Source organism: Rhodobacter capsulatus (assembly GCF_005144475.1).
GTDB classification, from domain to species: domain Bacteria; phylum Pseudomonadota; class Alphaproteobacteria; order Rhodobacterales; family Rhodobacteraceae; genus Rhodobacter; species Rhodobacter capsulatus_C.
In genome coordinates this window covers 1-47,504 of the sequence record NZ_SWJZ01000053.1, presented here as the reverse complement: position 1 = coordinate 47,504, position 47,504 = coordinate 1, and the positions used below count along the sequence as shown (strand labels likewise).

Here is a 47,504-nt window from a genome sequence, read left to right as displayed (position 1 = left end):
AAACCCGGGGGGTGTTTTTTTCCCCGGGGGTCGCGCCCGCGCCCCCCCGGGGGGGGCTCGCCCCCCCACACCCCCCGGGATATTTGAACCAAGGTGAAAGGGATCAGGAGAGGAAGGGCATTTCGATGCCGAAGGCGCCGAGCAGCAGGACCATGTTGAGCGACAGGACGACACAGGCGCCCAGGGCCGCCGCCGCCTGAACCTTGCGCGTGGGGACGAAGGCGCCCATCACCTCGGGTTTGCGGATCAGCCACAGCAGGGCGAGCATCGGCACCGGCAGGGCGATCGAGAGCACGACCTGGCTCATCACCAGCGCATCGGTGGCATTGGCGCCCGAGGCGACGACGACGAAAGCGGGCACCATCGTCACCGCCCGGCGCAGCCAGAGCGGCAGGCTCACCCGCAGGAAGCCCTGCATGATCATCTGTCCCGCCATCGTGCCAACGACCGAGGATGAAATCCCCGAGGCGATCAGCGACAAAAGGAAGGCCGCCGCCGCGAAGCCGCCCAGAAGCGGGGTCAGCGTGTGATAGGCGGTCTCGATTTCCGCCACTTCGGCATGGCCATTGTGGAAGGCCGAAGCCGCCATCATCACCATCGCCATGTTGATCAGACCGGCGCCCGCCAGCGCCACGATCACCTCGATGTTGGAGATCCGCACCATCCGGCGCCGGTCGCCATCGCTGCCCAGAATGGCGCGGTTCTGCGTCAGGCCGGAATGCAGGAAGATCGCATGCGGCATGACGGTGGCGCCGATGATGCCGACCGCGATCGTCAGCGCGCCCGCATCGGGCAGGCTGGGGGTGGTGAGGCCGCCCACCGCCTGGCCCCAGTCGATCGGCGCGATGAGGACTTCGGCGAGGTAGCTCAGCCCGATCACGCCGACCATCGACCCGATCGCCAGTTCCATCGGCCGGAAGCCCTGCGCCTCGAACAGCAGGATCGCATAGGTGATGACCGCGGTCAGCGCCATGCCCCACAGAAGCGGAATGCCCAGCAGCAGCGAAAAGCCGATGGCACCGCCCAGAAATTCGGCCAGATCGGTGGCCATCGCCGCGACCTCGCTGACCGCCCACATGACGAGGACCAGCGGGCGGGGCAGGTGATCGCGGCTCAGTTCCGCCAGATTGCGCCCGGTGACGATGCCCAGCCGCGCCGAGAGCGCCTGAAACAGCATCGCGATCAGGTTCGCCATCAGCACCACCCAAAGCAGCGCATAGCCGTAGCCCGCCCCGGCCTGGATGTTGGTCGCGTAATTGCCGGGGTCCATGTAGGCGACCGAGGCGATCACCGCCGGGCCGACGAAGGCGAGCATCGCCAGCGGGCCGCGCCGTTCGCCGCCGATCACCGCGGACATCGTCGCCCGCGCCCGTCCGGACATGGAGTTTTCCTGGATCATCCTGCGCCCCCGGAACCTGTTGCTGCAAAGTGTAGCCTTGGCTATACTTCTGTCAAGCGGCTTCCCGGCAAAATGCGCCGGAACCACGCTGCGGCGCCGGGGGGCGTTTCCAAATCCGGGCCAAGGCGATAAAATGGCGCGAAAAGGACCCAAGATGCCCGAAGATACCGCCCCTGCCGACCTGACGACGATGCGCTTTTCCCGGGCCAGGGAGGCGCAGGCCATGGCGGTGCTGGAAGATTACGCCGAAATGATCGACGATCTGGCGCGGCAGATGGGCGAGGCGCGGATCACCGACATCGCGGCGCGGATGGGGGTGACGCATCCGACGGCGACGAAGGCGGTGGCGCGGCTCAAGCGCGAGGGGCTGGCGGTGTCGCGGCCCTATCGCGGCGTGTTCCTGACCGAACTTGGCACCGAGATGGCGGCGCGGGTGCGGATGCGCCACCGCGTCGTGGTCGATCTGCTGATCGCGGTGGGGGTGCCCGCCGAGACCGCCGAGATCGATGCCGAGGGGCTGGAGCATCACGTGTCGGAGGCGACGCTGAAGGCGTTCGAGGCCTATCTGGCGCAGCGGGGCTGACACCCTGCGTTTGTTCGGGCGGAGAAGGAAAGGCATCGCCTTTCCCCGCCCGTCACGATCCGGTGTTGCCAGGACCGTGTCCGCAAGCGTGACAGAGGCCGGCGCCTGCCCCGGCGGGCGAGAAGCGCCCGCCATGGGCGGGGCGGGCGCTGGCCGAGTGCTTGATGCACTCGGCGTCCATGGGGCATCTGGCGCGCCTGGCCTCGGCGATGGCCTCGGCCAAGGGATGCGTCACGGGCTGAACAGCGGGAAGCAGACGCCCAGCACCCAGGCCAGACACAGCCCAAGCCCCAGCCCCGCCACCGTCGCCCCGGAGCGGCGCGCGATCCAGCGGCCCATCAGCCCGTGGACGAAGAAGAACAGCAGCAAAAGCGGCAGCGCGATCAGAAGGAACATCAGCCGGTCGAAATCCAGCGCCGCGGCGAGGGCAAAGGACCCGAACAGGAACACCCGCCCGACGATCCGGCGCCAAAGCGCCGCATGTCCGGCCTCGGTCAGCTGCGCATCGGCAATGAGCGCGGGCACGGTGCCAAAGGCCAGAACCGCGATCAGCACCAGCCGCTCGGGCGAGGGCCAGTAGCTGGCGGCGTAACGATCGAGCGCCAGGCCGAAGGCGCCGAGCCCCCAGATCAGGAACAGCACCACCGGCACCAGCGACAGCCCGGCGCGCAAATTCCGCCAGCCGTTCAGAAGCGTGATCTGCAACAGCCCGTAACAGGCCAGATGCACCATCAGGTAATCGGCGACCAGCACCGGCAGGAAATCGATGTGAAACCGGGTCAGCACGACCGGCACGATCAGCGCGGGCAGCACGGAGGCCAGCAGGAACCGCCGCACCGGCACCGGCGCGGGATCGGCGCGCTTGGGCTGCAGCACCGCCAGCGGATGCACCGCCAGAACAAGGCCGATCAGCAGCACCAGGATCCAGAGGCCCATCGACGACACCGCACCGCCCGAAACGCGGCTGTAGGTGGCGTCGATCCAGTCGCGCGCCGCCACGACCGCGTTCGGGCTGTAAAGCACGCCGACATGTTCCACATGCGGGGCCACGACGGCCATCCGCGCCACGGGACCGGCGGTGGCCAGTTCGCCCTCGCCCTTGCTCGGGTCGACCTGATGCAGGTAATCGAGCGCAAAGCCGCGCAAGCCCCCCTCCCATTCGCCCGAGATCACCAGCAGCCGCGGCGGTTCGGTGGCCGTGACCGCCTGCGAAAACATCGAGATCGCCACCACGGCATCGACGGGACGCCCGGCTGCGGCCTCCTGTTCGGCGGCGCGGACCAGAATGTCGGTGGCCATCGAGTGCCCGAGCAGCGACACGCCGGGGGCGCCGGGCAGGGCGCGGGCGGCCGCGATCACCCGGCGCAGCTCGTCCACCAGAAACACCGTCGTGCCGTCGATCTTCGTCACATCGCCGCGCATCGGCTGCGGATTGCGGCCGTGACCCTCGCTGTCGAAGGCGAGGACTCGATACCCCGCCTGCGCCAGCCGCAAGGAATAGGCCTGCATGATCTGCCGCGATCCGGCGAAACCATGCGCGATGACGACGGCGGGGCCGGTCGCGCCGGGCTGTTCGTAAAGCGTCACCGGGGTCGCGCCGACGCGGACATCGGAGAGGACGAGCCCGGCCCGGTCGCGTTCCAGCATGAAGACCGAGGTCAGGATCAGGACCAGGGCAAGAGCGAAGGTGGCAAGATGGCGGCGGGGATGGCGCAACGGGAACCTCGGGAAAACCTGATGCCTTTTATGTGCGGCAAAGTCCCGGCCGATCAAGGCGACGCATGGCCCCGAAAGTGCGATGCCCCGACCGGAGGATCGGGGCACCGCGTTCGCAGTTTTGGAGGATTGACGGGGACGTCGTCATTCAGCCGGATGAGCCGGCCCTCTCGCTGTGCCCGTCTTCCACAGCGAGAAAAGGATACCTGCGGCCAGGATCGCGAAGGTGATGCCAAGCGACCAGGCCGGAGGGAATTTTTCCCAACCCAGCGCCTCGGCCACGAAGACCTTGGAGCCGATGAACACCAGAAGCACCGAGAGCGCGTATTTCAGATAGGCGAAGCGGGCGAGGATCGCGGAGAGCGCGAAGTAAAGCGCCCGCAGGCCGAGGATCGCGAAGATGTTCGAGGTGTAGACGATGTAGGGATCGGTGGTGATGGTGAAGACCGCGGGCACGGAATCGACCGCAAAGATGAGGTCGGCCAGCTCGATCATCACCAGGGCAAGGAAGAGCGGCGTCGCATGGCGGACAAGGCGGCCGGTCTTGCTGTCGGGTTCGGTCACGAAGAAGGCATGGCCGCGGGGGCCGTCGGTGACGCGCAGGCGGCGGCGCAGGAAGCGGATCAGGCCGTTTTCGGTGATCTCGTGGTCCTTGTCGGCCGAAAACAGCATCTTGATCCCGGTCAGGATCAGGAAGGCGGCGAAGATGTAAAGCAGCCAGTGGTATTCGGCGACCAGCGTCGCGCCCAGGCCGATCATCAGCCCGCGCAGCACGATCACGCCCAGGATACCCCAGAACAGCACCCGGCGCTGATATTGCCGCGGCACGGCGAAGAAGCCGAAGATCAGCGCGATGACGAAGATGTTGTCGATCGAGAGCGATTTCTCGACCACGAAGGCGGTCAGATATTGCGCCGTCGCGGTGGCGCCCATCTGCCAGAAGACGAAGCCGGCAAAGCCAAGGCCAAGCGCGATATACATCGCCGAAAGCTTCAGGCTTTCCGCGATGCCGATTTCGTGATCGTCCTTGTTCAGCACGCCCAGATCAAGCGCGAGAAGGGTCAGGACAAGGCCGACGAAGACCAGCCACATCCACAGCGGCTGACCAAGAAAAGACAGAAAAATGAGTTCCACGGGGGCGACCTCTTGCGGTTTGCCGCCGTCTGGTCGCCCGGCTGATGACAGACCATCTGCCGGGCACGACCATCGAGCGGGTGTCGATGCGGTCCGACATCACGTGGAAGCTTGGAGGAACTTCCGACGCCAGAGGGGCCCGGCCCGCTCCTCATATTTTGGGCAGGGCAAGCGGGAGTTCAACCCCCCGGGTGCGACATTTTTTCCATTTTTTGCCGGGTGGTTTTCGGGCGACGCCGGGGCAGATACGAATCCGGTGGCGCATGCCGCCACGCAGCGTTAAGAAGCCAAGGCCGGAGATCACGTTCCGGTGACCCGAGTCACAACTGCATGACCAAAAACGAATCCGAGATCCCCGAGCAGGGAGATCGCAGCCAGAGCCACGCCAAGACGGGACTCGCGCTGACCTCCCTCGCCGCGATCGGTGTCGTCTATGGCGATATCGGCACCTCTCCGCTTTACGCCTATCGCGAAGCGATGGTGGCGTCGGGCGCCCATGGCGGCGGCGTCGACCCTGAACATGTTCTGGGCGTGCTGTCCGTCATCACCTGGGCGCTGATCATCGTCGTCACGATCAAATATGTCATCATCCTGATGATGGCCGACAATGACGGCGAGGGCGGCACCTTCTCGCTTCTGGCGCTGGTGCAGCGCGCGATGGGGCGGCCGACGCCGATCGTGCTGGCGCTGGGCATGCTTGGCGCGGGGCTGTTTTACGGCGATGCCGCGGTGACGCCCGCGGTGTCGGTTCTGGGCGCGATCGAGGGGCTGAAGCTTGTCACCCCCGCCTTCGAGCCCTTCATCGTGCCATTGGCCGTCGTCATCATCGTGTTCCTGTTCGTGTTCCAGAGCAAGGGCACCTCGGCCGTGGCGAAATTCTTCGGGCCGGTGATGATGGTCTGGTTCGCCGCGCTGGCGGTGGGCGGGGTGATGAACCTCATTCAGGCGCCGGTGGTGTTCGAGGCGCTCAACCCGATCCGCGCGGCGGAACTGGTGACCTCGAACGGTCCGCTGGGCCTTGCCATTCTGGGCGCGGCCTTCCTGGCGGTGACCGGGGCCGAGGCGCTTTATGCCGACCTCGGCCATTTCGGCCGCCGTCCGATCCAGGTGTCCTGGCTTTTCGTCGTGATGCCCGCGCTGCTCTTGAACTACTACGGGCAGGGCGCGCTGCTGATGACCAATCCCGGCGCGATCGAGAACCCGTTCTTCCGGCTTTATCCCGATTGGGCGCTTCTGCCGATGATCGTTCTGGCGGCGGCCGCGACGGTGATCGCCAGCCAGGCGGTGATTTCGGGCGCCTATTCGCTGACCCAGCAGGGGGTGCAGCTGAAGCTGATCCCGCGGCTGCGGATCCGGCAGACCTCGGACACCCAGCAGGGGCAGATCTACATGCCCGAGGTGAACTTCTGGCTGATGCTCGGCGTGTTGATGCTGATCGTGGTCTTCGGCTCCTCCTCGGCGCTGGCGGCGGCCTACGGGATTTCCGTCACCGGCGAGATGTGCATCACCTCGATCCTGGTGATGGTGGTGGCGCGCAAGCTGTGGAAGATGCCGCTGGTGCTGGCGATCGGCATGATGGTGCCGTTCCTCGCGCTGGATCTGGTGTTCTTCGGCGCCAATTCGATGAAGATCTTCTCGGGCGGGTATGTGTCGCTGGCGATCGCCGGGGGGATGATCCTGCTGATGTGGACCTGGCGGCGCGGCGCGGCGATCATCCTCAAGCTGGAACGCGAAAACGACGTGCCGCTCGACATGATCTTCCGGCAGATGGATTCGAAATCGATCTCGACGGTGCCGGGCACGGCGATCTATCTGACCGGCACGCCCGACATGGTGCCCGCGGCGATGCTGCACAGCCTCAAGCACTTCAAGGCGCTGCACGAGCATATCGTGATCCTGACCATCGTCACCGAGGATGTGCCCCGCGTCGCCCCGCAAGACCGGGTCAACATGGAAGAGCTGAACGAGCGCTTCCGCCGCGTCGAGCTGCGCTTCGGCTATGCCGAGGAACCCGACGTGCCGAAGGCGCTGCTGCAGTGCCGCAAGCTGGGCTGGAAGTTCGACATCATGGCGACCTCGTTCATCCTGTCGCAACGCTCGCTGAAATTGTCGGGGCAGCGCCGGATGCCTGCCTGGCAAAGCCTGTTCTTCTTCTATCTGGCCCGCAACGCCACCCGGTCGTCGGATTACTTCCGCATCCCGGCCTCGCGCGTGGTGGAGCTGGGGACGCTCGTGAACGTGTGATCAGACCGCCCCCGCGGCCCGGCAGATCGCGGGTTGACGGGGGCGGCCAAATCCATTCTAACGCCCGCGGTCAATGGCGCCCCGCGCCGTTCCTCCGTCCTGCCCGGTGCACCGCCTCTGGAGAGATTCCCGTGACCTCGCGTCTTGCGCTTGCCCTGATCACCGTCACCGCGCTGTCCGCCTGCGGCGCGAACAGCTCGTTCCGGCTTTATCCGCTGAGCGGGCCGATCGCCGAGCAGAACCCCTCGACGGCGATCCCGATCTCGATCACCGAGGACAGCGAGACCTCGGGGCAGATCTGGTTCAAGCTGCCGAAGCCGAACAAGACCAAATGCAGCGGCACCTGGTCGAGCGTGCAGCCGCGGGTGAAGACGCATGAGCGCGGCCTGTCGCTGAAGCTCAAGGATCTGGGCGGCAGCTACAAGAATTCGACCGAGGATGTCGGCGGCGTGAACACCGGCGAGGTCTATGCCGTGTGCAAGGACGGCACCCGGCTGCAGGGCACCTTCATCATGGGCTCGGGCACGCAAAGCGGCACCGGCACCGTGACCGACACGCTCGGCAACAGCTACAAGCTGCTGTTCTGAGCCGACCGTCAGGGGAAACCGCGATCTTGCCGTCGCCGCAGGATTGTTTTGAAAACCCGAAACGAATCAGTGCAAAACCTGCAAACTCTGGTATGCAGGGGACAGCGAAGTTTTTCTGACCGCACCCTGTCTCCTTCATCGGCTTCAGTCTGCTTTTAGTTCTGACCAAGCCGAGCTGCCGCATTCCGTGGGCAGCATTCCCATGAAGGAGTGATCACGATGGCCAATGGCACCGTGAAGTTTTTCAACCAGAACAAAGGTTTCGGTTTCATCGAGCCGGAAGGTGGCGCGCAGGACGTGTTCGTGCACATCTCGGCCGTTGAACGCGCCGGGATCTCGCGCCTCGTCGATGGCGCCAAGGTGACGTTCCAGATCGAATCCGGTCGCGATGGCCGCAAGTCGGCCTGCGATCTGGCTCTGGTCTGATCCGCCACGCGCGCGGACGACAGCCATGTCCCCCCCACGCAAGTCTTCGTCTCCCGGCCTGTTCCGGGAGATGCCTCTTGCGCCGCAAACGCCGCACGACAAGACGGCGGCCGCGGCGAAACTGATCATCGAGACGGAAGCCACGAAGCGCGCGGATCGCACCGCGGCGCTCAAGGCGGCCCGTCTGGCGCGCGATGCGACGGACCTGCCGGACGTTCCGCCCGCCCGATGACCCGCTTGCCGTCCCGGGACCTCCGGGCACGGCGGAAAGATCCGAATGACGCATACCCAATCTGCCGTGGGCCCCGCGCCCATGGTCTCTTTCCCGCGCAGCCGTCCGGACCAGTCCGGTCTGGGCTGGCGGGATTTCTTCGAACGCCTCGGTCAGGGCACGCTGCCGCAAGGCACGCGGCGTTCCGACCGCCCGGCGCAGGATCCGATCCGGTCCTTCAACGGACAGGCGATCCGACCCGTTTCCCGGTGACGGTATCGAGGCGGGACGGCGGCGGTGCCGCGGGTCCGCTTCTGCCGGGTTTCTCACCGGGAGGGGAAGCGGCGCAGTCCTCTGCGCCGCTTCCGCCCTTTTATCTCAAGGAGCCAGAACATGGGCTATTCCACGCCGAAGAAACAACTGGATCTGAAGGAATTTCTGGCGCAGCCGGCAAAGAAGCCGCCGTATCGCAACGGTCTTTCCTTCCGTAAGGCCGGCACGCAGGCGCGCGGCAGCACCGTGCCCGCCACGACGACGGCCAAGACCTCCGACGGCGCGCAAGAGAGCTGACCCGCGCCCCGATCCGGGGCCGGGCGGGCCGGGAAACCGGCCCCCCGCCACGGGCCGGGCGGGCGCTTGTGCCTGCGGCCCCGCCATGCAAGGGTCGCCGCAGGAGGGCCCCATGCAGCGCATCACCATCACCATCGAAGACGATCTTCTGGCCGCGCTTGACGGGTTCATGGCGCGTTCCGGGGCCTCGAACCGCTCCGAGGCGCTGCGCGATCTCGTCCGCCGCGGCCTTGCCGAAGACACCCCCGACGGCGCCGAATGCGTCGGCGTGATCACCTATGCGCTCGATCCGTCGCAGCGCGATCTGGGCCGGGCGGTGCCCGAAAGCCGCCAGCGCCATCACGACACCACGATTGCCGCGCTGTCGGTGCCGCTCGACCATCATGCGGCGGTCGAAGTGGCGGTGATGCGCGGCACGGTCGGCTCGGTGCAGGCCTATGCCAATTCGCTGTTCCTGCAACGCGGCGTGCTGCACGGGCAGACCGCGCTGATCCCGGTCAAGACCGAGATCGAGTTCCATCTGCACGGCACCCGCGCCCATACCCATGAACATCTGCGCGTGCAGGAGCGCTGGAAACCCTGAGCCTCAGCGGGGGATCTTGCGCAGCACGCGTTCGAGCGCGTCCAGAAACCGCGTCCGGTCCGCCTTGGTGAAGCCGCCGCCGCGGCCTTGCAGGAACGGATCGGCGGCGCGCAGATCGGCCATCAGATCGCGGGTGGCCAGCACATTGCCGATATTGTCCGCCGTCAGCGGCGCGCCGGTCGGGCGCAGCACCTGCGCCCCGGCCGCGACGCATTTCGCCGCCAGCGGAATGTCCGAGGTCACCACGACATCGCCTGGCCCGGCCCGTTCGGCGATCCATTTGTCGGCCTCATCGGGGCCCTGCGCGACGATCACCGTCTCGATCAGCGGATGGGGCGAGGGCCGGATGCCGCCATTCGACACCACCACCATCCGCATGCCGTGCCTTGTGCCGACCCGCTCGATCTCGGCCTTCACCGGGCAGGCGTCGGCATCCACATAAATCGTCATGCCTCAGTCCTTTCGGGGGCGGTCCTTTCGGGGGCGGGCTTGCGCCGCATCGAGCCGATCAGATGGTTCAGCAGCTTCGTGCCGGTCTTGTGCAGCGAAAACGCCTGACCCGAGCGGTGCCATTCGCCGATCAGCCCGTTCATGAACACCATCTGCGCGACCGCCGCCTCTTGCGGGGTCAGATCCGCGTTCATCCGCCCCTCGTCGCGGGCGCGTTCCATCAGCCGCAAGAGCAGCCGGTAGATTTCCGCATTCTTCGATTCGCGCCAGGCCGCGGCATCGTCACCCGGCGTCCCCGAGATCAGAATCAGATGCAGCCGCTGCTGCACCGGATCGCTCTCGACCATCGCCAGATATTCGGCGCCGGTCACCGCGAGGACCTCCAGCGGATCATCGGGCAATTCGCCCGCGGCGGCGGTTTCGATCCGGCACAGCTGGGGCGTCTCGTAGCGCTGATAAATCGCGCTCAGAACATCCGACTTGTCCTTGAAATACCAGTAGAAAGCGCCCCGCGTCGCGCCCGCCTCGCGGGCGATCTGCTCCAGCGTCGTCTGCGCGATGCCGCGCGTGCAGAACAGCCGTTCCGCCGCGTCGAGAATGTTCAGTCGCGTCTGTTCCGCGTCCGCCTTGCTGCGCCGCATCCGTGCTGTCTCCCCGATGGGCCCGCCCACCGCTCCTGCCGCCTTGTTTCGCCTTGGATGGCCTCGGTCAAGCCTTGCATCTGCCCTCTTTACAAACATACGCGCATGTATGTAAACCCGGATCAGTCGGTCCGGTCGGTCGGACCCAAATGCGAAGGACAGGGCATGGCGCGGATCGGGCGGCGGGGATTTCTTCTGGGGGCGACGGCGGTGCTCGCGGGCTGTGCGCAGGTCGACTATGCGGCGCCGGTGGCCAAGGGCCCGGCCCGTTTCGACGCGGCGGCGCCGGGGCGGCAGGCCGCGGGGCCGTGGTGGTCGGCCTTCCGCGATCCGACGCTGGATCAGCTGATCGCGGCGGGGCAGGCGCGCAACCTTGATGTGCTGCAGGCCATCGCGGCGATCGAGGAGGCCCGGGCGAGTGTTGCGGGCAGTGACGCGGCCGATCTGCCGCAGCTCTCGGGCACGGTGAAGGGCACGCGCGGCAACACCACCGGCGCGGGCGTGACGGAATCCCGCTCGGGCGCGCTTTCGGTGGGCTGGACGGCGGATCTGTTCGGGGCGAACCGGGCGGGTCGCGCCGCGGCCTCGGCGCGGCTGGATGCGGCCTATGCCTCGGCCGATGTGGCGCGGCTGGTGATGGAAGGCGCGATCGCCCAGGCCTATGCGGAGCTGCGCTATCAGCAGGCCTCGATCGCGCTGACGCGCAAATCCCTGGAAAGCCGTCGCAAAAGTCTGGAACTGACGCGGGCGCAGGTGGAGAGCGGCTCCGCGGGGCGGCTTGAACTGCTGCAGGCGGAACAGCTGGTGGCCGAGGGCGAGGCGCAATTGCCGGGCTATGAGACCGCCTTCGATCAGGCGCTGGTGACGCTGGCGACGCTGACGGCGCAGCCGGTTTCGGCCTTGCGCCCGCAGCTGACGAAGGGCGCGGGTCAGCCGCGGCCGCGCTTCAAGGCCAGCGTCGGCGTGCCCGCCGATGTGCTGCGCGCCCGTCCCGACGTGCGTCTGGCCGAACGCAATTATGCCGCCGCGGTCTATGACATCGGCGTCGCCAAGGCGGCCTTCTATCCTTCGGTCACGCTCTCGGGGTCGGTCACGCCGACCCATCTGCGCGACGCCAGCACCATTCGCTACTGGGCGGTCGGCCCCGCGCTTGATCTGCCGATCTTCACCGGCGGCGCGAACCGGGCGAACCTGCGCGGCGCCGAGGCGCGGGCGGTGCAGGCGAAACTGGCCTGGGAAAAGGCCGTGCTGACCGCCATCGACGAGGTCGAAAGCGCGCTGGCCGCCTATAACCGCGATGGTCGCAACATCGCCGCGCAGGCGCATCTGGTCGACACCAGCGCCGAGACGCTGGAGCTGTCGCGCACCAATTACAGCTTGGGCGAGGGCGACTTCATGGCCGTCCTTGACGCCGAACGCAGTTACCTTTCGGCACAACAAAGCCGCGCTTCGGCCGAATGGAGCCGCGCCGCCGATTTCATCACCCTCAGCATTGCCGCCGCGGGCGGGATCCGCTGACCCTTCCCCCTTCAGACAGGTTTCCCATGTCGTTTCCGAAATCGCTCGGGCTTTTGCTGCTGCTGCTGCCCACGTCCGTCCTTGCGCAAGAGGCGCAGGGCCCGGCCCCCGTCACCACCGTCATCGCCCATGCGCAGGATCTGACGCTGAACGCCCGTCTGCCTGGCCGGATCAAGGCCTCGATCGAGGCGGAGGTGCGCCCGCAGGTCTCGGGCATCCTGCGCGGGCGGCTGTTCGAGGAGGGCGTCCCGGTGACCGAGGGCCAGCCGCTCTACAAGATCGAGGATGACAGCTATCTGGCCGCCGTGGCCGCCGCGAAAGCCGCGGTGGCGCAGGCCAAGGCGTCGCGCGATCTGGCGGTGCTGGAAGAAAAACGGGCGCTCGACTTGTTCGCCTCGAAGGCCGGCTCGGCGCAGAACCGCGATTCCGCGGTGGCGACGCGGGCGGCGGCCGATGCGGCGGTGCAGGCGGCCGAGGCGCAGCTGCAAAGCGCCACGATCGAGCTTGACCGCACCACGATCCGCGCCCCGATCGCCGGGGTGATCGGGCTGACGCAGGCGACGCCCGGGGCGCTGGTTGCGGCGCAACAGGCCAGCCCGCTGGCGACGATCCGGGCGCTCGATCCGGTGCATGTCGACGTGACGCAATCGGCGACCGACATCCTGCGCCTGACCTCGACCCCCGAGGGCCGGGCGATGCGGGCGCTGGGCGAGGCCGGGCTGATCCTGGCCGATGGCTCGGTCTATCCGATCAAGGGCAAGCTGGAAGCGGCCGAGCCGCGGGTGGAGCCGACGACCGGCATGGTGACCTTGCGGATGAGCTTCCCGAACCCCGACCACATCCTTCTGCCCGGCATGTATGTCGAGGTGGACCTGCCGCAGGCGCTGGCCCGGGGCGCCTTTGCGCTGCCGCAAAACGTGGTGATGCGCGAGCCCTCGGGCGGGGCCTATGTCTGGGTCGTCGAAGCGGGCAAGGTGGCGCAAAAGCCGGTCACGGTGGCGACCGCGCGCGGCTCTGACTGGATCGTGACCGGGGGGCTGAAAGACGGCGATCAGGTGATTTCCTCGGGCTTCCAGAAGACCGGGCCGGGCGCGCCGGTGACCGTCGTTCCGGCCGAGGGGCAATAACATGGCACGTTTCTTCATCGACCGGCCGATCTTCGCCTGGGTCATCGCGCTGGTGATCATGGGGGTGGGGGCGCTTGCGATCCTGCGCCTGCCGGTGTCGCAATATCCCTCGATCGCCTCGCCCGCCGTCGTCATTTCCGCCGCCTATCCGGGCGCTTCGGCGGAAACCGTCACCGATACCGTGGTGCAGGTGATCGAAAAGCAGATGACCGGCCTGGACGGGCTGCGCTACATCAAATCCGACACCACCGCGACCGGGCGGGCGACGATCACGCTGACTTTCGCGCTGGGCACCGATCCCGACATCGCGCAGGTGCAGGTGCAAAACAAGCTGGCGCAAGCCGAGGCGAGCCTGCCCGAAACCGTCACCCGGCAGGGCGTGACGGTCGAGAAATCGACGACCGGCTTCCTGATGGTGGCGGCGCTGATCTCGCCCGACAAGTCGCGGTCCTCGGTCGAGCTGTCCGATTACATGAACGCCTCGATGGTCGAGAGTTTTTCGCGGCTCAAGGGCGTCGGCGCGGTCACCGTCTTCGGCTCGGAACATGCGATGCGGATCTGGCTCGATCCGGGCAAGCTCAAGGCCTATGACATGGCGCCCGCCGCGGTGATCGCCGCGGTGAAGGGGCAGAATGCGCAGATCTCGGCCGGGTCGTTCGGGGCATTGCCCGCGCCCGAGGGGCAGATGCTGAACGCGACGATCACCGCGCAATCGCTCTTGACCACGCCCGCGGATTTCGAGCGCATCGTGCTGCGCGCCGATACCGATGGCGGGCTGGTGCTCTTGCGCGATGTGGCGCGGGTGGAGCTGGGCGCGGAAACCTATGACATCAATGCGTTTTACAACGGCACCCCCTCGGCGGGGATGGCGATTCAGCTGGCCTCGGGGGCGAATGCGCTCGATACGGCGAAGCTGGTCAAGGATAAGCTGGCGGAACTGGCGCCCTATTTCCCCTCGGGGATGGAATACGTCATTCCCTATGACACGACGCCCTTTGTCACGCTCTCGATCGAAGAGGTGATCAAGACCCTTTTCGAGGCGATCGTGCTGGTCGTGCTGGTGATGCTCGTCTTCCTGCACAATCTGCGCGCGACGCTGATCCCGACGCTTGCCGTGCCGGTGGTGCTTTTGGGCACCTTCGGCGTCATGGCGGCTTTCGGCTTTTCGATCAACACCTTGACCATGCTGGCCATGGTTCTGGCGATCGGGCTTCTGGTCGATGACGCCATCGTCGTCGTCGAGAACGTCGAGCGGATCATGGCGGAAGAACACCTGTCGCCCCGCGACGCCACCCGCAAGTCGATGGGGGAAATCTCGGGCGCGCTGGTCGGCATCGCGTTGGTGCTGTCTGCCGTCTTCGTGCCGATGGCCTTCTTTGGCGGCTCGACCGGCGAGATCTACAAGCAGTTCTCGGTCACCATCGTCTCGGCCATGGGGCTCTCGGTTCTGGTCGCGCTGGTCTTCACGCCCGCGCTTTGCGCCACGATCCTGAAACCCCATGCCGAGGCCAAGGGCGGTTTCGCGAACTGGTTCGGCGGTCATTTCGAGACCCGTTTCGGGCGGCTGACGAATGGCTACGGCGGCATCACCCGCTGGGTCGTCGCCAATCCGCTCAAGGGTCTGGTCGTCTATGCCTGTCTGGTGGCGGCGATGGGCGCGCTTTATGTCCGCACCCCCACCGCCTTTCTGCCCGACGAGGATCAGGGCGTTCTGATGACGCTCGTTCAGACCCCCTCGGGCACCACCGCGGCCCAGACGAAAAAGGTCGTCGAACAGGTCGAGGGCTACTGGCGCAGTGCCGAGGCGGACAATATCGACGCGCTCTTTTCCGTCGTCGGCTTCTCCTTTGCGGGCCAAGGCCAGAACATGGCGATGATGTTCATCAAGCTGAAGGACTGGGAAGACCGTCAAGGCCCGCAAAACGGCGCGCAGGCGATTGCGGGCCGGGCCTTCGGGCCGCTGATGGGCGGCATCAAGGAAGCGATCGTCATTCCGATCGTGCCGCCGCCGGTGCTGGAACTGGGCAATTCGAACGGCTTCACCGCCTTCCTGCAGGCGCGCTCGGGCCAGACCCACGAAGAGCTTCTGGCCGCCCGCAACCAGCTTCTGGGCATGGCCGGGCAAAGCCCGAAACTGATGGCCGTGCGCCCGAACGGGGTCGAGGATGCGGCGCAGTTCCGTCTGGATATCGACTGGGCCAAGGCGGGGGCGGTGGGGCTGACCGCGGCGGATGTCGGCGATTTCCTGAACACGATCTGGTCTTCGGCCTATGTGAACGACTTCTTGCATGAAGGCCGGGTGAAGCGCGTCTATGTGCAGGGCGAACCCTGGGCCCGCGCGACGCCCGCCGATTTCGCGCTCTGGCGGGTGCCGAATGCGAATGGCGATTTCGTCTCGCTCTCGACCTTTGCCACCGAGAAATGGGTCTACGGGCCGCAGCAGATCGTGCGCTATGACGCGCTGCCCGCGATGGAGATCCAGGGCTCGCCGGTGCCGGGCCTGTCCTCGGGCGCGGCGATGACGGAAATGGAGACCTTGGCCAAGCAACTGCCGCCCGGGTTTGCCCTGCAATGGTCGGGTCTGTCGCTGGAGGAGAAAGACGCGGGCAACGGCGCGATGGCGCTTTATGCGCTCTCGCTCGCCGCGGTCTTCCTGTGCCTTGCGGCGCTTTATGAAAGCTGGGTCATTCCGGTGGCGGTCATTCTGGCGATGCCGGTGGGCATCATCGGCGCGCTTCTGGGCGCCTGGCTTGGCGGTCAGGCGAACGGGGTCTATTTCCAGGTCGGGCTGCTGACCGTCGTCGGTCTGACCGGCAAGAACGGCATCATGATCGTCGAATTCGCCCGCGAGCGGATGCGCAGCCTTGGCGAAGACGCGCTGACCGCCGCGGTCGAGGCCGCCCGGCTTCGGTTCCGCCCGATCCTGATGACCTCGCTGGCCTTTACCCTTGGCGTCGTGCCGCTGATCCTGTCGACCGGCGCGGGGGCGGGCGCGCGCGAGGCGATCGGCTACACCACGCTCTTCGGCACGCTGACGGGGACGGGGCTCGCGATCTTCTTCGTGCCGCTCTTCTTCCGGCTGACGAATGCGATGTTCACGCGGCGCAAGAGCCCGGCCGCCGCCTGAGCATGGCCGGCAGGGGCGTTTCCGCGCCCCTGCCACCGCCGTTTCTTCTTGGCGCAAATACGCGCTGCCCCGCCCGTCCGGGGCGCACTGTGCGCTTGACGCCGCCCCGCCACAGGTGAACCATACGGTTCAGAGTCGTTTCGGAGCTGAAGCCATGTCCCTGCCTGCCGCCTGCCGCCTCGCCCTTGTGCTGCTTTTGGCCCTTGGCCTGCCCGCGCAGGCGCAATCGCCCTTTGCCGGGCTGCTGTCGCGGCTTGAAGGCGCGGGGGATCAGACCGGCGTGACCGCCTCGAACGGGCGGCTGGAGGCGCAAAGCATCGATGTTGCCGGGAAATATGCCGGGCGCCTGACCGAGGTCACGGCCGCCGAGGGGCAGATGGTCGAGGCGGGGGCGGTGCTGGCGCGGATTGATGACCGCGATGCGCAGGCGAAACTGCTGGCGGCCGAGGCGGCGGTGCTGCAGGCCGAGGCGGCCAAGGCGGGCGCCGAAGCGGCGGTGATGCAGGCGCAAAGCGCGCTCGACGTGGCGGTGACAACCCGGACCCGGGTCACCACGCTGCATGCCGAAGGCCACGCGGCGCAGGCGGCCTTGGACGATGCGGTGAACGGGGCGACGGCGGCGGCGGCCTCGCTCGCCTCGGCGCGGGCGCAGGTGCAAAACGCCACCGCGCTGATCGCGGCCGCGGAAGCCAGCCGCGAACAGGCAAGGATCGCGCTGGAAGATCTGGTGATCCGCGCGCCCCTGCGTGGCCGGGTGCTGTACCGGCTGCACGAGCCGGGCGAGGTGATCGCGGCGGGAACCCCGGTGGTGACGCTGCTTGATCTGACCGATGTTTACATGGTGCTGTATCTGCCCGCCGCGGTCGTGGGCACCTTGGCGCTGAACGACGAGGCGCGGCTGGTGCTGGACCCGGTGCCGCAATATGTGATCCCGGCGCGGGTCAGTTTCGTCGCACCCCAAGCGCAATTCACCCCGAAATCGGTCGAAACCAGCACCGAGCGCGCGGACCTCGTGTTCCGCGTCAAGCTGGCGATCCCGCGCGATCTGCTGTTGCGCTTTGCCGACAGCGTCAAGGTCGGCGTGCGCGGCATCGGTTTCGTGCGCGCGACGCCCGACACGCCCTGGCCCGCCGATCTGGCGGTGAAGCTGCCCGAGTAAGCCGATGCAGCCCGTCGCCCGGCTGATTGGCGTTTCCCATCGCTACGGCGCGGTGCGCGCGCTTGACGCGGTGACGCTGGATATTCCCGCAGGCGTGATGGCCGGGCTGATCGGCCCCGATGGCGTCGGCAAATCGACCCTGATGGCACTGGTGGCCGGGGTGCGGCGCGGCCAGACCGGCCGGGTCGAAAGCCTGGGTGGGCCGATGGCCGACCGCGCCCACCGCGCCGCCGTCGCGCCGCGCATCGCCTATATGCCGCAGGGGTTGGGGCGGAACCTTTATCCGACGCTGACGGTGACCGAGAACCTGCAGTTCTTCGGGCGGCTCTTCGGTCAGGGCGCGGCCGAACGGGCCGAGCGCATCGCGATGCTGCTCGACGCCACCGGCCTTGCGCCCTTTCCCGACCGTCCGGCGGGCAAGCTCTCGGGCGGGATGAAGCAGAAACTGGGTCTTTGCGCCGCGCTGATCCATGACCCGGACCTTTTGATCCTGGATGAACCCACGACCGGCGTCGATCCGCTGTCCCGGCGGCAATTCTGGGAACTGATCGCCCGCGTCCGCGCCACCCGGCCCGGCATGAGCGTGCTGACCGCCACCGCCTATATGGAAGAGGCCGACCGCTTCGACTGGATCGCCGCGATGGACGGAGGCCGGGTCATCGCCACCGGCACGCCCGCCGATCTGCGCGCCCGCACCGGGGCGCAAAGTCTGGAAGAGGCTTTCGTTGCGCTTCTGCCCGCGGAAATCCGCGCCCGGCACGCGCCGGTGCCGATGCTGCCCCGCCCCGCAAATCAGGGCCGCATCGCCATCGAGGCCGAGGGGCTGGTGAAACGCTTCGGCGCCTTCACCGCGGTCGATCACGTCGGCTTTTCGATCCCCGAGGGCGAGATCTTCGGCTTTCTGGGCTCGAACGGCTGCGGCAAGACCACGACGATGAAGATGCTGACCGGGCTTCTGGACCCGACCGAGGGGGTGACGAAGCTGTTCGGCCGCGAACTGGGCCGGTCCGACATGACGGCGCGGCTGGGCATCGGCTACATGTCGCAGGCGTTTTCGCTTTATGGCGAGCTGACGGTGCGGCAAAACCTGATCCTGCATGCGCGGCTTTACGGCGTCGCGCCCGACCGGCGCGCGGCCCGCGTGGCCGAGGTGATGGCCGAATTCGATCTGGCCGAGGTCGCCGGGGCGATGCCCGAAAGCCTGCCCCTGGGCATCCGGCAGCGGTTGCAACTGGCCGTCGCGATGATCCATGAACCGCCGATCCTGATCCTGGACGAGCCCACCTCGGGCGTCGATCCGGTGGCGCGCGACGGGTTCTGGACGGTGCTGATGCGGCTCTCGCGCGAGAAGGGCGTGACCATCTTCATCTCGACCCATTTCATGAACGAGGCGGCGCGCTGCGACCGGATCTCGCTCATGCATGCGGGGCGCGTGCTGGAGCTGGGCACGCCCGCCGAGATCGTCACCCGGCGCGGCGCGGACACGCTGGAAGCCGCCTTCATCGCCGTGCTGGAGGCCGAGAGCGATACCGACGATGCCCCGCCCGAGGCCCGGATGCCCGCGCCCGTCGCGGCGCCGAAGGGCAGGGGGCTTGCGGCCCTCACCCGGCTTTACGCCTATTCCTGGCGCGAGACGCTGGAACTGGCCCGCGATCCGATCCGGCTGTTCTTCGCGCTTCTGGGCCCCGTCATCCTGATGCTCGCCATGGGGTTCGGGATTTCCTTTGACGTCGACCGGCTGTCCTTCGCGGTGCTGGATCAGGATCAAAGCGCCGAAAGCCGCCGCCTGACCGAGGGGTTCACCTCGATCCCGCAATTCGCCGAAGCCGCACCCTTTGCCAGCCCGAGCGAGCTGCAGGGCCGGATGGGGCTGGGGGGCGTGACGCTCGCGCTCGATATCCCCGAGGGGTTCGGGCGCGATCTGCACCGCGGCGCCGTGCCGGAAATCGGTCTGACCTTTGACGGCGCGATGCCGTTTCGCGCCCAGACCGCGCAGGGCTATGCCCTTGGCGTGCTGCAGGATTTCAGCGACAAGATCGCCGCCGAGGAGGGGATCGGGCGCACGGCCAAGGTGGGTTTCGAGACCCGCTATCTGTTCAATCAGGCGTTTGAAAGCGCCAATGCCATGGTGCCCTCGGTGCTCATGCTGATCCTGATGCTGGTGCCCGCGGTGATGGCGGCGGTCAGCGTCGTGCGGGAAAAGGAAACCGGCACGATCGCGAATTTCCAGTCCACCCCGGTCAGCCGGATCGAGTTTCTGGTCGGCAAGCAGCTGCCCTATCTGGCGCTGGCCTGGGTCAGCTTCTGGGTGCTGGTGACGCTTGGGGTGACGGTCTTTGGCGTGCCGCTCTCGGGCAGCCTGCCCGCGCTGGGCTTTGCCGCGCTCGTCTATGTCGCCGCGACGACGGGCTTTGGCCAGCTGATCTCGGCCTTCACCCGGACGCAGGTGGCGGCGGTCTTTGCCACCGCCGTCGTCGCGATCATCCCCACGGTGAACTTTTCCGGGCTGATCGTGCCGGTGTCGTCTCTGGGCGAAGGCGGGCGGATCTTCGGTCTGGCCTTTCCGGGCGCATGGTTTCAGCCGGTCTCGGTCGGCGCTTTCCTGAAAGGCTTCGGCTGGCCCGAGGCGCTTTCGGCCGCCGCCGTCCTTGGGCTTTTCGCGGCGGCCTATCTGGCGCTGGCGATCCTGTCCCTTCCCAAGCAGGAGCGGTGAATGCGCAGCCTTCGCAACATTCTGTGGCTGACCGGCAAGGAACTGCGGGCGATCCGCACCGACCGGGTCATGCTGGTGCTGATCGCTTACGTGTTCACGCTGGCGGTCTGGCTGGTGTCCGACGCCGCCAGCACCGAGGTTGATCATCTGGCCACCGCCGTGGTGGACGAGGACCGCAGCCAGCTTTCCGCCCGGCTGACCGATGCGATCCGCCCGCCGCTTTTCGCCGAGCCGGTGCCGATGACCGCGACCGAGGCCGCCGCCGCCCAGCGCGCGGGCGAGGCGATCCTGGTGCTGACCATCCCGCCGGATTTCGAGCGCGACCTGCATGCCGGGCGGGATGTCACGCTGCAGATCCTCGTCGATGCGACGGCGGTGGCGCAGGCGGGCAATGGCGCCAGTTTCCTGCGCCAGACCCTGTCGCAGGAGCTTTCCGCCGCGCTGTCCCCCGGCGCGGCCAGCGCCGATCCGGTCCGGGTGGTGTTTCGCAACGCCTTCAACCCGAACCTGACCTCGAGCTGGTTCAGCGCGGTGATGCAGCTGATGAACAACGTCACCATCCTGATGCTGATCCTGTCGGGCGCCTCGATGATCCGCGAGCGCGAACATGGCACGATCGAGCATGTTCTGGTGATGCCCGTGCGCCCGCACGAGATCGTCGCGGCAAAGATCCTCGCCTCGGGGGCGGTGATCCTGTTGGCGTCGCTCTTCAGCCTTGTCGTGGTGGTCGAGGGCGCGATGGGCGTGCCGGTGGCGGGCTCGCTGGCGCTTTATGCCGGCGGGGCGGCGATCTATGTGGTGGCGGTGGCCAGCCTTGGTCTGCTTTTGGCGTCCTTCACCCGGACGATGGGGCAGTTCGGGCTTCTGGTCATTCCGGTGATCGTGCTGATGATCCTTTTGTCGGGGGGGATGACGCCGCTGGAATCGATGCCCGGCTGGCTGCAGGTCACGATGCGGGCGATTTCCCCCGCGACGCATTTCGTCATCTTCGCGCAGGCGGTGCTTTACCGCGGCGCGGGGCTGGCGCTTGTCTGGCCGGAAATGGCGGTGATGGCGGGCATGGCGGCGGTGGCGGTGGCGATCGTTCTGGCGCGGTTTCGCAAGGTTCTGGCGGGCTGAACGCCGTGCTTGACCGGGCAAACCGATCCTTAACGACTTGCCGCTAGTGTCTGCCCAAACCCTTCGGGAGGGCCGCATGACCATTCTCGTCATCGATGACGAAGCCGCCGTTCGCGACGCCTATCGCCTTTTGTTTTCCAGCCCCGCCACCTCCCGTCCCGTGTCCCGCGCCGATGCGCTGGCCGAGGAATTGTTCGGCGCCGCAGTGCCGCAGGCCGCATCGGGCGAAGCCCCGGCCGTCGAGGTCAGCTTTGCGGCGCAAGGGCTGGAAGGCGTCGAGCTGGCGGCGCGGGCGCTGCAGGAGGGCATGCCCTTCAAGGTCGCCTTCGTCGATGTGCGGATGCCGCCGGGGATCGACGGCAAGGAAACCGCCCGCCGGTTGCGCGCGCTGGATCCCGATCTGCATATCGTCATCGTCTCGGCCTGGTCGGACCATTCGGTGACCGACATCGCCGCCGTGGCCGGGCCGGCTGACAAGATCTTTTACATCTGCAAGCCCTTCGAGCCCGATGAAGTGCGGCAGATGGCCCGGGCGCTGTGCGAAAGATGGGACAACGACACCCGGCAGCTGATGTTCCTGCGCGCCAAGATCGCCGAACTGGCCGCGAGCGAGGCCCGCGCCCAGCACATCGCCAGCCATGATTTCCTGACCGGCGCGGCGAACCGGATGGCGTTTCAGAACCGGCTGATCGAACGGCTCGAGGCCGGGACGAACGATCTTTTCGTCGCCTTCCTCGATCTCGATCATTTCAAGCATGTGAACGACACCTTCGGCCATGACGCGGGCGACGAGGTGATTCGCATGGCCTGTGCCGCCTTTGTCGCCCGCGCCCCCAAGGGGACGATGGTGGCGCGTCTGGGCGGTGACGAATTCGGCGTGCTGCTGACCGGGATCGACCGGGAGACGGCGGTGGCCACCTGTCAGGGGCTTCTGGAGACCTGTTCGGGGGATTTCTCGGTTTTCGGCAATTCGGTGTTCATCGGCGCCTCCTGCGGGCTGGTCGATGGCTCGTGCCATCCCGATTGCGATGCCGCCGATCTGATGCGCTTTGCCGATCTGGCGCTGTTCGCCGCGAAACAGGATGGCGGCCAGACGGTGCGGGTGTTCGACAAGCAGCTCGACGCCAGCCAGCAGTTTCGCCAGCGCATCGAGGCGGGGCTGTTCTACGCGCTCGCCAGCGAGGAATTGTCGATCCATTACCAGCCCATCGTCGCCTCGGACACGCTGGACGTGGTGGGCTACGAGGCGCTCTTGCGCTGGAACAGCCGCGATTACGGCACCGTGCCGCCCGGCGTCTTCATGCCGATCGCCGAGGAAAGCCCGGTGACGCTGCTTCTGGGCGACTGGGTGGTGGAACGGGTGCTGCGCGATGCCCGCGGCTGGCCGGGAAAGTTCACCGCGATCAATTTTTCGCCGCGGCAATTCCAGCGCCAGGATTTCGTGGCGCGCCTCGCCGCCGAGGCGCGGCAGAACGGCCTTGCCCCGGCGCTGATCCAGATCGAGGTGACCGAAAGCACGCTGCGCGCGCATGCCCGGCAAAGCCGCAAGATCGTCGACGACCTTCGCGCCCAGGGCTTCCGGGTGGCGATCGACGATTTCGGCACCGGCGCCTCCAGCATCACCCATCTGCAGGATCTTGCCGTCGATGCGATCAAGATCGACCGCAGTTTCATCGAGGGGATGGACCGCGACCGCCCCTCGGCCGCCATCGTCACCGCCCTGTCGCATCTGGCCGCGGGGCTGGGCCTTGACATCGTCGCCGAGGGAGTGGAGCGGATCAGCCAGCGCGATGTGTTGCGCCAGCTCGGCTGCACGCATCTGCAGGGCTTCCTGTTCGGCCAGGGTCAGGCGGTGGACCGCGTTCTCTCCGCCTCCGGGGTCGGGCCGACCCGCAGCGCCGCAGGGTAAGGCGCCGCGATGCGCCTGCGTCTGCCCAAACTGCGCGCCAAAAGCCTCCGCGCCGCCCTGATCTTCGAGCTGACGGCGATCGGCATCAGCGCGGCGACGCTGTTTGCCGTGGTGCTTGGCGTGATGATCCAGAGCAGCTTCGGCACGCTGGAAAGCGCCGAGATCGGTCGGGACGTCGACCGCGCCCGGGCGGCGCTGAGTGCCGATCTTGTCGCCAACGAGGCGCATGTGCTTGACTGGGGGCTTTGGGACGAGACCTTCTTTTATCTGCGCAATTTCGACCGCGCTTATGAAGACCGCAACATCAACGCCATCTCCTTCGTCAATGCCGAAATCTCCTGTGCCGCCTTTGTGCGGCTGGACCGGTCCGCACAACGCGCCTTCTGTTTCGATCCCGAGACCGAGGCGCCCGACCCCGATCTGGCCGCCACCTTCCTGGCCGATGTCGATACCATGGCGCTGCAGCCCTCGCGCGATGGCAAGACCGCCTCGGCGGGCTATTGGCAGCAGGGCGGGCGCCTTTACACCGTCGCCAGCGCCCCGGTGCGGCGCAGCGACGGGTCGGGCACGCCCGAGGGGGTTCTGGTCTTCCTGCATCTGATCGAGGCGGAGACCCTGGCAAAGACCCTGCAGGTTCCGGTCCGGCTTGATTTCTCGGATTTTTCGACGGTGCCGGTGGTGCTCGGCGCGGACGATCTGCTGGATGTCGCGGTTCCCGTTGCGATGGCGGACGGCCCGCCGGTGGCGATGCTGCGCTTTCAGCTGCCGCGGCTTGTGCTCGCTGCGGGCGAACGGCTGCGCGATCTGACCGTCGTCGCGCTGCTGGGCCTGCTGGCGGCGCTGATGGCGCTGCTCGGGCGGCGGCTGTCCACGCAGGTTCTGGCACCGATCCTCGCCTTTCGTCAGCATGTGGTGCGGATCCGGCATGCGGGCGAGCTGGTGCCGTTCGAGGGCCCGCCGCGGACCGATGAAATCGGCGCCTTGCAATGGGAATTCAATGCGATGGCTTCGGAACTCGAAGCCTTGCGGCTCTCTCATGCAGAACAGTCCTTTGCGCTCGGCCGCGAGCAGAATGCGACCGGGCTGCTGCACAACCTGCGCAACAGTCTCAGCCCGGTGCGGGTGATCCTGGCTGATCTGGCAAGTCATCTGCGCCCGGACCTGCCGCCCGAGGCGGGGCGGGCGCGGCGTGAACTGGCCGATCCGCAGACCGCCGCGGACCGCCGAGAGCGCCTGGTCGCCTATCTCGAGGCGCTTGACGCCGACCGGGACCAGCGCGGGGCGGAGGCCCGGGCGCTGTTGCAGGAGGCGGGGCGCTGCCTGACCGAGGCGCTCGAGGCGATGCGGGCGCCGCGCGATCCCGCCCGGGTGAACCGCGACGAGGCCTGCGATCTGACGCGGGCGTTGGGCCGGGCCGCGACGGCGGCGCGCTTCGTGGAGGGGCCGAAGATCGATCTGTCGATCGACTGTCCGCCGGGGCTGCAGGTGCGCGGCAACCGGGTTCTGCTGGCGCAGATCCTGGAAAATCTGGTGGTCAACGCCACCGAGGCGATCGCTGCCAGCGGCCGGGCGCAGGGCCGGATCGCGATCGGCGTGACCCTGTCCGAAGACGGCGCGCGCTGCAGCGTCACGCTGGCCGATGATGGCGACGGCTTTGACGCCGCCACCGGGGCGCGGCTCTTCGAGCGCGGCTTTTCCACCCGCACCGACAAGCACGGCGGGCTGGGGTTGCATTGGTGCGCCAACACGCTCTCGGCGCTGGGCGGCGCGGTGACGCTGACCAGCCCCGGCAAGGGGCTGGGGGCGGTGGCCTGCCTCGATCTGCCGCTGACCGAGGCCTCGGCCGGGCGGGTGCGCCCGGCGGGCTGAGCGCTCAGCGGGCTCCGGCCTCGAAGGTCTGCCAGCAGATCGGCGTGCCGACGCCGACCCGGGTGGTCTCGGCTGATACGAAGCCCAGACCATCCGCCTCGGCCAGCGGAAAGAGCGTGGCCGAGGTGCCCTCGCCCAGACGGTGCACCACTGGCAACCCGTCGATTTCCCGGTTCCCAAGCCGGATCGGGAAGATCTCGGCCCGGCCCGGCTTGCGGGTCCAGTCGAACCCAGCTCGCCCCGCGCAATGGAACAGCGGCGCCGGAACCGCGCCCTTCAGCCGGGCGATCTGCGCCGAGACGAAGAGGGTGAAGCCGACCATCGCCGAGAACGGATTGCCGGGCAGGCCGGTCACCGCCGCAGTGCCCAGACGGCCGAACATCACCGGCTTGCCGGGTTTGAGCGCCACTTTCCAGCCGTCGATCTGCCCCCCCGCCGCGAGCAGCGCCGGGCGCAGGTGATCGCGCCCGCCCATCGACACCGCGCCGGTGGTCACGATCAGATCATAGCGCCCCTGCAGGCTGGCGAATTTCGCCACCGTCGCCTCGGCCTCGTCGGGCAGGATGCCGTGATCGTCGACCTCGGCGCCCGCGCCTTGCGCCAGCGCGATCAGCATCGGCCGGTTCACATCCGGCATCGTGTCCCGCGCCGATCCTGCGGCCTCCGGCCGGTGCAGCTCGTCGCCGGTGGATAGGATCGCCAGCCGCGGACGGCGCACGACCTCGACCCGGGCCACGCCGTTCGAGGCCAGAAGGCCGATGTGATGCGCCCGAAGGCGGGTGCCGCGGCGCAGCAAAAGCCCGCCCGCCGGCTGTTCCGAGCCCACGGCGCGGATATGCGACCCCGGCGCGGGGGCGGCGGTCAGCTGCACCTCGGCGCCGGTCTCGGTCACCTCTTCGACCGGCACGACGGCATCCGCCCCCGCGGGGATCTGCGCGCCGGTGAAGATGCGCAGCGCGGCGCCTTCGGGCAGGGGGGGCGCCTGCATCCCGGCCGCGACCGTGCCCGCGACGGCCAGCGTCAGACCGGCGTCGAGATCGGCGGTGCGCAGGGCAAAACCGTCCATCGCCGCGCGGGCGGTGCGGGGCAGGGCGATCTCGGCGCGCAGGCTGCTGGCCGAGGTGCGGCCCGTCGCCTGCGCCAGATCGAGGCTTTCGCTGTCGCCGATCGGCGCGACCAGACCGCAGGCCAGGCGGCGGGCGGAATCGAGGTCGAGCATCGCGGATGCCGGGTGATCGAGTGCGGGCATCTGCCGTTCCTTTCGTGTCGGACCGGGCGCCGCTTGCGGTGCGGCGGGCCGGAAAAAGCGGGGTGGAAACCATCCCGGTCGGGGCCTGCGGCGGGATCGGACGCGAGGGGCGCCGCGCCGCAGCCCGCGGCGAGCATCGGACCGGCGCGGCGGAAGGTCAACCTGCTCTGCTTGCGATATTCTTCGCCTTGCGCGGGAAATCGGGTTTCGCAGGCGGCGCCCGTTTGCGCGCCGCTGCCTGCAATCGCGGCAAAGGCCGTGCCGGAGCGCGATTTTTCCGCCCCGGTCCCGGCTTGGCGCTTGCAAGATAAATGCAACCGACGTCTTTGTGACAGAAAGCTGACATTGATTCGCGGAGCCGACCCTGACCGAGACCGACCAACAGCCCCTGCGTGCGCGGCTTGCGACGGCCGCCGAGACCGGCTCGCCGTCGATGCGGGCGATTGCGCATTTCATGCTGGCGCAGTTTCAGGACCTGCCCTTCGAGACGGCGGCGACGCTGGCGGCCAGGGTTCAGGTCAGCGAGGTCAGCATCGGGCGGTTCTGCCGCGCCATCGGCTATGCGAATTTCAAGGATCTCAAGGACCATCTGCGCGATGACATCGGCGATCAGCCCTGGCTGATCAAGGACCGGCTGGACGCGCTGCGCCGTGCCTCGGATCAGCGCGACGAACGGCTCTCGCAGGGGCTGAAAGCCGAGATCGGCGGGCTGGTGGGGGTTTACGAACTGGCCCGGACCGAGGCTTGGCAGCGGGTGGCCTTGCGGTTTGCCCGGACCCGGCGGGTGCTGGTGGCGGGCTTCCAGACCGAACGCGGTCTGGCGCAATATTTCGCCGCGCAGATGCAATATGTCCGCCCCGGGGTGCAAGGCGTCGATCTTTCGACGGGCAATTTCGCCGAGGTTCTGGCCGAATCCGACGCGCCCGAAGACACCTGTCTGGCGATTTTCGAGGCGCGTCGTTACGCCCGGCAGGCGCTGGTTCTGGCGCGCGAGGCGCGGGCGCGGGGCATTGCGGTGACGCTTTTCACCGACCGCTATTGCAGCTGGGGCGCCGATCACGCCGACGAGGTCTTCAGCGTGGCGACCGAGGTGAACCAGTTCTGGGATTCCACCGCGCATCTGGCGCTTTTGGGCAACCTTCTGATCAACGACATCTTTCTGGCGCTGGGCGAGGGCGCCGAGACCCGTCTGAATGAAATCGCGCGGCTTTACGGCGCGTTCAGCGGCCATGTCGGCAACCCGCTGACACCGGTCGCGCAATGACCACCACCAACAGGGGAAAGACACCATGACACTGCGTTCGAAACTTCTGGCCTGCACGCTGGCCCTTGTCGCGATGACGGGCGCCGCGCAGGCCGAGAAACTGCGGCTGGGCACCGAGGGCGCCTATCCGCCCTTCAACTTCGTGCAGCCCGACGGCACGATCGCGGGCTTCGATCTCGATATCGGGCTGGAACTGTGCAAGCGCATCGGCGCCGACTGCGAGGTGGTGGCGCAGGATTGGGACGGCATCATCCCCGGCCTAATCGCGCAGAAATACGATTTCGTCATCGCCTCGATGTTCATCACCGAGGAACGCAAGCAGCAGGTGGCCTTCACCAACCCCTATTACATGGCGGCGATGACCCATGTCGTGCCGAAAGACTCCGAAATTTCCGAATTTTCGAACGAGACCCTGTCGGGCAAGGTCGTCGGCGCGCAATCGGGCACGACGCAGGCCGATTATGCGGTGAAGATGTATCCGGATGCCGATGTGCGGCTCTATCCGACCCAGGACGAGGCGAGCCTCGACATGGCGTCGGGTCGGCTTGACGTGATGGTGGGCGACATGCTGCCGCTGCTTGATTTCGTCGAGAAATCCGAAGACGGCAAATGCTGCAAGCTGGCGGGTGCGCCGATCACCGATCCGGCCTTTGTCGGCGAGGGCGTGGGCATTGCCGTGCGGCAGGAAGACAACGCGCTGCGCGAGCGGCTGAACAAGGCCCTGGCCGAGATCCGCGCCGACGGCACCTACAAGAAGATCAACGACAAATACTTCTCGATCGACATCTATTCGATGAAGTGATCACGGCCCCGGCCGAGGCGGCAGATGATGGAAACGCTGTTCTCATATGGCCCCCAAGGCTGGGGCGACGAGCTCCTCGCGGGGCTTGGGGTGACGCTGCAACTTGCGGCGGCCACCCTGCCGCTGGGGCTTTTGCTGGGCTTTTTCGTGGCGGCGCTCTCGCTCTCGCGCCGCCCCGGGCTGCGGGCGATGGGCTGGGGCTACACGACGGTGATGCGCGGGATGCCGGAAATCCTGACGCTGTTCATCGTCTACAACGGGCTTGGTCTTGGCCTGAACCGGCTTTTGGACGCCTTCGCCCCGCAGATCGGCGCGGTCGATTTCCCGCCCTTCGCGGCGGGCGTCATCGCGCTGGCCCTTGTCTTTGCCGCCTTCGCCGCCGAGGTGCTGCGCGGCGCCTTTCAATCCGTGCCCGAGGGGCAGATCCTTGCCGGTCTCGCCATCGGCATGACCGGGCGACAGGTGTTCTGGCGCATCAAGCTGCCGCAATTGTGGCGCTTTGCCCTGCCGGGCATGGGGAACCTCTGGCTCAACCTGTTGAAAGATACGGCGCTTGTCTCGGTCATTGCGCTCGATGATCTGATGCGGGCCACCAAGGTCGCGGTCGGCGTGACGAAACAGCCCTTCACCTTTTATCTGGCCGCCTGCCTGATCTACTGGGGCCTGTGCCTTGGGTCGGAACTGGTGCTGGCGCGGCTTGAGGCGCGGGCGAACCGCGGCCTGCGGAGGGTCTGAGATGAGCCTGATCGAGAGCCTCTCCGCCAATCTGCCGAAACTGCTCGACGGCCTGGAAACGACGCTGCTGCTGACCGGCCTTGGCGCCGCGCTGGCCGCCGTCTTCTCGCCCGGCCTTGCGCTGATCCGCCTCGATGGCCCCACCCCGGCCAAGGTGCTGTTGCGGATCTACATCTCCTTCATGCGCGGCACGCCCTTGCTGGCGCAGCTGTTTCTGGTCTTCTACGGCTCGGGGCAATTCCGCGCCGAGCTGACCGCGCTGGGGCTGTGGTCGTTTTTCCGCGATCCGTTCAACTGCGCCGTGCTGGTCTTCGTGCTGAATTCCTGCGCCTATCAGACCGAAATCCTGCGCGGCGGGTTGCAGGCGGTGCCGCCCGGAGAGATCGAGGCCGCCCGCGCCATCGGCATGACCCGGGCGCAGGTGCTGGCCCGCGTCACCTTTCCCCATGCCTATCGCATCGCCTGGCCGGCTTTGGGCAACGAGGTGATCTTGCTGATGAAAGCCTCGGCGCTCGCCTCGATCGTCACCGTCTTCGACCTGATGGGACGGACGCGACAGATCTTTTCGCGCAGTTTCGAATTTTCCGTCTATTTCGAAGCCGCCGCGCTTTATCTGCTGATCACCGTCCTCTTCGTCTTTCTGTGGCGGCAAGTCGAACGCCGTCTGACCCGCCCGATGCGCCGCACGCAAGGAAACTGAGCCATGCCCCCGAAAACCGCAACCGATCTGGTGCTGAGCGCGCAGGACATCCACAAGAGCTTCGGCGCGCAGGAGGTGCTCAAGGGCATCACCCTTGGCGCGCGCAACCATGACGTGATCTCGATCCTTGGCACCTCGGGGTCCGGCAAATCGACCTTTCTGCGCTGCCTGAACTGTCTGGAAATTCCGAATTCGGGTTCCGTCGCCGTGCATGGCGAGGAGATCGTCTTCCGCAACGGCCGCATCGGCGATCAGCGCCAGATCGAGCGGATGCGCCGCCATCTGGGCATGGTGTTTCAGCAGTTCAACCTCTGGACCCATCGCACCGTTCTGGAAAACGTCATGGAAGGCCCGGTGCAGGTCAAGCGCATGGCCAAGGCCGAGGCCCGCGATCTGGCCGAAGCGCTTCTGGCCCGCGTCGGTCTGGCCGACCGGATGCACCATTACCCGGCGATGCTCTCGGGCGGGCAGCAGCAGCGCGTGGCCATCGCCCGCGCGCTGGCGATGGAACCCGACGTGATCCTGTTTGACGAACCCACTTCGGCGCTGGACCCGGAACTGGTGGGCGAGGTCCTCAAGGTGATGCAGGATCTGGCCGCCGAGGGGCGCACGATGATCGTCGTCACCCACGAGATGGCCTTCGCCCGCGACGTCTCGACCGAGGTTGTCTTCCTCAACGAAGGCCGGATCGCCGAACAGGGCCCGCCCGACAAGCTTTTCGATCACCCCGAAACCGAGGTGTTCGCCCGTTTCATCTCCAAAACCCGCCGAGACATCGCATGACCCAAGCCTTTGCCGGGCTGACGATCGACAGCGCCGAGCTGCGCGTCGTCAACCTTCCGCTGATCACCCCTTTCACCGTGTCGAACCAGACCCAGACCGACAAGACCTTTCCGCTGCTGACTTTGCGCGCCGAGGGGGTCGAGGGCTATGGCGAGGGGGTGATGGATCCCTATCCCGATTATCTGGAGGAGACCCTGCCCGGGGCGCTGGCTTTCCTGCGCGAGCTGATCCTGCCGCAGATCGTCGGCAAGCGGATCGGCAACCCGGCCGAGCTGACGGCGCTGCTCGCCCCCTGGCGCGGGCACAAGATGAGCAAGGCGCTGGTCGAACTGGCGTTCTGGGATCTGTGGACGAAGGCGCTGAACCTGCCGCTTTGCGCGGCTTTGGGCGGCGTGCGCGCGGCCGTGCCGGTGGGGGTGTCGCTCGGCATCACGCCGATCGACCGCACGCTTGAGCGCATCGCCGAGGCCGAGGCCGCGGGCTATAAGCGCATCAAGCTGAAGGTGGCGCAGGGGCATGACCTGAAGCTGCTCGAGGCGGTGCGGCGCGATTTTCCCGCCGTCAAGCTGACGGTCGATGCGAACACGGCTTACGGTCTGGCCGATCTGTCGACGCTGCGGGCGATGGACCGTTTCGATCTGGATTACATCGAGCAGCCGCTGGCCGTCGATGACATCCACGATCACGCGCTGGTGCAACGCGAAATCGCCACGGCGATCTGTCTCGATGAATCGATCCGCACGCCCGCCGATTGCCGCAAGGCGCTGGCGGCGGGGGCGGCGCGGGTGATCAACATCAAGGTCGGCCGGGTCGGCGGCTACACGGCGGCGAAGGCGATCCATGACGTGTCCGAGGCTTTCGGCGCCCCGGTCTGGTGCGGCGGCATGCTGGAAAGCGGGATCGGCCGGGCGCACAACATCCATCTGGCGACGCTGCCGAATTTCACCAAACCGGGCGACACCTCCTCGGCCAGCCGCTACTTCCACCGCGACATCATCGCCGAACCGTTGGAGGCCACGGGCGGGCTGATGCCGGTGCCGGGGAACGGCGCGGGGATCGGGGTGACGCTGGATCGGCCGTTCCTGAACAGCGTCACCCGCTCGACCGAGGAGATCCGGCCATGAACGCCGCGGTGATCCTGCGCGAGCTTGAAGGCGTCGCCGAGCTGCAACTGGCCGAGCGCTTTCAGGTCGAGGTCTGGGGCGAGGGCGAGCGGCCCGACAACAGCGACATCATGCTGGCGCTGCAGCACGAAGGCGCGCTGGTTGCCGGGGCCTTCGCCGGGGAGGAGATGCTGGGCTTTCTGTTCGGCTTTCCCAGCGCCACGCCCGGGGTGCAGCATTCGCACCGGCTGGCGGTGTCGCAAAAGGCGCGCGGTCTGGGTCTGGGGGCGCGGCTGAAATGGTTCCAGCGCGACTGGTGTCTGGCGCGCGGCATCCGGCTTGTGCGCTGGACCTATGATCCCCTGCGCGCGATCAATGCCGGGCTGAACATCGCGGTTCTGGGCGCGACGGCGCAGGAGTATCTGCCCGATTATTACGGGCCGATGCCGGGGATCAATGCCGGGCTGCCCTCGGACCGGGTGATGGCGGTCTGGCAGCTCGATGCGCCGTGGGTCGTCGCCCGGGCCGCGGGCCAGCCGCTGCCCGCGCCGCAGACCGCGGTCGAGGCCGGGATCCCGGCCGATATCGATGCGCTCCTGCAGGCCGATCCGGCCCGCGCCCTGGCCGAACGGATGCGCCTGCGCGCCGCCCTGCAAGAGGCCTTCGCCGCCGGTCTGGCGATCACCGGCTTCGACCGTCAGAGCCGCCGCTATCTGCTCGACCGGCCCGCGGCCGCCGCTTAAAGCGACAGCGCCGCGATCTGTGCCGCCGTCATCGCGTCGCGCTGCGTCTCGGTGAAGGCGGCCACCTGCGTTCCGGTCAGGGCGCGGATGTCGGCGGTTTCCAGCGCGGTGATCTGATCGAGCGTGAAGGCCGCGATCTGCGCCGTGGTCCAGCCCCCCATCTGTGTCGAGCGCAGGGCGCGGATCGCCGCCGTGCTCAGCGCCGCGACGGCGGCGGTGCTCAGCGCGTGGATCTGCGCCGTGGTCAGGCTGGCGACCTGCGCGGTCATCAGCGCCGCCGCCTGCGCGCTGGCCAGGCTGCCGATCTGCGCCGTGCCAAGGCCGACGATCGCCGCGGCGCTGATCCGGGCAAGATCCTGCGCTTCCAGCGCCCGCACCTGCGCCGTGGTCAGCGCCGCCATCTGGCTCAGCGTCAGGCTTGCGGCCTGCGCGGTTGTCAGCGCCCGCACATCCTCGGTGCCAAGCCCGCCCAGGGCCGCGGTCGAAAGTGCCGCCAGCGCCGAAGTGCCGATCGAAGCCACCTGATCGGTCGACAGCGCGGCGATCTGCGTCGCGCTGAGCGCGCGGATCGCGGTGGAGGAGATGCCGCGCACCTGATCGGTCGAGAGCGCCGCGGCCTGCGCCGTGGTCAGCCCGGTGATCGCGGTGGCGGAAAGCCGGGCGATCTGCGCCGCGCTGATCGCGGCGATCTGTGCGGTGTCAAGGCTGGCGAGCTGCGCCGAACCAAGGCCGCCAAAGGCCGTCGCCGAGAGCCGCGCCAGATCTTCGGTCTCGAAACCGGCGATCTGCGCGGCACTCAGCGCGGCGATCTGCGCCGAACTCAGAACCGGCGCCTGCGCCGTGGTCAGGGCGGCGATCTGCGCCGTCGAAAGGCCGCGCAGGGCCGCGGTGCCCAGCGCCGCCACCGTGCCGGAACTCAGCGCCGCGATCTGTTCGGTCTCGAAGGCCGCCAGTTGCGCCGAGCCGAAAGCGGGGGCCGCCGCCGCCGCAAGGGCGCGGATCTGCGCGGTCGTCATCGCGGCGATCTGCGCGGCGCTCAGCCCCGCGATCGCCGCCGATCCGAGCCGCGCCACCTGCATCTCGGTCAGCGCGGCGATCTGCCCGCTGGCAAAGGCCGCCATCTGCACCGCGCCGATCCCGGAGATCGCCGCCGGGGCCAGTTGCGCCACATCCGCGCTGTCGATGGCGGCGATCTGCGCCGCCGAGAGCGCCCGGATCTGCGCCGAGCCGAGCCGCGCGACCTGCGCCCCGGTCAGGGCCGCGACATCGGCGGTTTCCATCCCGCGCAGCGCCGCCGTGGTCAGCGCCGGGATGACCGCGCTGCCCAGCGCGGCGATCTGCGCCGTACCGAAAGCCGCCAGCTGCGCCGAGCCCAGCGCGGTGACCGCCGCGCTCGACAGCGCCGCGACCTGCGCCGTGGTCAGCGCCGCGACCTGCGTCGTCGTCAGTCCGGCGATGGCCGCGCTGGTCAGCCGGGCGATCTGCGCCGTGCCGAGGGCGCGGATCTGCGCCGTGCTCAGGCTGGCCATCTGCGCCGTCCCGAACCCCGCCATGGCCGAGACCGAAAGCTGTGCGATATCCGCGGTTTCCAGCGCCGCAATCTGGGCCGTGCCGAGCGCCGCGATCTGCGCCGCACTCAGCCGTGCCGCCTGCGCCGTGGTCAGGGCGACGATGTCATTCGTGCCCAGCCCCTTCAGCGCGGCCGTGCTCAGCGCGCCGATCGCCCCGGTCGACAGCGCCGCCACCTGCCGCGTCGAGAGCGCGGCAAGCTGCGCCGACCCCAGCGCCTGCAGCGACGAGGGGGCGATCTGCGCCAGATCTTCGGTCTCCAGCGCGGCGATCTGCGCGGTCGAGAGCGCCCCGATCTGCGCCGAGGTCAGCCGCGCCGCCTGTGCCGTGGTCAACGCCGCGATATCCTCGGTGGCAAGGCCCGCCAGCGCGGCCGTGCCCAAGGCCGCCACCGCCGCCGTGCTCAGCGCCTCGATCTGGCCGGTGGTGAAGGCGGCCACCTGCACCGCGCTGAAGCCGCGGGCCGCCGCGCCGGAAATCGCCCGCGCCTGATCGGTCGAGAGCGCCGCGATCTGCCCGGTCGAAAAGGCCGCGATCGCCGCCGTGCCCAGCTGCCCGATCCGCGTCGCGCCCAGCGCGACGATCTGCGCCGTGCCCAGCCCCGCAACCTGCGCCGCCCCGAAGCCCGCCATCGCCGTGCTGGACAGACGGCCGAAATCGTCGGTCTCAAGCGCGCCGATCTGGGTCGAACTCAGGGCCGCCAGCTGCACCGAGGTCAGGGCCGCGACCGCCGCATCGTTCAGCGCGGCCATGTCCGCCGTGCCCAGCCCCGCCAGCGCCGTCGTGCCCAGGGCCGCCACCGCCGCCGTGCCCAGCGCCGCGATCTGCTCGGTGGCGAAGCCCGCCACCTGCGTCGCGGTCAGCGTCCGGGCCGCGGTGGCCGACAGCGCGCCGATCTGCTCGACCGTGAACCCCGCCAGCTGCGCCGTGCTCAGCCCGAGGATGGCCGCCGTGCTCAGCCGTGCCACCTGCGCAAGGCTCAGCGCCGCGATCTGCGCCGTGCTCAGCCCGACGATCTGATCCGAACCGAGCCCCTGCAGCGCCAGCGTGCCCAGCTGGCCCAGATCCGCGGTTTCGATCGCGCGGATCTGCGCCGTGCTCAGCGCCGCGATCTGAGACGAGGTCAGCGCCGCCACCGCCTCGCCCCCCAGCGCGACGATGTCATTGGTGCCCAGCCCGGTCAGCGCGGCGGTGCCCAGCCCGCCGATCGCCGCCGTCGACAGCGCCGCGACCTGCGCCGTGCTCAGCGCCGTCAGCTGCGCCGCGCTCAGGCCGCGCGCGGCCGTGGCCGAGAGCGCGTCCAGCTGTTCCAGAGACAAGCTGGCGACCTGCGCCGTGCCAAATCCCGCCAGCGCGGCACTGGACAGCGCGGTGACCTGATCGGCTGAAAGGCTGGCCAGCTGCGCCATCGACAGCGCCCGTGCCTGCGCCGAGGTCAGACCCCGGATCGCGGTGCTGGCGATCTGCGCCAGATCCTCGGTCTGGAAGGCGGCGATCTGTGTCGTCGTCAGGGCGGCGATCTGCCGCGAGACCAGCGCCGCCGCCGCCTCGGCGGTCAGCGCGACGATGTCATTCGTGCCAAGGCCCGCCAGCGCCGAGGTGCTCAGCGCCGAAAGCGCCGCCGTCGACAGCGCGGCGATCTGCGCGGTGGAGAGCGCGGCGATCTGCGCCGAGCCCATCCCGGCGCCGCCGCCGGCCGAAAGCGCCGCCAGCTGATCGCCCGCCAGTGCCGCAACCTGCGCCGTAGAGAGCGCGCCCAGCGCCGTGCTGCTCAGGCAGGCCACCTGTTCGGTGCCAAGCGCCGCCATCTGCGTCAGGCTCAGCCCCTTGACCTGGGCGGAGCCAAGCCCGGGCATCGCGGTGGTGGTCAGCCGCGCCAGATCGCCCGCTTCCAGCGCCGCGATCTGCTGCGAACTGAGCGCCGCGACCTGCGTCGAGGTCATCGCGCCGACCTGATCGCCGCTCAGCGCCGTCACCGCCGCACCGCTCAGCCCCTTGAGCGCCGCCGTGCCTAGCGCCGCCATCGCCGCCGTGCTGAAGGCCGCGATCTGCGCCGTGTCAAGCGCCGCGATCTGCGCCGAACTCAGCGCCCCGGCGGCGGTGCTTGACAGCGCCGCCACCTGATCGGCGGTCAGGCCGGTGATCTGGCCGGTGGTCAGCCCGGCGATCGCCGCGCTCGACAGGCTGGCGATCAGATCGGTGCCAAGGACGCCGATCTGCGCGCCGCTCAGGCATTTGATCTGCGCCGAGCCGAGCCCGGCCAGCGCCGTCGTCGACAACCGGGTCAGATCCTCGACCTCGATCGCCGCAAGCTGCGCCGTGCTCAGCGCCGCGACCTGCTGCGAGGTCATCGCCGCCATCTGATCGCCGGTCAAGGCCACGATGTCACCGGTCGCAAGCCCTTTCAGCGCGGCACTGCCCAGCGCGGCAAAGCTGTCGGTGGCCAGCGCCGCGATCTGCGCCGTGCTCAGCGCCGCGATCTGCGCCGAGCCCAGCCCGCCGACGGCGGCACTGGTCAGCGCCGCGACCTGATCGGTGCCCAGACTGGCCAGCTGCGTCGTGCCCAGCGCCGTCACCGCCTCCTGCGACAGGGCGGCGACCTGATCGGCCAGCAGCGCCGCGATCTGCCGCGTCGACAGCCCCTTGATCTGCGTCGCGCCGAAACCTGCCAGCGCCTCGACCCCGAGCCGCACCAGATCGGCGGTTTCCAGCGCCGCCACCTGCGTGCTCGACAGCGCCAGAAGCTGCGCCGAGCCCAGCGCCGCCGCCTGCGCCGTCGTCAGCGCCACGATATCATCGGTGCCGAGGCCCTTGATCGCATTCGCGCTCAACGCCGTCAGGCTGGCGGTGCTCAGCGCCGCCAGCTGCGTCGTGCTCAGCGCCGCCATCTGCGCCGAGGTCAGCCCGCGCACCGCACTGCTCGACAGCGCGCGGATCTGCGCGGTGCCGAAACTGGCGATCTGCGTCGCGCTCAGCCCCGGGATCGCGGTGTTCGTCAGGCCCGCGATCTGCCGCGTCGAAAGCCCCGCGATCTGCGCGCCCGAAAGCCCGGCAATCGTGGCCGAACCGAGCCCGGCCAGCGCCGTCGCGCTGATCTGCGCCAGATCCGCCGCCTCGAAGGCCGCGATCTGCGTGCTGGTCAGCGCGCTGACCTGCGCCGAGCCCAGCCGCGCCGCCTGCGCCGTCGTCAGCGCCACGATGTCATCGGTCCCAAGGCCGCGGATCGCCGCCGTGCCCAGCGCCGCCACCGTCGCCGAGGCCAGCGCCGCGATCTGCGCCGTGCTCAGCGCCGCCGCCTGCGCCGAGCCGAGCCCGGCCACCGCAAGGCTGGAGAGCGCGCCGATCTGTTCGGTGCTCAGCTTGCCGATCTGCGTCGTGCTCAGCCCCGAAACGGCCGCGCCGGTCAGCCCGGCGATCTGCGCCGTGCCCAGCGTCGCGATCTGCGCCGTGCTCAGCGCCCGCGCCTGCGCCGAGCCCAGCCCGGACAGCGCGGCCGACCCGAGCACGGCCATGTCCTCGGTCTCCAACGCGGCGATCTGCGCCGTCGACAGCGCCGCGACCTGCGCCGATTTCAACGCCCGCGCCTGCGCCGTCGTCAGCGCCGCGATATCCTCGGCCGAAAGCCCGCGCAGCCCCGCCGTCGACAGCCCCGCGATCGCCGCGGTGGCCAGCGCCGCGATCTGCCCGGTCTCCAGCGCCGCCAGCTGCGCCGAGCCGAACCCCGCCGCGCCGGTCGCGCTGATCGCCGCCAGCTGCGTCGTGCTGAGCGCGCTGACCTGCGCCGTGCTGAACCCCGCCACCGCCGCACTGCCCAGACCCGACAGGATCGCCGTGCCCATCGCCGCCAGATGCGCCTCTTTCAGCGCGCCGATCTGCGCCGCGCCCAGCCCGGCCGCCGCCTCGCCCGACAGCCGGGCGAAATCCTCGACTTCCAGCGCCGCGATCTGTTCGGTGCTCAGCGCCGCCACCTGCGTTTCGGTCATCGCCGCCGCCTGCGCCTGGGTCAGCGCGACGATATCCTCGCTCGCCAGCGCCCGCAGCGCCGCCGTGCTCAGCGCGGCAAAGGCCGCACTGCCCAGGGCCGCGATCTGCGCGGTGGACAAGGCGTCGATCTGCGCCGAACTCAGCGCCTCGGCGGCCGCCTCGGACAGCGCGGCGATCTGCGGCGTGCCCAGCGCCCCCAGCTGCGCAGTGCTCAGCGCCGCCATCTGCGTTCCGGTCAGCGCCGCAAGTTCGAGCGTGCTGAGCCCCGCCATGTCCTCGGTCGAAAGCCCCTTCAGCGCGGCGGTGCCGATCGCCGCAAAGGTCGCGCCGGAAAAGGCGCCGATCTGCGCGGCGGACAGCGCCGCCAGCTGCGCCGAACTCAGCGCGGGCGCCGCCCGGCTGCCCAGCGCGCGGATCTGCGCCGTCGAAAAGGCGCCGATCTGATCGGTGCCCAGCGCCTGGATCAGGCCGCTCGACAGCCCCGCCATCTGCTCGGTCGCCAGCGCCGCCAGCTTGTCGGTGGACAGGCTGCGGATCTGCGCCGAGCCGAGCCCGGCCAGAGCCGCGGTGCCCAGATGCGCGAAATCGACCGTCTCGAAGGCCGCCAGCTGCTCGGTGCTCAGCGAGGCGACCTGCGTCGCGGTCAGCGCCGCCGCCGCGTCGGCGCTCAGCGCCACGATATCCTCGGTCGCCAGCCCGCGCAGCGCCGCCGTGCCCAGCGCCGCCACCGCAGGCTCGTTCAGCGCGGCGATCTGCGCCGTGCCCAGCGCCGCCAACTGCGCCGAACTGACGGCGGCGGCGGCGGTCGCGGTCAGCACATTGAGCTGATCGACGGTCAGCGCCGCCATCTGCCGCGTGGCCAGCGCCCGCATCTGCGCCGAGGTGAGGCCGATCACCGCATCCGGTCCCAGCATCGCCAGATCGGCGGTTTCAAAGGCGCTGATCTGCAGCGTCGAGAGCGCCGCGACCTGCGCCGAGGTCAGCGCCGCCGCCTGTTCGGTGGTCAGTGCGACGATCGCCTCGGTCGAAAGGCCGCGCAGCGCGACGGTGTTCAGCACGGCGATCTGCGGAAACAGCAGCGCGGCGAACTGGTCGGTGGTCAGCATCTGCATCTGCAGCGGCGTCAGCCCCGAGACGAAATCGGTCGACAGCGCCTGGATCTGTGCCGCGCCCAGCGCCCGCATCTGTTCCGGGCTGACGCCGACGATGTCGCCCGTCGTCAGACCGGACATGACCGAGGTCGACAAAGCCGCGATTTCGGCCGTCGTCATCGTGCTGAGAAGGGACATTCTGCCACTCACCCTGAAGGGGCCCGTCGGGGCCCGGATCTGTTTCAGGCACCGCCATTCTGGAATGCCGCTGGCCGATCATCGGGCAGGGGAGTGAAAGAAGCCTTAAATCCGTTGCGCTTGCGCCGATGTCGGGGCGGAAAATGCCGCCGGGCCCGGCAAGGCCGGGGGCCGGATCACTCCGAACGCGGCTGGCTGAGCTGGATCCCCGCCTCCAGAGCGGGGGTGCGCGGCTGTGCCGCCTGCGCGGCAAGCTCCGCGATGTTTTCCCTGAGGAGCTGCGAGGACTTGCCGAAGGACAGGTCGTCGATCGCGAATCCGGCCTGTTCCGCCCCCACCAGCGAGAATTGAACCCCGGCGATCCGGTCCGATCCGTCGCCGGTGACCAGCGCCAGATATTCCATCCCGGTGCCGATGTTGCGCACGCCGCCGATCAGCCGTCCCTGCCGGTCAAAGGCCTGGATCGCGGTCGATTGCGGGGTGTTGAAATAGCCCCCGGCCAGCCCGACCCCGGCGACGTCGCGATCGAAGATCATCGTGACCGGGCCGTTGAACACCGGCGTTCCCGACAGCGAGGGGCTGTGCGGGTTCGCCCCGTCTTGCTTGATCTGCGTCGCGGGCGCGGTCTGCGCCAGGCGCAGCGGCGCCAGCGGCGTGCCGATCACGCAGCCGGTCAGGGCGGCCCCGGGCGGACAGGTCGCGGCGGTGCCGATCGCCTGACCTTCGAAGAAACCGCCAAAGCCCACGATCACCCCGCCCTCGGGGGCGCCATAGGTGGGCGGCGCATAGATCGGGTTCCGGCTGCCCGGCGGCAATTCGTCAAAGGTGATCTCTCCGGCATCGGGGCCGAAGGCCGCGCGCTGGATCCGGATCACGCTGCCGAATTCCCCGGTCATCTCGGCCCGCGCCGGAACGCCGCCGCCCATGGTCCCCAGCAGCATCGCCATCAGGGTCGTGCGAAGAACCGGGGTCATCATGCCTCTCCTTGATGTCATTTCGTCAGTGCCAGCGACAGAAGTTCGGCCTGATCCATGTCAGGACGCAGCCTGTAGCGCGCCAGATCGCGCCAGAACTGATCCAGCCCGACCACCAGCGCCTGTTCCGCCGAGAGCAGAAGCGACTCGCGCAGCTCCCGGTATCCGGCGCGGGCATCGGTTTCGGAGATGTCGGCGGACAGCGTGGTCAGGGCGCGCGACATCGACAACAGGAATTCGTGCTGCCGCGCCCGGGTCGCGCGCAGCCGCGCGCCCAGCGTCTCGATCTGGACCTGCCGCTGCGGATCGGGCGCGACCGCCTGCAGATCGATCAGTGTCTTGACGTTGTAGACAAGCCGCCCGATCTCCGCCTCGGTCTGGATCAGCGAGGCCTTGAAGATCGTGCCCGCCAGCAGCGTCGAACCGGCCGACTGCCGCCGCGCCGCGGTTTCGGCGTCGCGCGCCGCCCGCAGATCGGCCTGCAGCGCCACAAGGGCGGTGCGGCGCTGCGGATCCAGCTCGTTCTCGATGATCTCCGCCAGCGCCCCGGCCTGATCTGGCGGCTGCGTCCCGCCTTGCCCGCCGCCGCCTTCCCCTTCGGTCGCCCGCGCCAGCCAGTGATCGCGCAGCCGCGTCAGCTCCGCATCCGAGGTGGCGACATGCATCGACAGCACCAGCCGCAGCCCGAAAGTCTCGGGCGCGGTGGCCTTGCCGGTCCGGGCCTGAAACGGCGGATATTCGGTGCGCGCGGCCGAATAGATCTGCTCGGCGCTCGACAGGACCGAGCCGCCGCGCGTCACCAGCCCGCCCACCTGTCCCTGATCACGGCCGAACAGGTTGACATGAAAGGGGTCCAGCATCAGCTCCTCGACATTGCCATAGATGTCGAAAAGCCCGAGCGGGTTTGGCCGCCGCAGCCCGACCGGGCCGATCGTCCCGCGCGCCGAGCCGGGGGCGAAATGGAGGGCGTAATCGTCCAGCGCGCCTTCGGTGAAAAAGCGCGCGGCGCCGAACTGGTTCGCATCGACCCGCGCGCCGCCACGGGCGGCAAATTCCCATTCCGTCTCGGTCGGCAGACGCAGATGCGGCAGCGCGCCATCCTGCCGGGGCAGGGCCGCGGCGGCATGTCCGTAAAGCCATTCGGTGTAGCGCCCGGCCAGATCGACTGCGGCAAGCCAGCTCAGCCCGCCCTGCGCCAGCCGGTCCTTGCGTCCGGCCGCGCCGCAGGGCCGGGTCAGGGCGTTGAACTGCCCCTCGGTCAGCTCGTAACGGGCGATGAAATAATGCGTGCTGGCCGGGGTCGCCCCGGCAAAGCCGCCGCGCAGCCAGGTCTGGCGCAGATATTCCGCATAGCCCTTTTCCGGGTCCGACCGGCCCAGCCGGATCCGCAGATCCGACAGCGGATCGCCCGCATCCGAGGGCACGTCGACGCGCTGGAACGCCATCGCCCCGCCGCAGGGCATCGGCAGCACCAGATCGGCCGGGCTGCCACCGGGCGCCGCCGCGCCGGGGTCGTAAAGCGCGACCGGCCAGTCAATCGCCGGAACCTCGGTTGCGGGACCCTCGGTTGCCGGATCGGCCCCGCCCGGCTGCGGCGCGGCCAGAACCGCAAGTGCCAGCGCAAAAGCCGGGATTGGCACCAACCGCATCGCTCAGGCTCCTTCCCGCAGGGTCCGGGCCGGATCGACCCGCTGCGCCGCCCAGGCCGAGAGCGTCGCCGACACCAGAACCAGCGCCAGAACCGACAGGATGATCGCCCCCGCCTGCGCCGGGCTGATGCTTGCGATGCTGCCCCCGGCGGCCAGATCCGCGCCGAACATCCGGGTGGCGACCCGGGCGGCCAGCGCATAAAGCAGGAAGGACACCGCGATCCCGATCAGCGCCGTCGCCAGCGCCTGCACCAGCGGCAGCAGCGCCAGCGCCCGGGCGGGCAGGCCGAGCATCGCCAGCGCGGCCAGCGTGCCCCGCTTGCGCATCGCATCCGACCAGAAGCCGAACAGCAGCGCCGCCGCCAGCCCGCAACAGGCCAGCGCCGTGGTCAGCCCCAGCGCCAGATCCAGATTGCGCCCCAGCCCGAGCAGCATCGCCACCTCGCGGCTGCGCGCCGAGGTCGCCAGCCCCAGCGCCGTCTCGACCCGTTGCTGCAGCGGTCCCAGATCTTCCAGCCGGCGCGCATAAAGCCGCACCCCCGCATAGGTCGCAACTCGTTCCGCCAGCGGCCGCCCCTCGGAAATGCCGTGTTCGGGCAGGGCATAGGCGTCATAGAAGGCCTCGACCGTCTCCAGCGCGGCAAAGGGCGCAAAGACGCTGCGCCCCTCGCTCACCGTTTCGGGCAGCACCGCCCGCACCGTCATCGGCAGGCGCAGCTGTTTCGGCCGGGTCTCGGCCTGGGTCACCAGATCGACCGTGTCGCCGGTCACGATCTGCATCTGCCGGGCAAGCCCCGCCGAGACCGCGACCTCTGCGGGACCAAGCCCCAGCCCCGGCGGCAGGTTCGGATCGCCCGCCCCCGAGGGGATCAGCAGGGCCGCGCGCAGCGAGACCGCAGACCCGGCGTGATGGACGGTCACGTAATCGAACTGGCTGCGGACCTTCGGCGTCACGAAGGCGACCTCGGGCCAGCGGCGCAGCGGCGCGATCTGCGCCTCGGTCAGCTCGGCATTGCCCCGGCTGTCGATCTGCAGGCTGGCGGGATTGGCCATCATCTGGCCGATCAGCGCGGCATAGACGCCGTTCTTGACCCCGAACAGGATCAGGAGCGGCACCAGAACCCCCACCATCACCGCGACGTTGCACAGCAGAAACAGCCGGTCGCGGAACAGGTCGCGCAGCGCCAGAGAAACGATCAGCATCCGACCTCCCGTGCCTCGGACCGCACCAGCCCCGGCCGCAGCTCGCGGGCGACGAACTCAAGCCGCCGCGTGCCCAGCCGCTCCACCCGGGCCAGATCATGCGACGACAGCACCACCCCCGCGCCGTCCTCGCGCGCGGTGTCCAGAAGCAGCTGCATCACCGCATCGGCCGCGTCGGGATCCAGCGCCGCCGTCGGCTCGTCGGCGATCACGAAGGCCGGGCAATGCGCCAGCGCCCGCGCGATCGAGACCCGCTGCCGCTGCCCGATCGACAGCGCCGAGGGCGGCAGATCGGCCAGCGCCGTCAGCCCGAGCCGGTCCAGCAGCGCCGCGACCCGGGCGGGATCGCGCCGCCCGCTGATCTCCTGCGTCAGCGCCACATTGGCCCGGACCGACAGGAACGGCACCAGCGCCCCCGCCTGCGGCACGAAGCCGAAAAGCGCGCCGCGCATCCGCGCAAGCCCGGTGCCGCGCGGCCCCGAAAGCCACAGCCGCGCCAGATCGGTCTGCCGAAGGTCAAGGTCGGTCCAGCGATACCGGGCCGGGGGCTCGGGCGCGCGCAGAAGGCTCAGCAGTTCCAGAAACAGCGTCTTGCCGGTGCCGCTGGCGCCGGTGACGCAAAGCACCTCGCCCGAGACCAGCTCCAGCGCCTCGACGCGCAGGGTGAAGCTGCGCCCCCCCTTCGACAGGGTCGTCGCGAGCTGGTCGATCCCGAGCACCCCCCGTTGCCGCATCTCAGGGCAGGACGTCGAAGGGCATGGCAAAGACATATTCCCCGTCCGGCGCCCCCGGCTCCAGCGGGGTCCAGACCGTCGGATCCAGCAGCCATTTGCGATATTGCACGATCTTGCGGTGCAACCCGTCCAGGATCTCGCGGCGCTGCACCGCGCTTTGCGCCCAGATCGTGCGGTCGATCGACAGAAGCTGGCTGCGATAGGGCAGATCCTCCAGAAATTCCAGCGCGCCGCCCAGCGATCCGGCCTCGGCATCGATCAGCCGGTCCGGGTTTTGGGCCATCCGCGCGATCACCGACTGGATCTGGTCGAAAAAGGCGTCGGTCTCCTCGGCGCTGCGGTTGCGCTCGCCCGCGGTGCCGATTTCGGTCAACAGCTCCGCCATCGTCGCCATCTCGTTCTTGCTGACCAGCAGCCGCGGTTCGACCGCCAGCCGACGCGGGTCTTCGACGGCCTTTTCCGACATCCAGCCGCGCAGCATGTCGGGCGGCGCCACCCCGGGCTGCCCGCCCAGCCAGGCCAGCTGCATCGCCAGACCCAGTTCGGCAATCCGCGCATCGCCCCCCGCTTCGGGCGGCAGGGCGGGTTGCCGACCCATCGCGGTGCGGATCGTGTCGGTCAGCGCCACCACCATGCGCTCGACCGTGGCGGCAAAGACCGCTTCGTCGCCATTTTCGATCGGATAGTAGAAATCCCGGCCGCCAAAGCCCGAGAGCTGGCGATAGGCGGCCTCGGCATAGCCGTGCTGCGCTTCGCCCCCGGCGGGGGTGCGCAGATGCAGCGTCAGCACCGCGATGCCATGCGCTTCGGCATCGGCGCGCAATTCCGCCGGGCCGATCTGCGAGCGGGCATCGGGGTCGTCCTGCGCATCGGGCCCGGCATCGGTGATCAGGATCACGTAGCGCCCCTCGAACGGATCGGCGCCGCCGCCGGTCCAGTCGATCGTGCTCACCGCATCCTCGACCCCGGCCATGCTGTCCTCGTTGAAGCCGGGCGTCGAGACCGTCGCCACCTCGGCCGCCGCATCCAGCGCCGCCAGCACCTCGGCCTGATCGGCCCGCCGCGCCAGCGGGGCGAGCGTGCGGGTGCGGTAGCCGATCCCGGCCGGATCGCTGGCGGGGTTGTCGCGAAAGCCGATCACCCCGAACTGCACCCGCGCGCCCAGATCGGTGGCGCGCAGCGACTGCACGATCCGCGCCACCGCGGCGCGGGTGCGGTCGATATAGGGCCGCATCGAGCGGGTGGTGTCGATGACGAAGACCACCCCGGCATCAAAGGGCGAGGGCGGCGCGGCCGCGGGCTGCGATTGCGCCCGCTGCGGGATCGAGGCCAGTTCCAGCAGCAGGTCGGGTTCATAGGTCAGCGGATGCAGGATCTCCTCGAAGGAGAGGATCGGCATCAGGTAAAGCTTCTCGCGGATGTTGAGGAATTCGGCCGGTTCCACCGACACCACCTTTTGCGCCGGATCGACATGGCCGCTGTCGCTTTGCGCCACCAGATCGGCCAGCCGGGCGCGGACGTCCTCGTCCTGCATCAGGGCTTCCAGCGTCGCGCGGTCCTCAAGCATCACCTGGCGGCTGCGTCCGGCGGCATTGGTGAAGGCGGCGGTGATGTTCTGCTTCCAGTCGACCACCGACCCGGCCTTGACCCAGCCGGTCGGCCCCGCCGAGGCCGAGGTGCCGATCCGCAGCCAGTCCCCCCGGCGTTCATAGACGTAAAACGGGTGAAAGGCGGCTTCGGTCTGCAGAACTGCGCCGTCGGGGGCGGCAAAGACCTGCGTCGCGGGCCGGGTCAGCACCCGCTGAAACGTCGCCTGCTTGCCCTCCATCAGCAGCGGACGGGCCTGCAGCTCCGCCCCGGCCAGTCCGAGGGCGAGCCCGAGCGCGACCAGAGCGGTCCTAGCGGCAAAAATCATCAAGCGCCCCCCGTGACAAGGTATCTTCCGCCGCGCGCAACCGGGCACAGACCGCGGTCAACCGGCCGGTCGCTTCGGCCGAGCCCGCCGCGCGGGCCCGGGAATAGTAATCGGCCGCCTGCGCGGGCGCATCGGCGAAGCTCAGCCCCAGTTGCGTTTCGACGGTCGGATCGGTGACGGCGGCGTCGTAAAGCGTGCCGAACAGCAACAGCGCCGCCGCATCGCCCGATTGCGCCGCGGTCTCGACGAAGACAAGCATCTGGTCGCGCCCCACCCGCTGGCCGCAGGCCCCGGCGGCCCGGGTGATCGCGGTGATGTCGCCCAGCGCGCCCAGCGCCTCGGGCGTGCAGGGATCGGCCTGCGGCGGTGGCGTCGCGGCGGCCGGTGTCGGTGTCGGTTCTGGCGTCGGTTCCGGGGCTGGCGGGGTCTCCACCGCGGCCGAAAACGGCCATTGCTGCTGCAGGTATCGGGAATAGCCGAGCCCGAGCAGCGCCAGCAAAAGCACCAGCGCCAGCGCGAGGACCAGCCAGAGCCAGCGGCGGCGCCTTGGGTCGGGGGCCGCGATCCCGGCGCTGTCCTGCTCTGCCATCGGCACTTCGGGCGGCAGCGGCGGCGGGTTTGCCTCGGCGGCATCGGGGCGGCGCAAGGCGGGCTCCGATGCCGACGTGGCGGTCTTGCGCGCGACCTGCAGGCCGATGCGCTGCCTCGCCAGATCGAGCGGCTCGATGTCGTTGGGCCAGAACAGCTGGCCCTCGACCGGGCCCGCGACGATCCTGACCTGGGTATAGCCCTCGATCTTGTTGACGATTTCCGGGCCGATCGCGATTTCCGCCCCGCCGTCGCGGCGCTGCACCCGGTAGGGGCCGAACTGGTGCCGCCCGGCCTGCCAGTTCGGCGCGCCGACGGAAATCCCCGCCGGGCCGTCCTGCGCCGAGGGCGCAAGCCAGCGTTCGGAATAGGTTTCGAACACCGAAACCGTCACCTCGTCGGGCAGCTCCGCCCCGCCGTCAACGCGCACAAGCGCATGCCCGCCGGCGCTGCGGGACGGATCGCACAGGACCGTCAGCGTCATCGCCCGCCCTCCCGCTGCATGCCCGCCAGGATCGCGCCCAGACGCAGGTTCTGTTCGATGTCGATGTCGCCGCCCAGCCCGTCGCGCGCATTCGCATCCATCACCGCGTCCAGCGCGAAGGCCCAATCCTCCCACATGTCGCTGGCGGTGGCGCGCGGCGTCGCGGGCAGCCCGGCCACGTCATCCTGCCCGCGACGGCGCGCAAAGGCGGGACGCGGCGGCCCGTCTTGCGGCGTCACCGTCGGACGCGCCGTCTCGGGCAGCGCCGACATGCCCAGCGTGGCGACGAAATCATTGATCATTTCCGCGGTCAGCACCGCGGCGGTGGGCGCCAGCCGCTCCACCGTCAGGCCGAAATTCAGCTCTGCAAGCCGCTCTGCCATCCGCCCGGACAGGCCGGTCCGGCGGGCGGCATGGATCAGCTCCGCCACCAGATCGGCGACCGACTGCGGTCGCAGACCATAGCCAAGCGCCCGCGCTGGATCATCGCGGAAGGCCTTGATCCCCTCGATCCAGAGCAGGATCGACTGTTCCGCCTGAAATTCCTCCAGCGTCAGGGTGCGGACCTGCTCGCCGCCGCGCGGCGCCGCCCCCGTCGCCTCTGCCGCGGCGGGCGCCAAGCCGCCGCCCGGCCGCGCCACCGTGACGGCG

General features: G+C 68.8%; 37 protein-coding genes. 23 read left to right on the top strand and 14 right to left on the bottom strand.

All coding sequences use genetic code 11. The features are described from left to right. Positions 1-103: 103 nt before the first annotated feature. Complete coding sequence (locus tag FBT96_RS12850) at positions 104-1,381, bottom strand: Nramp family divalent metal transporter (RefSeq protein ID WP_249306485.1); 1,278 nt, start codon at positions 1,379-1,381, stop codon at positions 104-106. Between the two features lie 172 nt (positions 1,382-1,553). Here FBT96_RS12850 and mntR point away from each other — a divergent pair, with 172 nt between their 5' ends. Next, positions 1,554-1,982 (top strand): manganese-binding transcriptional regulator MntR, encoded by a 429-nt coding sequence (mntR, locus tag FBT96_RS12845; protein WP_249306484.1) that lies wholly within the window; start codon positions 1,554-1,556, stop codon positions 1,980-1,982. Positions 1,983-2,213: 231 nt separating this feature from the next. Here mntR and FBT96_RS12840 read toward each other — a convergent pair whose 3' ends face one another. Then, on the bottom strand, positions 2,214-3,698 hold the full coding sequence (locus FBT96_RS12840) for an alpha/beta hydrolase (protein ID WP_136907255.1): 1,485 nt from the start codon (positions 3,696-3,698) through the stop codon (positions 2,214-2,216). 144 nt (positions 3,699-3,842) lie between these two features. Beyond that, the gene (locus FBT96_RS12835) at positions 3,843-4,832 is read right to left on the bottom strand and encodes a TerC family protein (RefSeq protein WP_136907253.1); all 990 of its coding nucleotides are present in this window, start codon (positions 4,830-4,832) and stop codon (positions 3,843-3,845) included. Positions 4,833-5,162: 330 nt separating this feature from the next. Between FBT96_RS12835 and FBT96_RS12830 the strand changes: the two genes are divergently transcribed. The 7 genes from FBT96_RS12830 (at position 5,163) to nikR (ending at position 9,453) form a co-directional block, all read left to right on the top strand. Then, positions 5,163-7,076 (top strand): potassium transporter Kup, encoded by a 1,914-nt coding sequence (locus tag FBT96_RS12830; RefSeq protein WP_136907251.1) that lies wholly within the window; start codon positions 5,163-5,165, stop codon positions 7,074-7,076. Between the two features lie 131 nt (positions 7,077-7,207). Then, positions 7,208-7,663 carry a hypothetical protein gene (locus FBT96_RS12825; protein ID WP_136907249.1) on the top strand — a complete coding sequence of 152 codons (456 nt, stop codon included), beginning with the start codon at positions 7,208-7,210 and terminating at the stop codon, positions 7,661-7,663. Between the two features lie 219 nt (positions 7,664-7,882). Then, positions 7,883-8,089 (top strand): cold-shock protein, encoded by a 207-nt coding sequence (locus FBT96_RS12820; RefSeq protein ID WP_013066351.1) that lies wholly within the window; start codon positions 7,883-7,885, stop codon positions 8,087-8,089. Between the two features lie 70 nt (positions 8,090-8,159). Next, on the top strand, positions 8,160-8,321 hold the full coding sequence (locus FBT96_RS12815; RefSeq protein ID WP_249306483.1) for a hypothetical protein: 162 nt from the start codon (positions 8,160-8,162) through the stop codon (positions 8,319-8,321). Between the two features lie 45 nt (positions 8,322-8,366). Next, positions 8,367-8,573, top strand: a complete 207-nt coding sequence (locus FBT96_RS12810) for a hypothetical protein (RefSeq protein WP_136907245.1) — start codon at positions 8,367-8,369, stop codon at positions 8,571-8,573. A gap of 120 nt (positions 8,574-8,693) precedes the next feature. Next, positions 8,694-8,870: a hypothetical protein gene (locus FBT96_RS20735; protein ID WP_169583425.1), complete on the top strand. Its 177-nt coding sequence runs from the start codon at positions 8,694-8,696 to the stop codon at positions 8,868-8,870. A 112-nt stretch (positions 8,871-8,982) separates the two neighbouring features. Then, positions 8,983-9,453: a nickel-responsive transcriptional regulator NikR gene (gene nikR, locus FBT96_RS12805; RefSeq protein ID WP_136907243.1), complete on the top strand. Its 471-nt coding sequence runs from the start codon at positions 8,983-8,985 to the stop codon at positions 9,451-9,453. A gap of 3 nt (positions 9,454-9,456) precedes the next feature. Here nikR and FBT96_RS12800 read toward each other — a convergent pair whose 3' ends face one another. Together FBT96_RS12800 and FBT96_RS12795 are read right to left on the bottom strand one after the other, a co-directional pair. Next, the gene (locus FBT96_RS12800) at positions 9,457-9,903 is read right to left on the bottom strand and encodes a YaiI/YqxD family protein (RefSeq protein WP_136907241.1); all 447 of its coding nucleotides are present in this window, start codon (positions 9,901-9,903) and stop codon (positions 9,457-9,459) included. Next, entirely contained in the window at positions 9,900-10,544 is a 645-nt protein-coding gene (locus FBT96_RS12795; RefSeq protein ID WP_169583431.1) for a TetR family transcriptional regulator, read from the bottom strand. The genes FBT96_RS12800 and FBT96_RS12795 overlap by 4 nt, the downstream gene beginning before the upstream one ends. A gap of 105 nt (positions 10,545-10,649) precedes the next feature. Here FBT96_RS12795 and FBT96_RS12790 point away from each other — a divergent pair, with 105 nt between their 5' ends. The 8 genes from FBT96_RS12790 to FBT96_RS12755 all read left to right on the top strand — a co-directional run bounded on the left by FBT96_RS12790 (position 10,650) and on the right by FBT96_RS12755 (position 25,085). Beyond that, on the top strand, positions 10,650-12,062 hold the full coding sequence (locus FBT96_RS12790) for an efflux transporter outer membrane subunit (RefSeq protein ID WP_249306481.1): 1,413 nt from the start codon (positions 10,650-10,652) through the stop codon (positions 12,060-12,062). 26 nt (positions 12,063-12,088) lie between these two features. Then, on the top strand, positions 12,089-13,189 hold the full coding sequence (locus FBT96_RS12785; RefSeq protein ID WP_136907236.1) for an efflux RND transporter periplasmic adaptor subunit: 1,101 nt from the start codon (positions 12,089-12,091) through the stop codon (positions 13,187-13,189). 1 nt (position 13,190) lies between these two features. Then, positions 13,191-16,316, top strand: a complete 3,126-nt coding sequence (locus tag FBT96_RS12780; protein ID WP_136907234.1) for an efflux RND transporter permease subunit — start codon at positions 13,191-13,193, stop codon at positions 16,314-16,316. A 154-nt stretch (positions 16,317-16,470) separates the two neighbouring features. After that, positions 16,471-17,475 (top strand): HlyD family secretion protein, encoded by a 1,005-nt coding sequence (locus tag FBT96_RS12775; protein WP_136907232.1) that lies wholly within the window; start codon positions 16,471-16,473, stop codon positions 17,473-17,475. 4 nt (positions 17,476-17,479) lie between these two features. After that, entirely contained in the window at positions 17,480-20,188 is a 2,709-nt protein-coding gene (gene rbbA, locus FBT96_RS12770; RefSeq protein WP_136907230.1) for a ribosome-associated ATPase/putative transporter RbbA, read from the top strand. Continuing rightward, positions 20,189-21,307 (top strand): ABC transporter permease, encoded by a 1,119-nt coding sequence (locus FBT96_RS12765; protein WP_136907228.1) that lies wholly within the window; start codon positions 20,189-20,191, stop codon positions 21,305-21,307. A gap of 76 nt (positions 21,308-21,383) precedes the next feature. Further along, positions 21,384-23,216 carry a putative bifunctional diguanylate cyclase/phosphodiesterase gene (locus FBT96_RS12760; RefSeq protein ID WP_136907226.1) on the top strand — a complete coding sequence of 611 codons (1,833 nt, stop codon included), beginning with the start codon at positions 21,384-21,386 and terminating at the stop codon, positions 23,214-23,216. A 9-nt stretch (positions 23,217-23,225) separates the two neighbouring features. After that, positions 23,226-25,085 (top strand): sensor histidine kinase, encoded by a 1,860-nt coding sequence (locus FBT96_RS12755; RefSeq protein WP_136907225.1) that lies wholly within the window; start codon positions 23,226-23,228, stop codon positions 25,083-25,085. 4 nt (positions 25,086-25,089) lie between these two features. Here FBT96_RS12755 and FBT96_RS12750 read toward each other — a convergent pair whose 3' ends face one another. Continuing rightward, positions 25,090-26,334 (bottom strand): molybdopterin molybdotransferase MoeA, encoded by a 1,245-nt coding sequence (locus FBT96_RS12750; RefSeq protein ID WP_136907223.1) that lies wholly within the window; start codon positions 26,332-26,334, stop codon positions 25,090-25,092. Positions 26,335-26,767: 433 nt separating this feature from the next. Here FBT96_RS12750 and FBT96_RS12745 point away from each other — a divergent pair, with 433 nt between their 5' ends. The 7 genes from FBT96_RS12745 to FBT96_RS12715 are packed head-to-tail and all read left to right on the top strand — an operon-like array spanning position 26,768 to position 32,464. Then, entirely contained in the window at positions 26,768-27,598 is an 831-nt protein-coding gene (locus FBT96_RS12745; protein ID WP_169583429.1) for a MurR/RpiR family transcriptional regulator, read from the top strand. Between the two features lie 25 nt (positions 27,599-27,623). Next, on the top strand, positions 27,624-28,400 hold the full coding sequence (locus FBT96_RS12740; protein ID WP_136907220.1) for an ABC transporter substrate-binding protein: 777 nt from the start codon (positions 27,624-27,626) through the stop codon (positions 28,398-28,400). Positions 28,401-28,427: 27 nt separating this feature from the next. After that, on the top strand, positions 28,428-29,135 hold the full coding sequence (locus FBT96_RS12735) for an ABC transporter permease (RefSeq protein WP_136907261.1): 708 nt from the start codon (positions 28,428-28,430) through the stop codon (positions 29,133-29,135). A gap of 1 nt (position 29,136) precedes the next feature. Continuing rightward, positions 29,137-29,835, top strand: coding sequence for an ABC transporter permease (locus FBT96_RS12730; protein WP_136907218.1), 699 nt, complete (start codon positions 29,137-29,139; stop codon positions 29,833-29,835). A gap of 3 nt (positions 29,836-29,838) precedes the next feature. Beyond that, complete coding sequence (locus FBT96_RS12725; protein WP_136907216.1) at positions 29,839-30,618, top strand: ABC transporter ATP-binding protein; 780 nt, start codon at positions 29,839-29,841, stop codon at positions 30,616-30,618. After that, positions 30,615-31,742: an o-succinylbenzoate synthase gene (gene menC, locus FBT96_RS12720; RefSeq protein WP_136907214.1), complete on the top strand. Its 1,128-nt coding sequence runs from the start codon at positions 30,615-30,617 to the stop codon at positions 31,740-31,742. Before FBT96_RS12725 ends, menC begins: the two co-directional genes overlap by 4 nt. After that, positions 31,739-32,464, top strand: coding sequence for a GNAT family N-acetyltransferase (locus tag FBT96_RS12715; protein ID WP_136907212.1), 726 nt, complete (start codon positions 31,739-31,741; stop codon positions 32,462-32,464). Before menC ends, FBT96_RS12715 begins: the two co-directional genes overlap by 4 nt. Here the strand turns inward: FBT96_RS12715 and FBT96_RS21315 are convergent. The 8 genes from FBT96_RS21315 to FBT96_RS12675 all read right to left on the bottom strand — a co-directional run. Then, entirely contained in the window at positions 32,461-39,306 is a 6,846-nt protein-coding gene (locus FBT96_RS21315; protein WP_136907210.1) for a hypothetical protein, read from the bottom strand. The two genes, FBT96_RS12715 and FBT96_RS21315, sit on opposite strands and share 4 nt — an antisense overlap. Positions 39,307-39,482: 176 nt before the next feature. Then, the gene (locus tag FBT96_RS12705; RefSeq protein WP_249306479.1) at positions 39,483-40,280 is read right to left on the bottom strand and encodes a PEP-CTERM sorting domain-containing protein; all 798 of its coding nucleotides are present in this window, start codon (positions 40,278-40,280) and stop codon (positions 39,483-39,485) included. Positions 40,281-40,297: 17 nt separating this feature from the next. Beyond that, positions 40,298-41,929: an SUMF1/EgtB/PvdO family nonheme iron enzyme gene (locus tag FBT96_RS12700; protein WP_136907206.1), complete on the bottom strand. Its 1,632-nt coding sequence runs from the start codon at positions 41,927-41,929 to the stop codon at positions 40,298-40,300. 3 nt (positions 41,930-41,932) lie between these two features. Then, positions 41,933-43,132: an ABC transporter permease family protein gene (locus tag FBT96_RS12695; protein WP_136907204.1), complete on the bottom strand. Its 1,200-nt coding sequence runs from the start codon at positions 43,130-43,132 to the stop codon at positions 41,933-41,935. Beyond that, entirely contained in the window at positions 43,126-43,866 is a 741-nt protein-coding gene (locus FBT96_RS12690) for an ATP-binding cassette domain-containing protein (protein WP_169583427.1), read from the bottom strand. Before FBT96_RS12690 ends, FBT96_RS12695 begins: the two co-directional genes overlap by 7 nt. 1 nt (position 43,867) lies before the next feature. Further along, positions 43,868-45,781: a vWA domain-containing protein gene (locus FBT96_RS12685; protein ID WP_136907200.1), complete on the bottom strand. Its 1,914-nt coding sequence runs from the start codon at positions 45,779-45,781 to the stop codon at positions 43,868-43,870. Next, positions 45,765-46,853, bottom strand: coding sequence for a hypothetical protein (locus FBT96_RS12680; protein ID WP_136907198.1), 1,089 nt, complete (start codon positions 46,851-46,853; stop codon positions 45,765-45,767). Before FBT96_RS12680 ends, FBT96_RS12685 begins: the two co-directional genes overlap by 17 nt. Then, the coding region (locus FBT96_RS12675; protein WP_249306477.1) for a virulence factor SrfC family protein at positions 46,850-47,504 on the bottom strand (655 nt) is incomplete at its 5' end. The genes FBT96_RS12675 and FBT96_RS12680, both read right to left, overlap by 4 nt.

Bases quoted from the DNA above. Each gene is read 5' to 3' on its own strand.
- FBT96_RS21315 (WP_136907210.1), bottom strand. From the start codon at position 39,306: ATGTCCCTTCTCAGCACGATGACGACGGCCGAAATCGCGGCTTTGTCG.
- FBT96_RS12700 (WP_136907206.1), bottom strand. From the start codon at position 41,929: ATGCGGTTGGTGCCAATCCCGGCTTTTGCGCTGGCACTTGCGGTTCTG.
- FBT96_RS12810 (WP_136907245.1), top strand. From the start codon at position 8,367: ATGACGCATACCCAATCTGCCGTGGGCCCCGCGCCCATGGTCTCTTTC.
- FBT96_RS12740 (WP_136907220.1), top strand. From the start codon at position 27,624: ATGACACTGCGTTCGAAACTTCTGGCCTGCACGCTGGCCCTTGTCGCG.
- FBT96_RS12800 (WP_136907241.1), bottom strand. From the start codon at position 9,903: ATGACGATTTATGTGGATGCCGACGCCTGCCCGGTGAAGGCCGAGATC.
- FBT96_RS12685 (WP_136907200.1), bottom strand. From the start codon at position 45,781: ATGATTTTTGCCGCTAGGACCGCTCTGGTCGCGCTCGGGCTCGCCCTC.
- FBT96_RS12815 (WP_249306483.1), top strand. From the start codon at position 8,160: ATGCCTCTTGCGCCGCAAACGCCGCACGACAAGACGGCGGCCGCGGCG.
- FBT96_RS12760 (WP_136907226.1), top strand. From the start codon at position 21,384: ATGACCATTCTCGTCATCGATGACGAAGCCGCCGTTCGCGACGCCTAT.
- FBT96_RS12785 (WP_136907236.1), top strand. From the start codon at position 12,089: ATGTCGTTTCCGAAATCGCTCGGGCTTTTGCTGCTGCTGCTGCCCACG.
- FBT96_RS12780 (WP_136907234.1), top strand. From the start codon at position 13,191: ATGGCACGTTTCTTCATCGACCGGCCGATCTTCGCCTGGGTCATCGCG.
- FBT96_RS20735 (WP_169583425.1), top strand. From the start codon at position 8,694: ATGGGCTATTCCACGCCGAAGAAACAACTGGATCTGAAGGAATTTCTG.
- FBT96_RS12745 (WP_169583429.1), top strand. From the start codon at position 26,768: ATGCGGGCGATTGCGCATTTCATGCTGGCGCAGTTTCAGGACCTGCCC.
- mntR (WP_249306484.1), top strand. From the start codon at position 1,554: ATGCCCGAAGATACCGCCCCTGCCGACCTGACGACGATGCGCTTTTCC.
- rbbA (WP_136907230.1), top strand. From the start codon at position 17,480: ATGCAGCCCGTCGCCCGGCTGATTGGCGTTTCCCATCGCTACGGCGCG.
- FBT96_RS12735 (WP_136907261.1), top strand. From the start codon at position 28,428: ATGGAAACGCTGTTCTCATATGGCCCCCAAGGCTGGGGCGACGAGCTC.
- FBT96_RS12755 (WP_136907225.1), top strand. From the start codon at position 23,226: ATGCGCCTGCGTCTGCCCAAACTGCGCGCCAAAAGCCTCCGCGCCGCC.
- FBT96_RS12680 (WP_136907198.1), bottom strand. From the start codon at position 46,853: ATGACGCTGACGGTCCTGTGCGATCCGTCCCGCAGCGCCGGCGGGCAT.
- FBT96_RS12750 (WP_136907223.1), bottom strand. From the start codon at position 26,334: ATGCCCGCACTCGATCACCCGGCATCCGCGATGCTCGACCTCGATTCC.
- FBT96_RS12830 (WP_136907251.1), top strand. From the start codon at position 5,163: ATGACCAAAAACGAATCCGAGATCCCCGAGCAGGGAGATCGCAGCCAG.
- nikR (WP_136907243.1), top strand. From the start codon at position 8,983: ATGCAGCGCATCACCATCACCATCGAAGACGATCTTCTGGCCGCGCTT.
- FBT96_RS12695 (WP_136907204.1), bottom strand. From the start codon at position 43,132: ATGCTGATCGTTTCTCTGGCGCTGCGCGACCTGTTCCGCGACCGGCTG.
- FBT96_RS12730 (WP_136907218.1), top strand. From the start codon at position 29,137: ATGAGCCTGATCGAGAGCCTCTCCGCCAATCTGCCGAAACTGCTCGAC.
- FBT96_RS12850 (WP_249306485.1), bottom strand. From the start codon at position 1,381: ATGTCCGGACGGGCGCGGGCGACGATGTCCGCGGTGATCGGCGGCGAA.
- FBT96_RS12820 (WP_013066351.1), top strand. From the start codon at position 7,883: ATGGCCAATGGCACCGTGAAGTTTTTCAACCAGAACAAAGGTTTCGGT.
- FBT96_RS12705 (WP_249306479.1), bottom strand. From the start codon at position 40,280: ATGACCCCGGTTCTTCGCACGACCCTGATGGCGATGCTGCTGGGGACC.
- FBT96_RS12765 (WP_136907228.1), top strand. From the start codon at position 20,189: ATGCGCAGCCTTCGCAACATTCTGTGGCTGACCGGCAAGGAACTGCGG.
- FBT96_RS12690 (WP_169583427.1), bottom strand. From the start codon at position 43,866: ATGCGGCAACGGGGGGTGCTCGGGATCGACCAGCTCGCGACGACCCTG.
- FBT96_RS12725 (WP_136907216.1), top strand. From the start codon at position 29,839: ATGCCCCCGAAAACCGCAACCGATCTGGTGCTGAGCGCGCAGGACATC.
- menC (WP_136907214.1), top strand. From the start codon at position 30,615: ATGACCCAAGCCTTTGCCGGGCTGACGATCGACAGCGCCGAGCTGCGC.
- FBT96_RS12790 (WP_249306481.1), top strand. From the start codon at position 10,650: ATGTATGTAAACCCGGATCAGTCGGTCCGGTCGGTCGGACCCAAATGC.
- FBT96_RS12715 (WP_136907212.1), top strand. From the start codon at position 31,739: ATGAACGCCGCGGTGATCCTGCGCGAGCTTGAAGGCGTCGCCGAGCTG.
- FBT96_RS12795 (WP_169583431.1), bottom strand. From the start codon at position 10,544: ATGCGGCGCAGCAAGGCGGACGCGGAACAGACGCGACTGAACATTCTC.
- FBT96_RS12775 (WP_136907232.1), top strand. From the start codon at position 16,471: ATGTCCCTGCCTGCCGCCTGCCGCCTCGCCCTTGTGCTGCTTTTGGCC.